Below are 56,209 nucleotides of genomic sequence, written 5' to 3' on the forward strand. Positions count from 1 at the left end.
ACGACCGTGTCGTCGGCACGCAGCAGGCCGACCGCCGAGGACGTGGTAAACGCGAGAAGGGCGTCCCCGAAGGTGCGCCCGCTCAATGCGGGGGCGGGAACGGCGTAGAACTCATCGCCCGCGAAATCCAACAACTCCTGGTAGACGAGCGAAAGGCCGGGTTGGCGCGCCGTCTGCACGAGAAGACGGGCGACGATGTCGTCGACGGCCAGGACGCGTCCGCGCGGTCCGGCGGCCAAGGTGGCGGTGAGACGGTTACGAGTGTCACGGACGGCGGCGACCACGATTACGCCAGCGGGGTCGACGCAGGTGTTGCTGTTGGCCTCGCTGTCGCTACTCGTACCGGCGCCGAGGCGCCATTTCCTGCCGGTACCTGTACTGCTGCTGCCCGTACCGACACGCGTACTGGTATCTGTACGTGCGTCGCTCCCTGCGCCTCCCGGCGTCGGCGCATTGAGAGCCAGGAGCGTCTTCACGACGTGGGCGTCACCGTCGTCCGTACCAGGCGGCAGTACGAGGACAGCTTTGGCGGTCTGCGGACTGACCCTTGCGAGAACCGCCGGATCGGTTGTGCAGCCGTTGCGGCAGACGATGGTCGTGGTGCCGGTCGTGGTGATCCGCGCGCTGATCTCACCCTCCATCTCGACCTTGTCCTTCGGAGCCAGGATCGCGACGGCGGCTCTCGGCTGATTGGAGTTGGCCGACACCAGTTCCGCGATGACGGGGAAGATCTGGTCGGACCAGCCGAGCACGACGGTGTGCCGCACCTCCAGCACCGTGGAATGCCCCAGACGCAACTCCAAAATCCGCTGGTTGAGCCCGGTGGTGATCAGACTGACCAACGTCGACACGAACAACAGCGCCACCAGCGCGAGTAGCACGGATGTCAGCACGTACATGGGGGAACCGACTGCTCCCCCCAGCTTCAACGTCTGTCCGACGCTGACCCACACTGCCACCAACTGCCCGGTGAAGGTCGCGGGTGGCCGACGGTCTGTCCGCACCAGCAGCACGCTCATCGGAATGACGGCGCCCAGACATGTGAGCGTGAGCCAGCCGATGAGAGCGGAAGTGCTGCGTGACACCAGATTGTCGAACCGGTATTGCATGCGCCGCCAGAGGGATGCCATGTACCGCACCACGCACCCCCCCCCAGCATGACGACGCGGGCAGTCGGTCGACGACCACCGTGCCGTTCACGGTAGAGAGGACCGGCCGGAGGGAGCGGCGAAATCAGTCGCCCTCACTCGGAGGGATGAATGGAGCGGCTTGCACGACGACACGATCAGTTACTTACTGACCTCGGCGCGTCAGGGTGATGCTGGTTGAACTTGCTGACGGTGTTGGGGCGTTGGCGGTAGACCGTGGTGTGTGAGATATGCGGATGGGGGTGGGCTGACGCCAGTGGCTCGGCAGCGCCGGGAGTCGGTACGTATGCAGGCGGCAGAGCTGTTTGCTCAGCAGGTCAAGGCGCCCGAGGTCGCCCGGCAGCTGCGGGTGAGTGTGAAGTCGGCCTATCGGTGGCAGCAGTTGTGGCGTGAAGGGGGAGCCGGGGCACTTGTCTCCCGGGGGCCGAGTGGAAGCCGGTGCCGGCTGTCTGCACGCTGTCTGGTCCAGCTCGCCGGGTATCTCGAACAGGGGTCGGCCGCGCACGGCTGGGTGGAGGACCAGGTCTGGACGGCGGCGCGGGTGGCGACGCTGGTCGGGCGGAAGTTCCATGTCTCCTACAGCGTCTCGGGCGCGACCAGGCTGATGCGCCGGCTCGGCTTCAGCCCGCAGGTGCCCGCACGGCGCGTGGCCGAGCGCGACGAGGACGCCTTCGAGGTCTGGAAGGAGGCGACCTGGGCGGAGGTAAAAGGGCCCGGGCGGCCTGCGGGGGCTGGATCTGCTTCGAGGACGGGGCAGGCTTCACCCGGCGGCCGCCCAAAGGACGCACCTGGGGCCGACGCGGCCACACCCCTGTCGTCACGGTCGGCGGACGCCGCTCGGGGCGGCTGTCGGTGGCCGCACTGATCGCGATGCGGCCCGGCTCCCGGACCCGACTGTGTCACCGTCTGCGGACCACCCCGCGGGCCGCGGCACGCGCCGCAGCATGGGCGAACGCGACTTCATCGCACGTCGCCGTGATCGGCCTCATGCCCCGCCGCCTCGCCCACGAAACCACCCCGACCTGACGCGGAGCGTGAGTCACCGAGCCGGGGAGGGGACGAAGCGCCCGGTCAGGCAGGCGGGCGGCCGCGCGACCTGGTGGCCCATCAGGCGCCTTCTGCGGCTTGGGCCTCGGCCGTGACTGCGGCGGCTCAGTCGAGGCGGGAGACCTGGTAGTGGCTGATATACCAGCCGTCGGTCGCGCGCTTCAGCAGTGTGCCGAGAAGGACGCTGAGAGTGGGCCGGTCAGTGAACGAGAAGTCGACGGACAGGTAGCCGAGCACGGCGTCGTCGGCGATCCGCCTCGTTTCGAGGATCCGGTAGGCGGCCGTCATCCCGAGGGGCTGGGAATCGTAGTACTCGGCGACGCCCTGCCGTCCGACGGCGTAGGGGTGCAGTCCCTGGAAGATCGCGTCCTCGGTGAAGAGGGAGGCGGCCCGCTGGGGTTCGTGTGCGTCCACGGCCGCTTTCCAGCGGTCGAGCACGTCGCGCAGGACCGCTTCGCTGTGTGCCGTGCTGTTCAACGAGGCTCCTTCTGATCGCTGAGGGCGCCCGCTTGTTGGTGGTGTCACTCGGCCGGACAGGACCTGAAGACCCGGGTCGCTCGGGTGCGGGGACAGCGGAGTCACCGTGTCGTGCCGCCACACTCGCAGCGGCATCGAGGCGAGCAGCTGCTCCAACTGCTCCGCGTCCTCCGCCCGAAACAGCCCCCACGTGCGCCACTCGCCGGGCGCCAAGGGCGGCCGCCACAACCGCAGCAGGTGTCCCTGCCCGACCAACTCGCCCGCCCGAGTCGCCTCCCGGACCCGGATCTCCGCGACCGCCTCCTCGGACGTGCCCTCCGGAACGCGAGTCACCATGTCGACGAGGAACTCCATGGCTGCCACTCCTCATCACATCGCGCCCGAAGCAGACGCCGGCCGGTTCACGCAACGATCGGCGATGACCGCCGCGAAGCCCGGGAGGCACAAGTCGGTTCACTCAAATGAGATGACTTCTAAGCCTGAATCCACCGACAATCATGGAGGGCAGTCCGCGTCGCCCCAGGTCAACAGGCTATTCGGGCGCTGCTTGGTCTTCACCCGGGAGATGAAAGTGAAGAGTGCTCCGATCCGCCCGCTGACCTGTAAGAAGGCCGCGTAGACCGACCTTCGTCGGTGGATTCAGGCTAAGACGTCATCTCATTTGGCTAGCCTTCGGTAGCAGATGAGGGTGCAGGCGATGCTGGCGAAAGCGAGGAAGTGGTCGGCCTTGCGCTCGTAGCGACGGTGAAGTCGGCGGCAGCCGGCCAGCCACGACATGGTCCGCTCGATGGTCCAGTGGTGCCGCCCCAGGCGGGTGGAGGACTCGATTCCTCTGCGGGCGATGCGGTGGGTGATGCCGCGGCCGCGTAACCATTGGCGCAGATGGTCGTAGTCGTAGCCCTTGTCGGCATGCAGCTTTGCGGGACGGCGCCGCCGAGGTCCGCGGCGGGAGCGGATGGGTGGGATACCCCGCACGAGGGGTTCGAGCGCCTGGCTGTCGTGCAGGTTCGCCCCCGAGATTCCGACGGACAGGGGCAGACCGGTCCGCTCCGTGATCAAGTGGATCTTCGAGCCGTACTTGCCCCGGTCCACAGGATTCGGACCCGTCAGGTCCCCGTTACCGTCTTCGTGGCCCTGAATCAGGGCTCCCGGCCTCCGGCCCCGGTATGACTCGGTCCCCCAGTCGATGATGATCGAAAAGGTGGTGTCGCCGGTGTCGGAGGCATTGGCAGACCGCTGATTAGAGGCACGAGCGCCCCTTGGGCAGTCTCTTCGTAACGTGGATGCCGGCACGCTGATGCCGCAGGTGAGGCCGGGAGGAATACGAGCGCGGGAGCGAAGGCATGTCGGACGAGACGGGCATCGACATCTATCTGGGCCTGGACGTCGGCAAGGGCGATCACCATGCCGCTGCCGTGAACCAGGCGGGGAAGAAGGTTTTCGACAAGCCGCTGCCGAACAGCGAACCAAAGCTGCGGGAGCTGTTCGACAAGCTTCAGGCCAAGCACGGAACGGTACTGGTGGTCGTCGACCAGCCTGCTTCCATCGGGGCCCTGCCGCTGGCGGTCGCCCGGAACGTGGGTTGTCAGGTCGGCTACCTGCCCGGACTCACGATGCGGAGGATCGCCGACCTTTACCCTGGTGAGGCGAAAACGGACGCCCGTGACGCGTTCATCATCGCCGACGCGGCCAGAGCGATGCCTCACACCCTCAGGACCATCGATCTCGCGGATGAGGCCGTTGCCGAGCTCGCGATGATCGCCGGGTTCGACGACGATCTCGCGGGCGAGTCCACCCGGATCGCCAACCGGCTCCGTGGTCTCCTCACGCAGATCCACCCGTCCCTGGAACGAGTCTTGGGACCGCGGATCCAGCATCCGGCCGTGCTCAAACTGCTGGGCCAGTTCGGCTCCCCGGCCCAGATCCGCAAAGCCGGACGCCGTCGCCTCGTGACCCTGATACGTCCCAAGGCGCCGCGAATGGCCGAGCGACTGATCGAGGACATCTTCACCGCACTCGACGAACAGACCGTCGTCGTTCCGGGCACTGAAGCAGCTGCGCTGATCGTCCCCAGCCTCGCCGACTCACTCCAGTCCGTCCTTGACCAGCGAAAACTCCTCGCGACCCGGATCAAAGAACTCCTGGAGGCCCACCCTCTTTCCCATGTCCTGATCTCGATGCCCGGCATCGGGATCAGGACCGCTGCCCGCATCCTCATCGACGTCGGTGACGGCAGTGGCTTCGCCACCGCAGGCCATCTCGCTGCGTACGCCGGCCTCGCGCCGGTGACCCGCAACTCCGGCTCCTCCATCCGCGGCGAACATCCCTCCCGGCGAGGCAACAAACAGCTCAAGAGGGCGTTCTACCTGGCTGCGTTCGCCTCGCTCTCCCAGCCCGAGTCACGCGCCTACTACGACCGCAAACGCCGCGAGGGGAAACACCACGTTGCCGCTCTGATCGCGCTCGCCCGACGCCGCGTCGACGTCCTGTTCGCCATGCTCCGCGACGGCACCTTCTACCAACCACCCACACCAGCATCGGCTTGACGAAAACCATAGAGGCACCTTTTCAGCGCCCGCATGTTCACCGAGTCGATCGCGCACCTCGACCAGTCCAACTCCCCACGGGAGCCGAGTTCGTCGAGGACCAGGCGGTGCAGCTTCGCCCAGACCCTGGCCTGGCTCCACTCGGCGAACCGCCGATGGGCCGTCGCTCCCGACGGCCCGAAAGACGCCGACGGCAACTGCTGTCAGGTACAGCCGGGCGTCGCGACGAACACGATCGCGGCCAGCACCTCCCGGTCGCCATGCCGACGTCGCCCGCCACCTTGAGGACGCACCGGAGCCTCCGGCACCACCCGCTGGAACAGCGCCCACAACTCGTCCGGCACCAGCCGCTCAACAATCCCCACCACAACCGACAGGCTACCGAAGCAGCCAAATGAGATGACGTCTTAACTGAAGGAGTGCAGGTCAGCACCCGGCCGTCTATCGCCCGGCCGGCGAACGCCCACCGCGACACCGTGTTCATCTCCGGCCACTTCACGGCCGCCGCCCGATGAGCCGCGACAACGACCGAAACCGCGTCCGCCAGGGGCGTCCCGGCGGGCTCGGGCATCACGGGATCGTCCGCGAGCGCGACGAGCGTGACCGTGAAGTATCGGCGAACGGCCTCCGACCTGCGGCGGATCCAGCCGCGGACGGTGTCCTCCGCCAGCCCCAAGCGGGCGGCGACCTGGCGATGCCCCATGCCCAGGGCCGCTATCTCCAGCCCAGCCCCGATCACCTCGGCCGCATCCGTCCGCCGCGGCCACACCATCTCCGGCAGCAGCACGTGCGTGACCTCGCAGCCGGTACAACGCGAACGACGAGGACGTACGAACAACCGTGCCCCGAGATCACCACGGACTTGCCGCGGCTGGCCGTGCCCCCACGGCGCGAGAGACGCCCCGCACGACGGGCACGCCAACTCACCAGCCCGCAGCCGGCGTTCCACCCGGACGGCGTCGGCGTCGACGATGAGCACTCGCTACCTCCATCGTGCACACCGTGTCGTCGTGCACGAAGCAAGATCAGACTGCCCACCAGGATCAGCACTCATGTCCACCGCGACTGTCGCGAACCCCTACCCACGTGCTCATGCAGAGAGTCGTCCAACAACCGAGTAGGCGTGCTGGTCGATGCCGCTTCGTCGCGTAGGTTCCCGTTCGGGTGAAGCGGCGTGAAACTCGGCAGTTGATCGTGAAATTGGAGCGACCCTGAGGGCCCAGCGGACGTACACGGAGGGGACGCCATGGCGAAGTCGCAACGGTGGAGAGCCGTAGGGGTGGTCATCTCGGCGGCCCTGCTGACCGGCGGGCTCAGCATCACGCCGGCGCAGGCCGCCAGTCAGATCTACACCCAACCGGGCCTCTACACCCTCAAATTGCCAGCCAACGTGACCTCGTTCGAAGCCTTCCTGATCGGAGGTGGGGGCGGCGGCGGTGGTGGCGGCTGGCATGCCGGCCGCACCGGTGGCGGTGGAGGAGGCGGTGGTGCCGGGGGCACCGCCCATTGCACCGTGACGGACCTCGCGCCCGGGGCGACGATCAGTGTCCGGGTCGGAGGTGGGGGCGGAGGAGGCCCCAAGGGCGTCCAGGGCCGCCAAGAGGGCGGACGGGGCGGTGCGGGTGGTTTCCCAGGAAACGGTAGTACCGGCAGCCCGGGCAATCAGAACGATGGTGGCGGCGCAGGTGGCGGAGGCGGGGGCGGAAGTTCGGCGGTCTTCACCTCCGAGGCCAGCCTGCTTGCCTTCGCGGGCGGCGGAGGAGCAGGAGGCGGCGGAGGCGGTTTCGCCACCGGTGTCGGTCCCCGGCCCGGTGGCAGCGGAGGCCCTGGAGGCGGGGGCGGCGGGGGGCCGCTCGACCACGCCGGCGGCGGCGGCGCTGCCGGCTACGGCGAAGGCCCCGGCACGATCGGCGGGCACGGCGGGGGAGGCGGCGGATACCTGTGCAGCGCGCCTAGCGGAATCCGGTCACAGGGGACCGGGCTGATCGCACCCAGGGGCGGCAACGCCCACAATTTCACCGCCGGCACCGCCGGCCAACGCGGCTACCGAGCTGGCCTGCCAGGGCCGACGGTGAAGACCGCAGGAGAAGGAGCCGCAGGCGGCCCGGGCGGCAATCAACGGGACAACGGCAGGAACGGCCACAACGGATACGTCGTCGTGAGCTGGGGCACCCCCTAGTTCGCGCACGCAGGCGCCCGCCTCACGACCCCGGGGGGCGGGCGTTCGTGCTGTGGGGTAGGGAGGCGTGCGCACCTACCGACCATGTGGCCTGTTCGCGCCCTGCCCCGCCAGGGGGCTGCTCTATAGCGTCTGCTTGTCAGTGAACAAGAGCATTCCGATGGAAGGCCGCTTTCATGGCCAATGTCATTCGCTCGATCGCTGGCTCCACCGTGCCCGGCCAGGATGGGTGGACTCCAACGGCGTGGATCCCATGCACATCGACGTGGATACCACCAACGCGCGAGTTCCGGCGTTCGGCGACGGCAACGTCTCCATCTACATCTGCTCTGCGCCTGCCGAATATCTCATCCGGCCAGGTCAGGCAGCATGTCGGTACTCGTTGATTGTTCCGCCGGGCCGGTCGTGTCGGCGTATGTCCAGGCGGGCGATTGGGCCGGGATCGGTGATCGGTTCGGGCACTGCGCGTAGGGGTGCCGCCTGGTTCATGGCCTGGTGGGGCTGGTGCGTGTTGTAGTGGTGCTCGAACTCGCGCAGGGCCTGGCGCAGGTGGCGTTCGTTCCAGATCAAGGTCCGGTCCAGGAGCTCGCGGCGGCATGTCGGCACCCAGCGTTCCATGATGGAGTTCATGCGCGGTATGCGGATGCCGCAGGGCACGACCTGGATGCCGGCGTCGCTCAGGATCTGGTCGAAGAGAGCTGGGAACTTCGCGTCCCGGTCGCGGATCAGGTAGTTGACGGTGGCTCCGGCATCTTCGAGGTCCATGGCCAGGTTCCGGGCGGCCTGGCCGACCCGAGGATCCGGAGTTCGGCTATCGCTTCCTGGCCGACGAAGCCCGGAGCGCGGGATCCGGCATGGCGGACCGGACCGCCTGGCGGATCTGCCGGGACAACCGCTGGTGGAGTGTCTTCGGCAAGAAACGCGGCCGGACCAAGAAGGCCGGCCCACCGGTCCACGACGACCTCGTCCGCCGTGACTTCACGACGGACGGCCCGAACCGGCTGTGGCTCGCCGATATCGCCGAACACGCCACGGGTGAGGGCAAGTTGTATCTCTGCGCGGTCAAGGACGTCTTCAGCAAGAGGATTGTGGGCTACTCCATCGATGCACGGATGAAGTCCCGCCTGGCCGTCGCGGCCCTGAACAACGCCATGGCCCGCCGTGACCACGTCACCGGGTGCATTCTGCACAGCGATCGCGGATCGCAGTTCCGGTCACGGAAGTTCGTCCAGGCGCTCGACCGGCACCGGATCGTCGGCTCGACAGGGAGGGTCGGGGCGGCAGGCGACAACGCGGCCATGGAGTCGTTCTTCAGCCTGCTGCAGAAGAATGTCCTCGACCGTCGGGCGTGGGCCACCCGCGAGGAACTGCGGATCGCGATCGTGACCTGGATCGAGCGGACCTACCACCGACGCCGCAGACAAGCCTCCCTCGGCCGGCTGACCCCCATCGAATTCGAGACCGTCATGACCACACCGGCCCTCCAGGCCGCGTAACCCAACCTGTCACCCAACCCTGCAGCAGACCCTCCGTGCGACAGCCCGGCGCTTGCCTGCGGGAATTCTTGCAGGATCAAGCCGCTCACCCGGCCGAAGAGCGGGCGGTGACCTGGCACAACGGCGTCGACGTACTCCCGCACAGGGTCCATGCGACCCATTCTCGTCCCCTCGCGAACCCCGCCGCTGCGGCGCACGCCGTGCCCGACCGTCAGGCCGCTGATCAGGGCGGATGGAGAACTGGGACGGGAGTATCTAGGGTCAGCGCGTGGCTTTCATCATGGTGTGCGAAGACGACGCGGCGGTCCGCGGCGTCCTCAGGCGTGCCCTGGAGCTCGACGGCCATAGCGTCTCCGTCGCCGTCACGGCCGAGAGTCTGCTGCAGCAGCTCGCACCGGCACCACCTCAGCTGGTCGTCCTGGATCTGGGGCTTCCGGACGCCGACGGACGCGATGTGTGCCTGGCCCTCCGGGCGCGCGGCGTGGACGTGCCGGTGTTGATGCTGACCGCCTTGGACGGCCTGCATCACAAGGTGGGCGGCTTCGAGGCGGGCGCCGACGACTACATGACCAAACCCTTCGACGTCCCGGAGCTGCTGGTCCGCGTCCGTGCGCTGCTGCGCCGAGCCATCGTGGCGTCCGCACCGCGCGAGGTCGTGCTCGATCCGGCCAAGCACGTGGTGACCCACGGCTCGGTGAGCGAGAACCTGACCCCGACGGAGTTCCGGCTGCTGGGCCGCCTGATCGCCTCGCAGGGCGACGCGGTCCGCCGCCACGCCCTCGTCGCTGCCGGCTGGCCGCACGGAGCGCAGGTCAGCGACAACACCCTCGACTCCTTCGTGCGCCGGCTGCGGACCAAGCTCGGTCCGCTGGGGGTGGCCGAGCGTCTGGCGACCGTCCGCGGCGTGGGCTACCGATGGCAGTGACGGGATTCCGCGGGAAGGTCGTCGCGCTCACGGTGCTGATCGCCACCGCGGTGGTCGCGATCCTGGTGGTGGTCTCGCACGTGCTGCTGAGCCGGGTGACGGACGCCGACGCGCACGATCTGGCGCGTACCCGCGCCGAGGCGGTCGCCGTGAACGTCACCACCGTGGGCGGCCGTGTCGTGCTGACCGAGAACGGCAGCGAGGCGCTGGACGAGGTCGCCTGGGTGTATGCCGACGGTCGCCTGATCGACGGGAACGTGCCGGGCAGCATGGTCGAGCGCGTCGAGGCGCTGGCTGGCTCAGGGCGATCGCAGACCGCCGCCGTCGGCAATTACCTCCTGTATGCGCAGAAGGTCCCGGTCGACGGGCACCACGTCATGGTGGTCGTCCGGGTGGACCTGACGCCGTATGAGACGTCCGAGCGGCGCAGCCTGGCCTTGTCTCTGATCCTGGGCGGCCTCACAGTCCTCCTCGCCGGCGGTGTCGCACACCTCGTGGTGCGTCGCGCGCTTCGGGTCGTGCACGAGATGGCCGCCCTCGCCGACGACTGGGGTCATCACCAACCCGGGCGCCGTTTCGACCTCGGAGTCCCACGCGACGAGTTCGGGGAACTGGGGCAGACCCTGGACCGCCTCCTGGAGCGCGTCGACAACGCGCTGGCGGACGAACGCCGGCTCACCGATGAGATCGCCCACGAGCTGCGGACACCGCTCACAGTCCTGCGGGGCGAGGCGCAGCTGGCGCAGCTGTCCGGCGAGCCGGTGGCGCCGGAGGCGGTGCTGAGCGAGGTCGACCGCCTCAATGCGGCGATCACGACGATTCTGGGCGCCGCGCGCGCACGGGTAGAAGCCGGTACCCGGTGCGATCTGCGCTCCGCCGCGCGGCAGGCGATCGCCGGCCGCGCGGTCGAGGTCGCCTTTCCCCCGAAGGTCGAGGTCGCCGTGGCGGCCGACGTCGCCGTGTCGCTGCTGTCGCCCCTGCTGGAGAACGGCCTGCGGCATGCACGGTCACGCGTGTGGATCACCGCGCGCCTCCAGGGCGAGGCCATCGTGGTCGATGTCCTGGACGACGGCCCCGGGTTCGATCCCGCGGAGGTCGACCGGGTCTTCGAAGCGGGTGTGACCAGCGGCGACGGGTACGGCCTGGGGCTGGTGGTGGTCCGGCGCATCGCCGCCTCCGCCGGAGTGGAGGTCCGCGCGATCGCGGACGGCCGCGGTCACGTCGAGATGACGCTCCCGGCCGCGCGGGCGGCCACGTAGTCAGGTTGTGTGCAGGTTCGCCGTGCAAACATCCCCGCATGACAACGACAACCGAGGCACGCACGCGCAGCGGGCGGCTCATGCTCAACAAGGTTCCCGAGGTCACCGTCTGGTTCTGGGTGATCAAGGTGCTGTGCACTACGGTGGGTGAGAGTTTCGCCGACTGGATCAACACCCAGCTGGGCGTCGGCCTGGTGAACACGGCCTGGATCTTCACCGCGGTTTTCGCGGTGGTCCTGGCCGTCCAGCTGCGGCTGAAGCGGTACGTCCCGTTCCCCTACTGGCTGACGGTGGTCGTTGTCAGCGTCACGGGCACCTTGTACACCGACATCCTGACCGACCAGCTGAACGTGCCGCTGTGGATCAGTTCCGCGGTCTTCTCGGTGCTGCTCGCGGTGGTCTTCGGCGTGTGGTGGCTGCGTGAGCGCACGCTGTCGATCCACTCGGTCACCACTCTGCCCCGGGAGTCGTTCTACTGGCTGACCGTCCTGGTCACCTTCGCGCTCGGCACTGCGACCGGCGACTGGACCCTGGAGCTCACAGGCTGGAGCCCGGGCGTCTCGGTACTGCTGCCGCTCGGCCTGATCGCGGCGATCACCGGGCTGTGGCGGTTCGGCGCGAACCCGGTGCTGTCGTTCTGGCTCGCCTACATCCTGACCCGCCCGCTGGGCGCGAACATCGGCGACTGGCTCGCCTCCCCCAAGACGGCCCAGAACCCGGGCGACCCGACCGGCCTCGCGCTCGGCACGTTCACCACCAGCCTGATCTTCCTCGGGCTGATTCTGGCCACGGTGGTCTACCTGACGGTGACCCGCTCGGATGTGACCGAGACACACGAGGCGACCCACAGCGCCCAGGCCACCAGCAACCCGCCCAGGCAGCGCATCGCACTGGCCGGCTTCGGGGTGCTGGCCGTCGCCACCGCGGCCCTGCTGAGCTGGGCCCACGCTCAGCCGCACACCGGCCCGGCGCCGGAGACCGACACCACCTCCGCCGTCCAGCTGCCTCCCGGCCAGGCGGTGAAGAACTTCCCGCCCGCGAAGGTCGGCGCGCTGCGGACCCTCGCATCCACCTCGCTCACGGACGCACGCTCCGGGGACGCCACCGGCGCCCACGCGGCCGCCCAGTCACTGCGTGACCTGTGGGATGCCGACCAGGACTCGCTCCAGCCGCTGGACGACACCGGCTGGACCTCCATCGACGCCCAGATGGACAAGGTGCTCAAGACCTTCGGCATCGACCACGACAACCCCCCGATGCCACCGGCACAACAGGAGAGCGAACTGAACGCCCTCTTGGCGGACCTCGGCTGACAGACCACGCAGCGCCCGGCCGGCCCACCCCACCGACGGGCTCAGAGTGCCGGCGCTGTGCCGAGAACCGTGCCGCCCCGGCACACGCCGACGAGCCGCGGACATGCCCGCAGGCTCCCGTGGGGTGGTCGAAGCCGACACCAACGGTTTCGACCACCCCGCTGTTGCGCCGGGCTGGTCAGCCGCGGCGGCGGCGGATGCGCCAGAAGCAGGCGCCGGTGACCACTCAGACCCGGTCATGGACCGTGGCCCGGCCAGTGCCTGGGGCTCGTCCTCGCCACGGGCAGTCCTGGCAGCCCCGGCGCCGGCGTCGAGCGCGACCAGAGGACTGACGACCTGCACCCTGTGCCCTCCTCCTGATGGGCTAGCCCCATGGATAGAACCCTGTGTCCCACCTCCTGTCAGGAGACAGAGATGCACCTGCGCGCCCCAAGACCCCGGTTCCGCCGGACTCCTCTCGCCGTTCTGTCGACCGCGCTGCTCGGCGTCGCCGGACTGGCCACGGCCACCGCCACCGCCGCTGCGCCCCAGGCGGGCCCGTCGACCTCGCGCCGGCGGCCAGTGGCAACCTGCTGGCCGACCCGGGCGGCGAGTCGGCGGCCCACAGCAGCGCTCACTGCACATCCTCACCTGGGACGAAGGAGCGACCACGGCATTCGGCTCCCGCTACCCCAACCACGTGCCCACCGTCCTGATCGGCTCGCAGAACTCGGTGAAGACCGGCTACAAGTTCAGCCAGGGCACCGACCAGTACGGTCTGCTGCGCACCTTCGACCAGTCACTCGGCCTGGCCCCGCTCACCAACAACGACCAGTACGCCGCCACCGCCAACGATGCCTGGCGAGTGGGGCCTCAAAGCACGAACCAGAGCCAGGAGCTAGGGACCCGGAAGCCGCCGGCACGGTTCTGCGCACCGTACGGGGTACCGCTGGAGGCGCTGTCGTGGGTTGAGCCCGGGGTGTCGCGGGCGGCCCGCGGCTGGCGCAGCGGAGTGTTTTGGCTGAGACCGCCGGGAGCAACTGAAGCTCTCGGCGTACGACTTGGGACCGCCGTGTCCGTGCACCTGCCAGATTCTCAGGTCTTGGGCGAGGGCGATCACTGCTGGACTATGCCCAGCTGAAGAAGTTCCTGACCGCGATGGCGGCCAGGGAGAAGAAGGGAAGCAGCGCCCTTGTCAGTCGAGGCTGGAGTCGGGGGCGGCGGCTGGGACCAGGGCTCCGTTGGGGCGTTGGGGCTGTCCGGTGCGCCGGTCCACGGGGACCGGCAGCGGGGCCAGGGGGTGGCGGCGAAGGTGCCAGGTCTGGTAGGCGATCAGGACGAGGAGCAGGGCGCTGAGCGCCGTCGTGCCGCCGGTCGTGCCCCAGCCCAGGCCGCCCTGGGCGGCCGGTTTGGTCAGCGCGTCGCCGCCGGCCGCGCCCAGCGGGCGGGTGAGGATGAAGGCCAGCCAGAACAGCACCATCTGATTGATTGAGGTCAGGTAGTGCGCGGCCGTGATCAGCACCATGACGGCCGCGATGACGAGGAAGGCACCCCGAAACCCCAGCCCCGTGTCGTCGGAGAGCCAGTCACCGCTGGAGGTGCCCAGGGTGTTGGAGACCAGGATCGCGAGCCAGTACAGAATCTCGCCGGTGCGGCTGGAGATGTTCTCCACGTCGTAGGTCTGTCCGGTGCGCCACCACACGGCGAAGACCAGCCCCAGCAGGGCGGTGAGGAGCAGGGCGCCGGAGGCGTAGCCGATGCCGTCGGGGGCGCTGCCGTGGCCGAACCCGCGGTTGAGGAAGTCGGAGACCTCGGTGCCGACCATGCTCGTGCCCAGCACCACCGACCAGTACAGCGCCGGACGGAACCGCTTCGCCCGCACCTGGGCCACCAGGACGGCCAGGAAGAAGACGAGGAAGACGAGCGCGGTGGTGACGTAGCCGAGCTGGAAGGTGATCCCGAAGAGGTCTCCGGCGGTCTCTCCGAGGGTCACGGCGACCATCTTCAGTATCCAGAACAGCACCGTCACCTGTGGGAGCTTACGCAGCACCACCATCATGCCGTCCAGCGGTGTGCGTGTGTGAGGGTTCGCGGCCATGCCTGTCCGTCCGTCGGCCACCTGTATCCGGCGCGCCATTGTGCACGCGTCGACGGGGCTGCCGTGCCGTTGTCGGCCCGTGCCCGCAGATCACCACCCGAAAGAGCGGCTCGGGAGGCCCGGAATGGACCCCGGTCAGTTTCCGAAGGCAGTGGCCCGCACCGAAGACGCAAGGTCAAGTTGCCCAGCGATGCAGCCTCCCTCCGGATGGGCCACCTGCACCGGCGCGACGGACATGGCCATGTCCCCTTTCCTTCCTAGCTGTTGCGCGGGGGAAGACCCGGCTTCCAGTTCCGTGCGGAGAGCAATGCTCAGAACCTGTGGATCGGGGCCGCAGAAGCAGGTGCCGGTGGTCACCGAGGCTCGTCGCCGGCTTCCTTGTGTGACACGGGCACGAGCAAGGTGAAGGTGGTGGGCGTTCGCCTGGTCAGGGAGAGCCGTCCTCCTAGCGAGGCGGCCAGGTCGCGGGCGAGGGCGAGGCCGATACCCGTACCCGCCCCGCTTCCGGTGTGGCCCCGGTCGAACAGCCGCGCCGTGTCGCCGCGCGTCTCGCCCTCGTCGGTGACGTCGAAGGCCAGGGCGTCGTCGAGGTCGCGGACCCTGACGCCTACCGTGCCGTGTCCGTGGGTGCGGGCGTTGTCCAGTAGGACGTCGAGGATCTCGGTCACGGGGCCGCCGGGGACGGCGACGTCTCCGGGCACGTCACCGCTGTCGTACTCCAGGCGCCTGCCTGCACCGGCGAACACGCCGCGCCAGCGCTCTGCCGACGCCGTCAGCACGTCTTCCACCGGCCGGTCGGCGGGATGCGCCAGCGGCAGGCTATGGGAGCCGGACAGGTGCAGTACCGGTCAGCCGCGGCCGTGCATGAATGGGGACGCTGGCGCCGCGCGGAGCCTTGGGGCCCGCCGGTGTCGGCGGGTCCCAAGGGGGTTCATTCGGCTATGCGGACACGTTCTGCTATGTGGACGTGTTCTGCATGGAGTTCGCCTGATCCTGTCACCGCAACGTAGGTGACCCGCAGTCCTTCGGTGAGGAAGGTCGCTCCCTCGATGGCTTCGCGGCGGACCAGGACCTCACGGCCGTCGTCCCCGTCGATGTACCCGTATCCCTTGGCCTGGTTGAACCAGCGGACCACTCCGCTGACCCTGTCGTTCACTCCTGTGCCTCCCCGCTGTGTACTGGACTTGCATGTCCCTCTGCTGCCTGTGATGCCCTTTCCTTACCGGCGCACGCCGGCTGCGCCGAGTCAGTTGACGCAGGGCACGCCACCCGCCTTGACCGCCGGTCCGCTGTCCGCCGCGGAAGCGGAGTCGCTGGGAGCGGGCGAGGGAGCCTTGGTGTCCGGGGGTGTGTAGTCGCGGCCCAGGGTGACGCGGACGTGTCCGGCCGGAACCGTGGAGCTGGCGGTGGCCGTACCAGACTTGAGGCGGGACGCGATCTGAGCCGCAGCCTGCTGGGCGCCTGCCCCGTAGGCCACGGTGGTGTGGGCCTGGGCGACAGCGTTGCCGCTATCGCCTGCGGTGTAGCCCAGTGCGGTCAGGGCTTTGAGCGCGGTGTCGGCGAGACCGCCGGTGCCGTTGCCGTTGCGGACGTCGACGGTGGCGGGTGCGGCCTTCGCGCCGGGCTTGTCATCGCCGCCCTCGGGTGCGGCGGACGAGGCGGGGCTGGGGCCGAAGGTCTGTTGGACGATGGCCTTTATCTTCTCGGCGTTGACTAGGTTGACCGATTCGCCCTTGCGGGTGGCGAATCCGGTGATGGGCAGGGTGTGGAACTCGACGTTGCCGCCGGTGAGGTTGGGTGCTTGCTGGGCGAAGTCCAGTACCTGCCAGGTGCTGTCGAGGACCAGGTCCTTCTTCACGACGCCGAACAGGCCCTGCAGTTTGCCGAGGTCGCCGAAGAGGCCCTCGTCCTTGAGCTGGTGGGTGATGCTGGAAATGAAGGCCTGCTGGCGGCGGGTGCGGTCGAGGTCGCCGTTGTCGAGGCCGTGGCGCTGGCGGACGAAGGCGAGGGCCTGCTTGGCGTCGACCTTCTGCACCCCCGCCGGGAAGTCCGCGCCGGAATAGCGGTCCTTGACCGGGTGCTTGAGGCAGACGGTGATGGGCTGGAGCACCTTGGCGATGTCGTAGAAGCCGAGCAGGTTGACCTCGGCGAAGTGGTCGATCGGTACCCCGGTGAACTGCTGGACGGTGGCCAGCGTCGCCTCGCGCCCGGCCTCGCGGCTCTTGCCCTCCAGGTCCGGGCCCTTGATGCCCTGCTTGGACAGGCGTTCGCTGGCGCCGGTGTAGGCGTTGGCGTACGCCTCCTTTATCTTGTGCTCGCCCTGGGAGGAGCCGTCACCGTTGAGGGTCTCCACGTAGTCGTCGCGCGGGATGGAGAACGCGCTGACCTTGCCGCCGTCCGCCGGGATGTGCATCAGGATCAGCGTGTTGGTGTTGTAGTAGCCGATCTCGCTGGACCCGGCGTGCAGCTGGTCCTGGACGAACTCCTTGGGCAGGTCGTTGCCGTCCATGTCCTTGCGTGAATCGAGGCCGATCAACAGGAGGTTCACCGAACTGTCCAAGTGCTTGGGCGCGTTCTTCTTCACGGCGTCCAACGCGTCCGATGTGGTGAGGCCGTTCGTCAGTGACCGGTACGTAAACCATGTCACGCCACAGGCGACGAGCACGACGGCCGAGGTCACCCACACCATGGCGCGCAGCACTCGGACCCACCCCGGCCGGCGCGTGCGGCCGTTGGCCGGTGAAGCGGGCGACGAGCCGCGGCGGCGCCAGTTCTGCGGGCGGGAAGGCGAGTTGTCAGGCATGGTCGTGCCTCCTGGTACGCAGGGACTGAAGACCGCGTACCGCCAGCACGGCCAGTACCGTGCACTCGGCGGCGGCCATGGCGGGGAAGGCGGCTACCGCCCACCGGATCAGGTCCGTGGACGTCGACTTGCCGCCGGAGCCGGAAGGCCCGGTCAACAGGTGCACAGCGGCGGCCAGAAGGGCGATCACCAGGACAGGCAACGGCACCACCCACGACAGCGCACCTCGCCTGGCCCCCAGTACGGCCGATGCGGCCGCACCGATCACACCGCCCACCAGCAGCCCCCACCCCGAACCGGAACCAAGTGCGGCATCCACACAGGCACCCGCCAGCGGCGGGACCACCAGGGCCAGCGCCATGACAGGACGCGTGGGCCCGCGACCGCGAGGTGGCCGGGACCGGTGCCCGGCCAGCGCACCCGGCGGCACAGAAGCGGAGACTGGCCGCTCTCGCTGCACCCGCGTGGTACTGCCGGCATCCCGCCGCGGCAGATCGCCGCCCGGCACGGCCGAGTGTCCCTGCTGCATGTGCTCCCTTATCAGTCCGTCCGAGAGGCTCCACCTCCCGCGATCCCAATACGGCCACCCCATATGCCGATCCTTCAGGGGAGACGTACCACCCGCCCCATTAGTTGCAGACCTACGCAATCGGACAAGTATCGCGGCCGTGATGGGAGTCACTGCTCAGCGGAGTTGCCTGCGTCGAGACCGGCCTGCCACCGGTTATGCCCTCTTGTTGAACTGTGTCTACCGTTCGGCCGCGAGCGGCGTGGGCGAGCTGCTCCTCATCCGGCACCGGCGGCGGCTGCTCTGCGGCGCCACCGACGTCGTGCTCCAGCTCACAGGCCTGGCTGGCGTACACGTGGCGGAGCAGACGGTGCGTCTCGCGGGTCAGCCGCAATCACTCTTCCTTCACGGGGGAGCGCATGCGGTTCGCGCGCACCAGATGCCGGTGCCCCAGCGGCGATGCAGACACCTCCGGGGCGCCTACGTGAGGGACGGACGTGCTGGACTCTGCACTCATGCTGAGAACCTCCCGATTCCGCCGGTCTGAACACCCAGTGGTTCCTTTACGGCTGGCAGGACGAACCACGGCACCCGACGGTTCCCCACTTGCGCAACCTTTAAAGTGTTGAGATGCGGCCCGTCGCGCTCGCGGCATGCGGGCGCTTTGTCGATCAAGGAGTGAGCGGATGTTCATGGAACTGAGCCCGATGAAGCTGGTCGCCATCGCCATCGTCGCGATCTTCGTCTTCGGGCCGGACAAGCTGCCCGAGTTCATCCAGAACGCCGCCGGTGTCCTGCGCAAGGTGCGGGCCTTCGCAGACAGCGCCAAACAGGACCTCCGTTCAGAACTCGGCCCGGAGTTCAAGGATTTCGAGTTCGAGGACCTCCACCCGAAGACCTTCGTGCGCAAACGCATGCTGGATGGTGGCAATCTCGCCGGGCTGGGGGAGATCCGCAATGCCCTCGACCCGCGCCCCGAACTGGAGGAGATCACGGTCGCCGTTCGCGACACGGCCGACAGCCGGACGCCGGGCACCGTCTCTCTGGCCAAGGATGCACACGCAACGCCGCCGACCCGGCACGCGTTCGACCCCGACGCCACGTGACCACCGCCCGGCCAGGCGCCCCAGGGGTGCTCAGGCGCTGACGCCCCGCGATGAAGTGACGCAGCACCGGAACGAGTTGGGCATGTCCATTCCAGGCCTTCTCTGGTCCAGCGAGCAGCCCCCTGCTGCCTTCTGCGTTAGGTGACGGCTAGACTAGGGTCTGTTGCGAAAGTGGATCTTGAATTGCGATGATCATGGTGTGGCGCGAGGGGATCTGACAGACCGGCAGTGGGCTCAGCTGGAGCCGTTGCTGCCGATGGGGAAGAAGGCGGGCAGGCCGCGGACGTGGACGCGTCGGCAGTTGATCGACGGGATACGGTGGCGGACCCGAGCGGGTACGCCATGGCGGGATGTGCCCGAGCGATACGGTCCGTGGGACCGGATCTACGACCTGTTCCGCCGATGGTAGCGCGACGGCACCTGGAAGCGGATCCTGGAGCAACTGCAGGTCCAGGCCGACGCGCAGGGTCTGATCACGTGGGATGTGAGCGTGGATTCGACTGTCTGCCGTGCCCATCAGCACGCCGCCGGCGCGCGTAAAAAGGGGATCTGCAGCGCGAGCCGCCCGGCGGGATCGACACCGAACCGGACGACCATGGCCTCGGACGGTCCCGAGGTGGCCTGACTGCGAAGATCCACCTCGCGACCGAGCAGAGGCAGAAGCCGTTGTCGCTGCTGATCACTGCCGGGCACCGGCACGACAGTCCGCAGTTCCAGCCTGTCCTCGAACGCATCCGCGTCCCCCGCACCGGTCCCGGACGACCGCGCACCAAACCGTCCAGGGTTCGTGCCGACAAAGCTTACGGCTCTCGCGCGAACCGATCCTACCTGCGCAGACGCAGGATCGGATGCACCATCCCGGAGAAGGCCGACCAGGTCCGCAACCGCAAGAAGCTCGGCTCCCGAGGCGGCCGGCCGCCGGTCTTCGACAAGGAGGACTACAAGGAGCGCCACGCGGTGGAATGCGGGATCAACCGGCTGAAACGGCACCGCGCGGTGGCCACGAGATACGACAAGCTGGCTGTGCGCTACGAGGCGACAGTGCTGGTCGCAGCCATCAACGAGTGGCTTTGACCAGCACTTTCACAACAGGCCCTAGTTCATACGCGGGTGAGACCGGAGGCGGTGTTCTCGACCCACAAGATCGCCCAGTCCGCTCCCGCGTTGAACTCCGCGGACTGTTCCGATGCCCGGTCCTCTGCTGCCGCGCGGATGCGAGCTGCGAGCGTGCGCAGATCTCGCTGCAGTACCTGCTGCTGAGCAGCCTGGAGGGCGTGCGCCTCTACTTTACCGACCGCAGGAGCTCGGACATCGGCCCTGAACTGCGACGATTCATAGACTCCATGTCTGTGACGGTGAGTTGAGCTCGAAGGTGTCGCTCGTCCGAGTGGTGCCGGTGCGACACGGCGGTAGTCGCCGGGCAGCGCAGTCTCGTCCGGGCACTCGCCCCGGTACGGGACCGGCAGCACCGCACGTCTCGCCACCTGCGCCTACACCGGGGCTTCCACCACGGGAGCCTCCGCCTCGGCCCCATCCTGCTCGGCCAGCCGCAGCAGGTGACCCGCTCGGCGATCACCAACTCCTCCCGCTCCGCCTGGACTTCCTGGAGCTGCTTGCCCAGCTCCTCGGCGAGCGCGTCCAGCTCGCTCCGGCGCACCGTGATCCGTTCCAGCTCAGAGATCCCCGCACCACACCCCGCGACCCGGCAGCGTATCCGCGCGGTGACGAATCGTAGGCGGAATCACGCGGCAGGAACGCAGCGGAATCCGCACCCCACCGACCGGTCAGTCAGTAGATCTTCTGGATACCGGCCGCCGACCAGCGTGAGCATGCTGAAACCCACGCGCACCAAGCCTGCGACCTGCAACTTCACGACGAACACCGCTCACTGGTCTGGAAGCGATCGACCGGGCCCACTATCCTGTGGTCTCGTCGGCAGCGTGTGGCCACTCGGGTGACGGGGGAAACGTGGGCGAGGCCGGGGCGACGGTTGGCCATGTGCTGGGCGGCCGGTACGAGTTGGTCTCGGAGATCGGCCACGGGGGCATGGGGCGGGTCTGGGAAGCCAGGGACACCCATCTGGACCGCTCGGTCGCCGTGAAGGAGGTACTGCTGCCGGCGTTGCCTCCCGTGCAGCAGGAACTGCGCCTGCAGCTGGCTCTTCGCGAGGCCAGGAACGCGGCCGCCCTCGCGGACCATCCGAACATCGTGACCGTCTACGACGTCCTGCTGGAGAACGGTTCGCCGTGGATCGTCATGCAGTTAGTGAGGGGCCGGTCGCTCCGCCACGTGTTGCACGGGTCCTTGGACTCAAAAACGGCGGCAGACGCGAACGGGCACTTGTCCTCAGTCGGGGTCCCGCAGGCCGTCCGCATCGCCCAGGCGATGCTCGACGCTCTCGGTGCGCTCCACACGAAGGGTCTCGTGCACCGCGACATCAAACCGCACAACATCATGCTGGCCGACGACGGTCGAGTGCTGCTCACCGATTTCGGTATCGCCAAGTCCGAGTCCGACGTGACGGTGACGGTGTCGGGCTCGGTGATGGGTACGATGGCGTACATCGCCCCGGAACGCGTCGAGGGCGAGCCCGGCACCTCCGCCTCGGACCTCTTCTCCCTCGGGGTGACCCTCTTCGAGGCAGTGGAGGGCTACTCGCCGTTCGAGAAGAAGAACAGCCTGACCGGAACCCTCTCGGCCATCCTCACCAAGCCGCTGCCGCCGATGGTCAAGGCCGGACCGCTGGCACCCCTCATCACGGCCCTGACACTGAAGCTGCCCGAGCAGCGACCGGACATCGCACAGGCGCGAACACTCCTGGCCAACGGGCGCGTGGACGGTTGGGAAATGCCGTCCAGCGACGAGGCAGTCACTGAAGCGCTGCCCCCGGCACCGGCTGACTCGTACTCGAAGACGCTGACGACTCCGACCCTGACCCGCACTGCCCAGATGCCTGACCGGCCGACGGCTACCGCTCCGCGCCCGCAGCGAGTGCCGGCGCAAGCGAAGTCCGGGCCGAACCGCACGGCACGAAAAGCGTTCGGCCGAGTCGCAGGCGCAGTAGTCGTCGCGGCCATTGGCGCCGCGGCCATTGGCGCCGCCCTGATCATCCGGCAGGACCAGGCGACCTCGAATGCGGCATGCACGACCTGGAGCACGGGTATGGCACAGAACAACACCTGGGTGAGTAACAACCTGAAATCGTCAGGGTCCCCTAACTTGGCGGATTTCGCCATCGAGGAAGACCGCTTGGCGGCAGTGGAATCGCAAGCCGCCACCCAGACCAGTGACAAGACGCTCAAGGCCGCATTTCAGCAGGCCGCCGCAGACCACACCGGGCTGGCGGCCGCCTACCGGGGGGAGAGCGCCGGGGCCGCCGACGTCTCCGCGTACAACCACTCCGTCTCCGAGTACGACCACTACTTCGGGGCAGCGAACCACGACGACGCCGTGCAGATCACGGCGCTCTGCGTCAAGCAGTAGGCAGCGGGTCGGCGCGGTGGGTGCCGTCCGGGCAGCGGGGCTACCAGGGATAACTCCACACCCCTAGCATTCACGGGGCGAGGTGACGGTGCGACAGGCACACGACGTCGCATGGGGCATCGACGTCGCGGTGAAGCGGATCCGTCTCGCCATCGGCCGTCGCTTCCGCGCTGTTCTCCAGGATGTGCTCGCCGCGATGGGCGCCGCCCCGGAGCGTGAGTGGCGCGCCATCGAACTGGCCACCCTGCTATGGCTGGACCGCAGCGACCTGACCGGCGAGCTGATCCGGTGGGCCAAGCGCAAGATCCTCATCGAGACCGGGCCGGCCACCTGGACGGACCGCCGCGGCCCTCCACGACCGCCGCCCGCCCCTCCGCAACACCGCGTTGTACTTCTCGGGGTAGAAGCGAGCCTTGTGGGCGGCCATCTCCTCCAGCACCATCCAGGGCACAGCGACCCGGTGACGCCTGGACTGCCGCAGTTTCCGAATGAGGTCAGCACGCGGACTCGACGGTGACAGTTCGTTCACCGCGTTCGTGTCGAAGATGATCACACCAGCCTCCTTGATCGGGCGGGCGCAGTATCTCAGCGGCAACCTGCCGGCCGTCCGAGCGAGGAGGCCGACGCCTGACACCGTGCGGGGCCACGCCGGCCCCGACAATGCCGCTTCGCACGGTCTGCGACGGCCGCTACTGCGGAACGCCGGATCAGACCGGGCGAATCAATGCCGCGAACCTGATGTACACCAGAATCATGACGAAACAGGAAGCGTTCTGCGTGCGATGTGGCAGCGCAGATACCCGAGTTACCCGCCTCGACCAGACCGGCGCAGAAGGCACCTGCTTTCGCTGCGACAAGCCGTTCCACGCCACGCCCTGTCAAGAGTGCGGAGGCTTTCTCATCGACGGTTCTTTCGGAGTCTCCGGATCACGGTTCGAGAATCTCCCCGAGTCCGTGAAGTGCTGGGACTGTGGCCACCGTAATCAGCTGCGCGACCCTGGCCACGGATAGGCCGCCTTCGGCGTACTCCGCGCAGGCCGCCGATAGGTGTCGTCGCGGGGGCGCTCGCCGCAGCGATTCAGGCCTTCCTCGTCCACCAGCCCGATGCCCTGTCCAAGGTGCATTCCCGGTGACGGTCGAAGAGGAGACATGGGATGGTGCCCATCTCCGACAGCCCAGTTGCAGGTGCCCGGCTGGTGGATCCTCCGGGGAGCTTGGTCTGCGGCCGCGGCGGAGACGCGCGAGGGTGCAGGTGATTGGCGCGCTCGGCCGTGGGCCTCGCGCGGCTGCGCTCCCATCCGTCGCCGAACAGGGCACTCCCTGCCCCGCTGCAGCGGGGCAGGGCTGCAAATGCCGCAGCCCCGTTTGTGGGTCTTCTTCGCCCGGAGCTCCTGTGCGGCGAACAGCACGGGAAGCCCCTGCCAGACGATGTGGCGTGCCGCGTTGTCGACCTTCTGACTGCGGGCACGTCTGATGTGGCACTCCAGAATCGACAGACAACTGTCCACGCTGGGCAGGCTTCTGCAGTTCCAACGATTCAGCCGGCTGGCCGTCATCGCGTAGGCATGACCGTTGGCGACCTGGTCCTTGTAGCGGGCGATGTCTTCATCGGCCTTTCGTCGCGCCCACCTGATCCGCTGGCACAGTTCGCACTCGCTGCTCGCTGTCGGGGTGCGGCAGGTGCACCTTCGGCAGTTCACGCACTCGATACAGGGATGCTGGGACGCCTCGCGGACCGTGGGCTCAGGCCGAACGGACACGTTCCAGGAGCTCATCGACACTGTCGACAACGCCGGTGGCACCGCGGCCACAGCCCGCCGGTTCGCCGGCGACCTCGCCGGCGCAGCAGCCCTCTGCCTGGAGGACAGCGCCTATCCCAAGGTCAACGTGGAGAACCACCGCCCCGGTCCTCGGGCAGCTGGACCTCAGCGCCGGGGCCAAGGCCCGAAGGCGGAGGCCGCGCTCAGGCCCATGACGTCCAAGGGGGCGCGCGGCCGAGCCCGAGCGACTGTCGGACCGTGGCTCTTCCGCTGCTGCTTGCCCAAGGGCACGAACAGCCCCTCCTCATCAGCCGATCGTGACAGTGATGCCGTTGGCCCCTAGTAGCTGCTGGTTCACCTGCTGCGACACCTGTGCCGCGTTCTGCACGCCCTGGGGCTGGTACAGGTGGTGGGCGTTAATGGCGATGGCGAAGCGGTGGTTGCCATTCGGGCCGAACCGAAACCGGGCCAGCTGCACGAGTCGCTCCGCGCAGCCGTCTCCCTGGGCTTTGTTGCTGGTCCCGAGCGAGGTCGAACAGGGGCTTGCCGACAGATTGATCTGGAGATGGTGCGCGATCTGTTGATTGTCTACGTCGATACCCTGGCCTTGCAGCGCGTTCAGATGGCCGGTGAGGGCATTCAGAATGGGTGTGCCGGCGCCGGCGGCGGCGATCGCGGGGTTGATATTCAGGAATCCGATCGCCGTGTCGAACGCGTCGATCATCTGGTCCTCGGCGTGATCCTGCGCCACCTGGGCGTACTCGTTCTGGCTCGTCCAGGATCCGATACCCACGTTGTTGAGGGTGGCGTTCAGGAAGACGGTGAAGCCGGGGTGGCCTAGGGCCGGCTCGCCGGGTGCGAAGTACGCCATCCGCTGGACGGCCTGGTCAGACGTGAAAGTGGCCTGCTGGTCCCGTTCAGCGGCGGCGCGGGAGCCCGTGGCCGGGGTCGGGCCGCTCATGACCCGTGTCGCGTTGGCCTCGGCTTCGCGTTCGAAGCGGTCACTCGGATCGCTGATGCTGAGGCCCGCGCCGTTGTCCATACCCGCTACAGGGCCCCGGCGTTGCTGGATGACGTGGGTGAGTTCATGGGCGAGGGTGTGCTTGTCGCTGCCGCCGTCACCGATGACCACGTGGTTGCCGCTGGTGTAGGCGTGGGCGCCGACTTCGGCGGCGGACGCTTTGGCGGCGGCGCCGTCGTGGATGCGGACGTCGGAGAAGTCGGCGCCGAGCCGGCTTTCCATGTCGGTGCGCGTCGCGTTGTCCAGGGGGTGTCCCCCGGAGCGCAGGACGTCGTGGACTGCGGAGCGCTGCACCGCGGGCTGTTCACCCGCTTGTTGGTGTCCGCAGCCGGCGCCGTGCTGGTGCTGATCCTGGGCCCAGGGGTGTCCCGCCTGGCGGAGCATCTGGACGACGGCCGCGTTCCCGGCGGTGCTCTGCAGAGCGAGAAGCCCGGCAGGTACGCCGCCACCCCGGCCGGGAGCCTTCGAGGGGGAGCGGCCGGGCTTCTTGCCCTCGGAAGTCTGGGCCTGGTCGTTGGCGTGCATCGCGTCCTCTCGTGAGCCGCTGCTCGCGGTGCTGGGCCTGGGGAGCCTGGCCGACAAGGGGGAATCGGCAGAGGCTCCGTGGGGGAACGCACGAGGATTTCAGGCGGCGCCAACGCTTCCCTAACCTCTCCAAGTGCTCCGCGTTAGCGGGAAGGGCGACGGCATCCGTTGCTTGCCTGGAGCCCGTCCGATGAAGCGCCCCTGCGGGCCCCGGGACTCTGTGCCACTTCATCCTGATCGCCGGTTCAACGACCGTTCCCAGCCCCAGTCACCGCGCCGCCTACACCCAGTCGATGCCGAGCTCGGCGAGCTGTCCGAGCTGTTCGGCGCTCAACCGGGCGCGGCGGGGTCTTCTGGTTCGAGGTCTACACCCCGAGCCTCACCTCATGTTCCTGGGCTAGAAGCGGATCTGGACATTCACGGAGCCGGCCACCTCGGTCTGGGGAATGTCGGTGGGTTGGAATGTCATCGTTCCCGACCCTACGGGGCCGGCGAATTGGAGCTGGCCGCCCCGGTCGCCCACGATCCCCCTGAGGTTGTAGGGACCGCTGCTGCCCCTGAACTGGGCGTTTCCCAGGACCCTGACGTCGTGGTCGAGGGCCGGGGTGTACACCCCTTCGGCGTCGATGCCAGGGCCGTGAATCTCGACCCGCTGGTCGGTCGTGAAGATGACGAGCGCCGGGGATGCCTGGTTGTTTTGCTGTGCCGGGCGGGCGGACGCGGTAGCGGCCGGGAACAGGAGCGAGAGGGCCAGCACGGCGGTACCGGCCAGCGACAGGGAGCGACGTGTGAACGTTGTACGGGACATGGGAAACCCTTCGTCCGTACCCCGGGCGGTCCCGGGGCCTCCAATCGCCTGTCTACCAGCGGCAATTCTCCCCATGGCGCCGCCCACCTGCACGTTCACCGGTGTAGGTGACCGCCACCTCAAACCTGCCGCTGGAAGCGCCGGGGGCGCAGCCCGGGATGCGCCGCTCACACTCGAGGTACTGCCCAAGCGCCGCCAGGCCCCCCGTGAACGCCTCCGCGCCCCCGCCCCGCCCCCCGTCTTCGCCCCGCCGGAATCAGCAGACGGTTCGAGTGGTTGTCACCGCTCCCTACGCCCAGTCGATGCCGAGTCCGGCGAGCTGCCCAAGCTGTTCCTCGCTCAACCGGTCGCGGCGCATCTTCTGGTTGGACACCCATACACCGAGGCGTACGTCGTGGTCCTGTCCGTCGACGGTGACCTGTTCGTTGTGCTGACGCGGCACCACGGTGCGCTGCTCCCGCTCGACGTACTGCGCAAGCGCCGCCAGGCCCCGCGTGAAGGCCTCCGCCCCTCGCCCGGCCCAGTTGGCCCCGCTGGCCGCCGACGCCGTACGGGCCTGCACAGCCGGTTTCACACCGAGTTCGCTGAGCCGCTTCTGCTGCTCTGGGTTGAGCCGGCCGAAGTCGCGCTGCTGCCGCAGCAGCCAGCGCCCGATGCCGTCACCGCACCATGTCACCCCCGGCACGATGCCCGTCAGCAGCGCCCCCTCGTCCAACAAGGCCGCCAAGCCGACGTAGTGGCGGTGCCAGTCCACGGTCCACCCGAGCGCCGACGGCGTCCCCAGTGGGTCGACCGCGGCGAGCTGGGCGGCCCGCCGTTCGGCGCGTACCGGGTCCTTGCCGAGTCCGCCGGGGCGCCGGATGTTGGTGAGCCACTGCCCGACCGGCTTGTCGAGTGCGGTGGTGTGCCGGGGCGCGGCCAGTGTGCCGGACTCTCCGCGAAGTAGGCGCGCTCGGCCGCGAGGTTCTTGGCGAAGGCGGAAGCGGCGGTGTCCCACACGATCCCGAGCGCTTCGAGATCGTCGGCGCGGTCGCTGTTCAGTGCCGAGCGGGCTTGCGACTATCCAGCCTGGTCGCGGATGGCCGCGATGACGGCGCGGGACCAGGCGGCGGGGGTAGCCGCGTTGAGCAGGCAGATCAAGTGGGCGGTGTTTGCCTTGCGCTGAGAAGGGGGCATAGTCAGCGCGGTGTGCAAGGTGCTCACTAGGTCTTGCGGGTAGTAGGGATCGGTGAGCAAGGCCGCGTTCCCGAGCTGGTGGGCGATCCCGGTGTGCCGAGAGAGGACGAGGACGCCTGCGCGTTCGGTGGCGGCTTGAGCGGTGAGGTATTCCTGAGCGGTGAGGTTCATCCCGTCGGCCAGAGAGGTCACCCAGAAGACGTCGGCTGCTAGTAGTGCTTGGTCAGGTTGGTGCGGGGTCGGGGATGTTGCGGTGACAGGTGGGGCAGGCGCCGGTCCAGGCTGCGAGGAGTAACTGCAGTTCGCGGACGACTCGGTAGAGGCTCAGGCCGACGCCGTCTCTTTTGGGGACCGGGTCAGTCGCTGGAGGGTGCAGAAGGCGTGGGCGACGGAGACGAGGGTGACGTGGTGGTGCCAGCCGGGCCAGGTGCGGCCCTCGAAGTGGGCCAGGCCCAGGGCCTGTTTCATCTCGCGGTAGTCGTTCTCGATGCGCCAGCGGAGCTTCGCGGTGCGGACGAGGGTGGCCAGTGGGGTGGTCTCGGGCAGGTTGGACAGCCAGAACTGCACTGGTTCGTCCTGGTCGGCCGGCCATTCGGCCAGCAGCCAGCGCACCGGCAACTCGCCCCCGGCCGTGGCTTTGCGGATCTCGCGTCCGGCGGGCCGGATCCGCAGGGCCACGAAGCGGGAGTACATACGTTTGTGCCCGCTGCGGCCGGTCCCGGGCCGCGAGCCCTCGCGCCACTGCACCGGCCGCGCAGCCCGTTTCCCCGCCGCAAGGACCAGACTCTTCACCGTCTTCGCCGCTTCTGGGTAGGCCGGCCCCGCTCGTCGGCCCCGGCCGGAACAGGCCGGGATGCACAGCTGTGCGTCCCCAGGCTGCGCGGTGGTCGTGGTCGAGATGCCCACCACGTAGTCGAGCCCGCGGCCCTCCAGGCCGAGGCGGAAGGCGGCGGTGTCGCCATAGCCGCCGTCCGCGATGACCAGGGGGACATCAAGACCCCAGGACCGCGTCTCGTCGACCATGTCGAGGGCCAGCTGCCACTTTTCGACATGCCCCACTCCGGCCGGGATACCGCACCTGCCACGCCGGGCCACCTTGGCCGCATTGGCCTTCGGCGACGCCGGATCCCAGCTCTCGGGCAGGAACAGACGCCAGTTCACCGCCGCCGACGCGTTGTCGGACGCCAGGTGCAGCGACACTCCCGCCTGGCAGTTGGTGACCTTGCCCGCCGTCCCCGTGTACTGCCGAGACACACACGCGGACGCGTCCCCGTCCTTGAGGAACCCGGTGTCGTCGATGACCAGCGCCGTCGGTCTGACGACCGGCTGCATCCGCCACGCGAGCCGGGCCCGCACGTGTGCCGCGTCCCACGGGCTGGACGTGATGAAGTGGGCCAGCGCCTGCCGGTTGCCGTCCTCGCCCAACCGGGCGGCCATCGGTTCCACCGACTTGCGCCCGCCCTCCAGCAGCAGCCCCCGCAGATAGACCGCACCCCACCGACGCTGATCCACCCGCCCGAACGGCTCGAACATCTCCGCCGCGAAGTCCTCCAGATCACACCGGACCGCGGCCAACTCCCCACCCAGCACACACGATCAACGACACAACCGATCAAGAAGACACGCCACCGCCGAACGAACTTGACCAAGCACTACTAGGAGGTGGTCAAGCCGACCGCTTCCGGGAACCGGGCGGCCTGTGGCAGCAGTGGCTCCAGGATGCACCTCACATGCAGAGCGACTCGGACCCCACCCCCTCCAATTTGAGCCTCATCCGTCGGCTTTGTGCGTTCGTCGACGAATGCGCCGAGGCATGATAGAGCCCCCATCTTCTGGTGGTCTCACTGGACCATGCCCGGCGCTCACGGGAGCGGTCAGATCTGTGTGCGGGACGCGATGTAGTCGAGCCAGTCGCGTCTGGCGTATCCGGTCCAGCGGATGGCGTTGCTGATGCTGGTGCCGGTGAAGTCGGCGAGGACGGACGCAGGTGCCCAGCCGGAGTGCCGGTTGGGCACGCGCCCTCCGCTGCCGCGCTCAACCTGACGGAGACCTGGCGGACGTGTCACACAAGACAACGGTGAGGGTTCAAAACGATGACTACTCAAGCGGCTGGGTGTCCGGTGGTTCTGTCTCCTACGCTATTGGTCCGAAACGGTTGGGGTTCTGGGTCGTTGATCCCTGCGTGAGTGAACTGGTGGGGGACGCACGGCAGTTGTCGCCGTCGGCGCAGGATGCCCTTCGGCTGCGGGTGGTGGCCGCGTTGGTGGCGGGCCGGACTCGCGAGGATATCGCGGCGGTGTTCCAGGTCTCGCTCAAGGCCGTGGACAACGCGTGGGCGAAGTGGCTGGCCGGCGGACGTGAGGCGCTCGTGGCCCAGCCGCGTGGGCGCCGGGTCGGGGAAGACCCCCACCCCACAAACCCAACGCCCCCGTCAGCAAGTTGACGGGGACTCATGAACGATCGAGGTTAAGCCGGGCAGTAGCGCTATTCGAGCCCGATCACTCCGTACTTGTCGCGTCGCTTATGTCTTCCTTTTGCGAAAGATGACTTTCCTTCGCCAGGGTGTCGCTGCGGTCGCAGCGCTACCGACGAATAGGGCGAGTGCGGCCGCAGCCCAGCTGTACGGGTCAGCGGCCGGATTAGCGGTCCAGTCCCACCAGTTGAGGGGATACCAGACCAGCAAGAAGGCTGAAGTGAGGGGGATGGCCCAAGCGAGTGGCTGCCCGAGCAACCAAGCCGAGAGCAGGGCCATGCCGAGCCAGATCAGGACGGATCGAACGAAGATGACCCCGGCGCCGGGCCCGACAGCCAGCGTCTCCATGACGAAAGAGAGAGTGCAGGTCGTCAGCGTCAAGGCGATGCAGTACATGCCACGAACTCGGTGCATTGTGACTGCGCCCATTTCGTCGTGTGCCGACATCGCTCCGCCGAGTGTGGCGGTGAGGAAGACGGCCGACAGGAGCGGAAGCTCCTGCCGGTAGGGCACGCCTGTGGTGAGGCCTCCACTGCCGATGGAGGGAAGCGCAATGTGTGTGCCACCGAAGAGTGCCGACAGAAGGGCAACCGCTGCCGTTGCAGCGAGGACCCCTCCGCCTCGGTGAACTCGCGCATAGCGAAGCAGGTCAGCGTGGTTCATCAGGCGTGCACCAGGAGGTGTCTCGAAGAAGTTGGCTACGCTCCTGCGCGACCCACTGCTGTTGTTGGACTGATGGCATCCGTACAGCGTTGGCAGCCTCGCGCTGGGCCTCGGAGACCCCTTCGACGTGGAGCCCCTTGTCAGCGACGGCGGGGTCCTGGCCCATGGACCGGTATTCCAGCCACAGATGGATGTTGTCGATTGCTTGCCAGGCCTGGATTTCCTTCCGGGGCGGTCGGCATCGGCCGAACGACTCGGTGAAGACCTGGTGCGCCATGGCAATTGCCGCAGCGCGTACGTGGCCTTCGGTGACGTCGAACCCTCGGTCGCCCAACTGGGTGCGTTGCAGTCCGAATTCATAGAACCAGGCCGGGATTTTGATCCCCGGTTGGGAGGTCTGGCCAAGGCGCTGTGCCATGCGGGTCAGGTCCGGCAGGTACTTTCGGTGCTCGGGCCAGACGCACACGCGCGGAGCGGTCTCGCCGGCACGGTCGCACAGCGGCGTGGTCGCCGATGCTGGGCGCTCCACGCGCAGTTCTCCAGCGGCCGGAGCTGCGGCCAGAGCGCCAAAGGCGCAGACCACCGCCCCGACGGCAACAGCGCGGATGTGGCGTGGCAGCCCCCGGCCGGGCATCTGGTCATCGGCCTTCCGCTTCGTCGGCGGCGCCGTCACCGCCAGCACAGCGAGGGCAAGAGCGCACAGCAGGCGAAGCACAACCGGCAGCGGGCGCATGTATGTGTCGGGCGGCCCCGCAAGGACATTGAATTTGAACGGCAGTGCCAACATGCTGATGAAACAGCCCAGCGCGCACACGATGGGTGTGAACCCGGCCGACGGCCACCATCGGCCGGCCAAATGCCCTACGGACGCGAAAATGATCAGGGTCGAAGCCCCCAACAGCAGGTAGGACGGCCACAGGAATCCTGGTCCTGCGTCGCCGAACGAGACTGCTGCGGCGACAAGACACCCGACCGCGTATGCGAGGAATCCCAGCGTGAGTGTCGCGGCCAACCGTGCAGCTTCGATCCGCCAACTCGGCCGGGCCGCCGCGAGAAGGAACTCGGGCATCTTCGCTCGGGACGAGCGGCCAGCCTGCCAGGCAGAGACGCCGGCGAGGACGGGCCCCAGGAAAAGAGTGACGACCTGTGCCGCCACGCTCGCCTCGGGCCATACACCGATCCAATACCGGGTCCGTCCGAAGAGCACCACCAGGTCCACGGCGATCATCACGGGAAAGGCAGTGAGAAGGGGGGAACGTCGCAGTTCAATGCGATAGGCGTTCAACATGTAGCTTCCTCGGCCGAACCGCGGTTACCCAGGACAGTCATGTAGCCGCGCTCAAGCGGGCTGTCTCCCGGAGCCGTGGGGGTAGACAGTTGTGCCAGCTGTTGCGGCGTACCGCTGTGGACCACCTGGCCATCGCTCAGCACAAGGACGGTGTCACAGGCGGCACCCACGTCCTCCACGAGGTGAGTGCTGAGCACAATGGCAGCACCGGCGCGAGCGAGGGAACGGATGAGGCTACGGAAGTCGAGGCGCTGCGCTGGGTCGAGTCCAACGGTGGGCTCGTCGAGCAGGAGCAGGGATGGAGAACCAACGATGGCTGCAGCGATCCCGGCGCGACGCAGCATGCCGCCGGACAGTGACTTCATACGGTCGCGGGCTCGGTCGCTGAGCCCGACGGCAGCCAGAGCTTCGTGGGTGGCGGAGTCTGCATCTTTGGCTGGCACCTCGCGCAGCCAGGCACAGTAACGGACGAAATCGATGATGGAGAATGCCGGGAAGTAGCCGAAGTCCTGGGGCAGGTAGCCGATGCGGCGGCGGACCCGCCGTGCTTCTCGTTCGCTGGTAACCGGTTTACCGAAGAGCTGAAGCTCTCCGCTCTGTGGTGGCGCGATCGTGGCGAGGGTACGGAACAGTGTTGTCTTGCCTGCCCCATTGGGGCCCAGCAACCCTGTGACACCCGGCTGAATGGACAGGGTGAGATCGTCGATGATGTTACGGCGTCCGTACCCTTGCGTAAGGGCCGTCAATTGAGCGACAGAGTGAGTCGTCATAGATTGAATTCCCTGAAATGCGTGGTGGGCCCGCCGTTACGGCGGGCCCACCACGACGTTAGTGAACTACTGGTATACACTCGTCTTGTTTATCGAGAACGTGCACTCGTACGTGTCGTACTTACCTTCGTAGCCGTTGTACAGCGTGGTGGAGTGGTGCGCATCAATCTCGGCGCTGCAGTCGTAGTTCGTGTACCAGGACGAACTGATGTACGTATTCGCGTCATAGCAGTAACCGTGACCGGACGTCGAGTACCAGTACCCCCGGCACCCTGCCTGCCAAGTGCTCTCATTTGAGGCGCTCGACGTCGGCGCGGTAAGACCGACTGCTGCAACCGCCAGGGCTGCAATGACGACACCCTTCGCAGTCTTACCCTTTATTCGAGTTACGAAAGAATTCATTTCCCCCCCTTGGGAAGTAGAGAGTAGAGACGAAGCATTTTCGCCCCCCCCATGTGCGAATCACGACCTTAGCATGCTTCATGCGCACGAAAAACGGGGTTTCGAAATCGGTTGGCGCCGTCAAAATTGCAGGGTTTGAGCGTTCTACGAAGTTACAGAATGTCTGAAAAGTTGGGGGGATATGCACCTGATCGATCGGTACATAGCAAAATGATTCGCATCAGGGTGCCCAGGAACCGCGCGAACTCGCCAACTATGCGTTCGCGCAACGGTCCAGGTGGCGTGGCAACAGGCCCCGGGGCTCACGGCAGTGCCGGCGACTCACTCTCCCTCCTTCAACCGTCCCGCCTGCCCTCCCGGCGCGGACGCAACAGCGTGCTGATCGACCTCGCAGCGCAGTTGCCCCCCGCTGTCGTCAGCGAGGTCCGCGGCATCTCCGTTGGAGCGGCCACCGGGCTGGGCCGCCGCCGCGGGCGCCCCCCCCGCGCGCAGTACGCCGTCGAACTCAGCCGCCGCTCGAAGAGCGGAGCCCAGTGTCGGATGCTTCCAGCGACACTTTCGAGGAACGGAGGCCCCCGCGTGAGTGAATAGGGGGCATGCTCTTCGATTTCACACACGACCACGACGACGAACGACTCAGCGGTGTGTATGGCGGTGATTCCGCCGGGGCCACCGCCGTCGTGCTGCATGGCGCAGGCACCAGCAACACGGAGCGACTGCTGCCGCTGGTGCGGGAGTTCGTGGCCCACGGCTGACGAGGAATCGCCTTCGACTTCTCCGGGCACGGCGAAAGCACCGGCAAACTATGCGAGTCAAGTCTGCGGCGACGGTTCGAGCAGGCCGTAGCGGTGATCGACGCGTACGCGCCAGCAGACGGGCCGCTGGTCCTGGTGGGATTCAGCATGAGTGGGCAGACGGTGGCGGATCTCGTCCAGCACTATGGGGATCGGGTGACGGCCCTGGGGCTGTGTGCACCCGGCGTGTACACCGCCGAAGCGTGGGACGTGCCCTTCGGGGACGGTAACGGTCGGTTCAGCGGGATCATCCGGCGGCCGGACAGCTGGCGGGAGGCGCCCGCGCTTGAGGTGCTGCGGGCGTACGAGGGCCGGGCGGTCCTCGCCGTGCCGGGCACGGACGCGGTGATCCCGGCGGCGGTGACCGAGGCTGTACAGGACACGCTGGCCGCGCGCGCCCAGTACACGCGGTTCGACCTACCGGACGCCCAGCACCAGCTGGGGCTGTAGTTCCGCGAGCACGGCGATGACCGGCTGCAGTTCGTTGAGGCGGTGCTGAGCGGCCTTGACGACCGTGGCTGGACGGCGACGCGTGAGTGGGTGGCGAAGCAGCTCGGCCACGGCCGCTCGGTCACCGACTCCCGCCTGCTGCCCGGTGGCTGGAGCTCCCAGATGCGCCGGCTCACGCTCGACGACGCTACGGCCCTGGTGCAACGGACCTTCGTGAAGCCGTTCTTCCGCCAAGCGGCGGCCGGGCTGCTGACCCGCGAGGCGTCCGTCCTGGCGCTGTTCGCCGGGCAGGAAGGCATCCCGGCGCCCGGTCTCGTCGCTGTGGACGCCACGGCCGAACACTGCGACCACCCGATGCTGTTGATGTCCGCGCTGCCGGGCCGCGTCCGCGTGGATGCGGACGACCTCGACCTGCGCCTGGACTTGCTCGCGGCCCAGCTCGTCCGCATCCACGGCGTTGTACCGGCCGAAAGACCGCGCACGTACCAGGCGTGGACAACCCCGGAGCGTGTCCGCGCACCGGACGGGTCCCTGTGGGAGCGGGCCGTGGATGTGATCCGCCGCGACCCGCCGCCTACGAAGGCTGCTTTCTGCACCGCGACTTCCACCCCGGGAACGTGCTCTTCACGGGAGCTGGGCCGGGGCTGCGGATCAGCGGTGTCGTGGACTGGGTCGAGACCTCGTGGGGACCTGCCGACCTGGACGTGGCGCACTGCTCGACCGCGCTCGCGCTGCTGCACGGGCCGACGTACGGGCTGGACTTTCGCGAGCGGTACGAAGCGCACGGCGGCCGCGACCTTGCCGACGACGCCGGCCACCTGTACTGGCGGCTGCTCGACGCCCTGCACTACTGCCCCGACGCGGCGAAGCTGGCCGGGCCGTGGCGTGACCTGGGGCGGGACGATCTGACGTCCGAGGTACTGAGAGAACGGCTGGAGGCGTACGTGGACGGACTGCTGCAACGATACGGCTGACCGGCCCTGGATCACACGTCTGACACCGACCCGAGGAGGCGCGCGCATTGGCCGCCGTGGTGCTCGTTCATGGCCTGTATCACCGTCCCGAACACTTCGCCCTGGTGGCAGAACGCCTACGGATCGCAGGAACCGAGGTCCTCGTTCCCGAGCTTCACCGAGGCTCATTGTCGGCTGACACAGCCGCAGTCCAGGCTGTCATCGACTCGCTACCTGAGCCTCCCACTGTGCTCGGTCACTCCTACGGAGGGTCAGTGATCACCGGGGTGCGCGGGGCGGGGCACTTGGTCTATCTGGCGGCCTTCGTGTCAGATGCCGGCGAGAGCGCGGCCAATCTGGGTGGCGCGTCCCTGCAGCTCCAGGACGCGATCAAGCCTGAGTCCGACGGATCGACCAGCCTGCACCCCGACCGGGCTGCTGACGTCCTTTACGGCGGCTGTCCCGAACCTCTCGCGGCCTGGGCGGTTGGTCTCCTGCGTGCCCAAGCCCCCGGCTGCGGACGAGGCATCCCAGAACACCACAGCTGGAAGCACACATCCTCCACTTACATCGTCTGCGCACAGGACCTGGCCATTGATCCGGTCCTGCAGCGGAAGATGGCCTCGCGCTGCACCGACGTGCGCGAGTGGCAGACGGGCCACTCCCCGTTCGTCGGACAGCCCGATCTCGTCGTTGGACTCTTGCAGGAACTGCTCGCCGCCAACACGTTGCGGCGACCCGATGAAGGCGTCACACGCTGTGTCGGAACCGGTGATCTGTGACGTTCCGCGACTGGTGGGCTGTAGTGCGGTCTTGGATGCTGGAAACGGAAGTCACCCGTGATCTGGGAAGGGGCCGTCGTGAGGATCGGGTCCGCAAAGTCGCCTGAACTTGTTGCTGTCATCGGAGTGGGCATCCTCGGGGCCAGCGTGGGCTGGAACCTCTCCCGGCACGGCGCCAAGGTGGTCTTCATTGATGCAGGACAGCCGGGCGAGGGCGTCACCAACTGGTCGTTCTCATGGGCCAACGCCAGCAACAAGACCGCACGCAAGTCCTACTTCGACCTGAACGTCGCGGGCATGGCAGCCTACCGTGAGCTCGCCAGGACCATCGGGCCAGGCTCCTGGTGGCATCCCAGCGGTCATCTGCGCTGGGCAGACGATCCAGCTGCGGAAGCGAAGCTCCTGAAGACTGCCGACCTGCTGGCTGGCTGGGACTACCGCGCCGAGGTGTACACGGGGGCCGAGGTGCGCCGCCGCCTCGAACCTGCTCTCACAGTGCCCGGCGACGTTCCAGTCGTCTTCTACCCCGACGAAGCCTGGGTGCACGGACGTCACCTCGTCCGCCACCTGGTCGGCCAGGCCGTCGCATCCGGCGCCGAACTCCGGTCCGGCATCGCGGTCTGTGACATCGGAGCCGGTACCGATGGGAGCATCCGGACAGTTGCTCTATCCGATGGGAGCCGACTCGACGTCAACGTCGTCGTGAACGCAGCAGGCCCCAGCGCCTCCCACGTCGCAGGGCTCGTTGCACGGCACTTGCCGATGCGCCGGGAACCCGGCGTCGTCACCCGGATCAGTTGTGCTCAGGTCCCGGTGCGCCGAGCCATGCACGCGCCTCACATCGAGATCCGTCCTGACGGAGACGCGTCGGTGGTCCTCCACAGCCGCGAGATCGACGCCCTCATCGACACCGGCGAAGATCCGGCGGAACTCGCACACCGGCTCCACGAACTGGCACGGCACGTCGTCCCCGAGCTCGGCACCTCCCGCATCGCACAGACACGGGTGGCCGACCGGCCCATCCCCGCCGATGGATTCCCCTCGGTGGGAGCGGTGCCGTCCATACCGGGCTACTACGAAGCCGTTTCCCACAGCGGCATCACGCTCGGGCCGGTAATCGGCCGGCTGCTTGCTTCGGAGATCCTCATCGGGACGAGAGATGAGATACTTGCGGACTTCCGCCCGGAGCGGTTCCTCCCGTGACAGCCCAAGTGCCATTGCGATGGGCATTCTTGTCTGCGATCAGCGCAAGGCAGCGGGGGCGAGGCGGATCGTCTGCGGCTGCATCCGGATGCGGATGGGCTTGGGCTTGTTGACCGCATTCACCACCCCCGCCGCCCCGCCCGCCGCCACTACGAACTCACCGGCGCCGGCCGGCGCAGGCCGTGGAAGCGTTCGAGAAGCGCCGGTCTGTCTACAGGAGGTGAGGACGCTTCGGACGGGCCTGCGCAACGCCCATGCTCACCGCATCAGGTTTCTCGGGCGCTCACGCCCGGCTGGAGAGAGGAACTCGAAGCTCTACGCGGAGTCGGATCGAGGTGTCGATGGGCAGTCCCATGCTGGAGTAGCGAAGATCTGCCGAGTACTTCGCGATGAGGTCGAGATCCCGCAACTGCCGCCGCAGCTCAGAGGCCAGCGCTTCGTCCGGATCAGGGACGAGCTCGCCGCCGTCCTGTTCGGCCAGGTACTCAAGGTGTTGATCGACCGCCTCGACCGCCCGGCGACTGGTCCAGCTGGCGAAGTCGTGGCAGCCGAACAGATAGGCGTGCGCGGCATGCAACGCCGCCGCTGCGGCGGACTCGTCCGCATCATCGGGCCCGTCCTGGCCGTCGTTGTGGCAGTAATCGCTGAGCATGTACTGGGCGACACCCCGCTTTACTGCCGAGAAAGCAGTCGTATCACCGAGAACGCCCTCCCACACAGAGTTCAGCAGGGGGCGAAGAGCCAAGGTGAACAGGGCCTGCTCGTCTTCGGGGAGCGCCTCGTGCCGGCTCATGAGCCGTTCCGCAACACCGGCAGTGAAAACACCGCGTTCCCCGGACGACCTCGCCCTCAGCCGCTCCTCCACCAGCGTTGAAAGCTCCTGCCATGTGTTCATACGAGCCACCCCCGAGTCGCGAAGCCAGCGCGCTCACACTGGCAAGGGCCGATCATGGCACCCACCAGGGACAGCTCATGTCGGCGTGCACCCCCAACGCGGCTCTGGCAGGTACACACAGGTACAAGCGCCGTTCGAACCCGGAACCACGCTGGGGCACCTGCGGGCTCGCACAGAAGTGTCCGAATCTGCGCGGGAAGTAGATCACACCGAGGAGCTGGCACCTCACGGGCGTCTCACCGGCCCCTAGTGGCCGGGCGGCCGGGACATTTGTCCTGGGGCAGTCGGGATTCTTCGCTCTGCCGCCGGGTGGCTCTTCGACGGGAGTATCAGTGGTGTCGGCAAGGGCCGGCGGGGTCGCTGGGAAAAGGGTGAGGGGAACACCATGAGTGCCACGGTCGCGATTCAGATGCCGGTCAACGCTGAAGCTCGGGCTCAGGCCGTCGAGGGCGCTGCCCTGAAGGGGCTGCCCACCTGGTACTTCCCTCTCGTCGGGCTGTTCGCCGGGATCTTCGACATCGCCCGCGCCTACCCGGTCCTCTACGCGCTGATCCCGGTCGTCGCCGTCGTTCAGATCGTGCTGTCGACGGTCGCGCAATTCCCCACGATCCGCGGTTTCGTGTCGGCGTAATTCCCCACCCCCGTGGTCACGAGTCCCCATGGGGACGGTGACCGGCACCAGGCGAGTCTCGAAGTCATTCCTCGCTTCGGCGCCCGGGTTCCTGGCCGGCGGCGTTGTCACGGAACCACTGATCCACGAATGTGACCGCCTCAGTGGAGTCAGCGGTCGCCAGCAGCACACGGTTGTCCCGCCAGGGAAACGCCAGAACGGAGTACAGACCGGGCCCGGCATGGATGCCGGGGAACCCCTCCGTACCCCAGTCGCGAAAACTTTGTGACAAGGAGAAATTCAGGCTGCTGTGCGAGGTCCACGGATACAGCGAGCGAAGCCGGGGCACGGAAGCGGCCGCCTGGACCAGAGGCCACATCGAACGCGACGCCCAGTCGTCGGGTGCCTCCGGTGGCCGGTATTGCACCAGAAGCCCGTCCCACGCCGCTGAAGCCTCGGCCTCAAAGGTCTGGTTGCTCATGTGTCTCAAGGTGTCCTCGGGCCTCGGCACCGTCAAGAGCTCCGGGAAGCGATCACCATCTCACCGGAAGGCCCGGTGACCGTCACTGGCAGGGGGCGTGCGTGATCGAACTCGCACAGTCCTTCCCTGTTGTCGGCGACGCTTGAAAAGTGAGCCGAGTCCGGCGGGTGAAAAGTGACCCCCACTGCGTCAGTTGATGTTGGTCATTCCCCGGTGTTGGCGGCGGGAACCCGTCCGAGGTCGCGGCCGCGCATGCGGTAGCTGTCGCCCTTCAGCGACACCAACGGAACACAAAGCTGTACTTGACGGTCACGCTGGCGTCCGGGGAGCCGGTGGAGGGGCTGTATTCGCGTCCTGAGCACCGTCGACGTCTTCGGCGGCCCATCGTGGAGAGGGTCCCAGATGTGTAGTGACTGTTGCCGCCGTGTTCAGCGAGAAGCACCGCTTCACGGCCTCGGGATTCGGTACGGGCAGCCGTCAACAGGGCGTGCGCCGTTGGTAGTTCCGGCGCGTTCAAAGAGTGCGGCGGGAAACGGTCGACACGGCCCCGCGGTCGCCTTACCTTCCGAAGTAGGAGGCGGGGCCGATGAGCGAACCGACGAGGTTGAAGGCCCTGGAAACCTCCGGACTGCTGCACCCGAACCCGGAGACGGTCACCTCGCCGCTGTTCGCGGAGGGCGGCTTCTTCCTGGCCCACGACAAGGTCCAGGTCAAGTACGAGATGCTCCGTGCGCATGTGATCGAGGGCTGGAGCGTGAGCGCCACAGCGGCGGCCCACGGCTATTCACGTTCGGCGTTCTACCTGGTCAAGTCGTCCTTCACCCGGGCGGGCATGACGGGTCTGCTGGACGGGCGGCCGGGACGGCACGGCCCGGTCAAGGTCACCGAGGACATCGTGGCCTTCATCCGGGCGGCGCCCGCGGGTGTCTCGGGTGCGGAATTGGCCGGCGAGGTGGAACGAATCTTCGGTGTGCTGCTGCACCGGCGCACGGTGGAACGGATCCGGCGGCCATGACCACGTCGCCGGGGCAGGGCTGGTTCCCGCTGCCCGGCGAGCACGCGCAGGCCGAGTACGAACTGCTCCGCTGCCACGTCATCGAACATGGCAGGACGCCGTCCTCGCTGGCTGCGGCCCGCTTCGCCCGCCGCGGACTGGCCGGACTCATCTCCTGGCCGGCCGGTGAGACGGACTTTAGGGCCGAGGTGTCCGGAGCGCGTCGACCTGCATGGTCACCGCACCACGACCCGCGAACGGACGCGCTTGCCGACGTGTTCGCGATGCTGCTGGAGGCCGCCGACCGCCTCGACTTCGGGAGCGATCAGGCATGGGGGTGGGTGCGGTGAGGGCCGCGCTCTATGCCCGGGTATCCACCGAGGGGCAGCAGGCCCGCGGCACCATCGGGTCTCAACTGGCCCTGCTGCACGAACGGGTGGCCGCCGAAGGCGACGAGCTGGTCGCCGAGTTCACCGACGACGGCTGCTCGGGAGCCCGCCTGGACCGACCGGGCCTGGACGCGCTGCGGGACGCGGCCGAGGCCGGGCTGTTCGAGCGGGTGTGGTGCCTGTCGCCGGACCGACTCGCCCGCGTCTACGCCTACCAGGTCGTCGTCCTGGACGAGCTGGCCCGCCTGCGGGTGAAAGTCTGCTTCACCGACGCCCCGCCGGTCACGGATGATCCGCAGGCAGTCCTGCTGACGCAGGTCCAGGGCGTGATCGCCGAGTACGAGCGGGCCAAGATCGCTGAACGCTACCGGCGCGGCAAACTCTTCCGCTCCCGCGCCGGCGAGGTCATCTCCTGGCGCACGCCCTACGGCTACCGGCGCCTTGCCCGAGAGAGCGAACGGGCCGCTCACCTGGAGGTCTTCGAGCCGGAGGCCGCAGTGGTCCGGCGGATCTTCGAGGACTACACGGTGCGCGACCTGTCGATGCGCGAGATCATCCGCGGGCTTGCCACCGACAGCATCCCCACCCCGAATAAGGGCAACGGCGTCTGGGGGTCCTCCACCATCGCCCGGCTCCTGCACAACGAGGCATACGTCGGCCGGGTCTACTTCAACCGCACCACCTCGGTCCCCGACCCGCGCCCGGGACACCGGCCCCGCCAGATCCCCAGGCCACGGGAGGACTGGATCGCCATCACGGTGCCCGCGCTCATCAGCGAGGAGACGTTCACTGCGGTCGGCACCGTGAGCAGGGACAACAGCAAGTGGAGTCCGCGCCGGACCGAGCCCGGACAGTGGATGCTGCGCGGACTGGTCAAATGCGGCTCCTGCCACGTCGGCACCAACTGCCACAAAATGCGTGGCCGCAACGGCGCCTTCCACCGCTACTACTACTACTGCCGCAACCACGACCCGATCCGCGCCGGCGGCAGCGACCGCCGCTGCACCGAACGCAACATCCGCGCCGATGTCCTGGACGCCTTCGTCATCGCTCAGGTCCGCGACATCCTGCTGCGTCCCGACGTCCTCCTCGCCGGCCAGCACGCCACCGCCGGGAAGGCATCCAGCGACGAACTGCTGGCGAAGGAACTGAGCGGCCTCGACCGCAAGATTGCCGCGGCCCAGGCTGAGCGGGGCCGTCTGGCCGACCTCTACCAGGCCGGTCTGATCGACCTGCCCGACCTGCAACGACGCGCCACCGCCATCGACCACCGCCGCCACGATCTGGCCCAGCGACGTGACGCACTCGCCGCCCGGCGCTACGAACTTGCCCAGGCAGGCCAACTCCGCGACAGGATCACCGACTTCACCAACCGGGCCCGCGTCGGCATCGACGCCCTCGACTTCGACCGGCAACAAGCCCTCCTCCGTCTACTCGTCGAGGAGATCGAAGTCACCGGCTGGCACGTCAAGATCCACCTACGGATCCCACTCGACGAACCACCCCAACAGCCCACACCAGCCAGCCCCCGACCGCTCCACCCCGCACCGTCCAGCCAAGACCGTCTGCGTTCCGCTGGTGGAGATGACCTCGGCATGGTGGACGAGGCGGTCGATCATCGCGGCGGCGACGGTGTCGTCGCCGAAGACCTCGCCCCAGCGTCCGAAGGGCTTGTTGCTGGTGACGATCACCGAGGCGCGTTCGTAGCGGCCTGAGATGAACTGGAAGAACAGGTTCGCAGCCTCGGGCTCGAAGGGGATGTAACCGACCTCGTCGACCACGATCAGCGGAATCCGTCCCAGCCGGATCAACTCATCGCTCAGACGCCCTGCCTGGTGGGCCTCGGCAAGGCGGGTGACCCACTGGGCGGCGGTGCCGAACGCGACCCGGTGGCCGGCCTGGCAGGCCCGGATGCCGAGCCCGGTGGCGAGGTGGGTCTTGCCAGTGCCGGGCGGCCCCAGGAAGATCACATTCTCCTTTCCGGCGACGAAGTCCAGCGTCCCCAGATGGGCGATGACCTCGCGTTTCACGGACCGCTGGTGATCGAAATCGAAGTCCTCCAGCGACTTGCGAGAGGGGAAACGAGCCGCCCGGATGCGTCCCTCGGCGCTGTGGGAGTCGCGGGCGGCGACCTCCCTCTGCAGGCATGCGGCCAGATACTCCTCGTGGCTCCAGCCTTCGTCGCGGGCCCGCTCGGCGAGCCGGGCGGCAGCATCCCGCAAGGCCGGGGCCTTCAACGCCTTGGTCAGATAGATCAGTTCGGAGCCGACGTCACGGCTGGTCCTGGCCTGGTTAGTGCTGTTCTTCGTGCTCATCATGCTGCCCCTTCGCCCGTGCTCAGTCCGCCGTCGATGACGCCGAAGATCCGGTCGTAGGTGTCCAGCGACCGCTCCTCAACCTCCGTCACATCCGCCGGCGCCGGTTTCGTGCCGGCGGCCGCCTTGCGGGCGGCCGCGGCAGCGGCCGCGTGGTCCGGGTCGGTGATGGTCTGGTGGCGAGCCCAGCTGCGGGCATGGCGGGCGACCTCGACGCCGTCGCAGGTCACCAGGACCTGGTCCAGGTCGGCGGCGACCTCGACGCGGCGGCCGATGGCCAGCGGATGCACCGAGTAGTCGCAGGTGTCGAGGCGGACGTAGTGGTCTCTCGGCAGCCGCAGCGATGCCTTCCACCAGCCCGGCGGGGCGATCGGCGGCAAGGCCAGCATCCGCGAGCGGTCCGCTTCCAGCCGGTCCGCCGGGCGGGCCTGCAAGGTGCGGTGGATGCGCCGGTTCGCCCTGGTCAGCCAGTCGGCCAGCTGGATGTTGAAGTCGGCCGGCGAGGCGAACACCCGCCCGGGCAGGAACGACGTCTCCAGATAGCCGTTGGCCCGCTCGACCAGGCCCTTAGCTTCTGGGTCCCGGGGCTTGCAGAGCAGGAACTTGACGCCCAGCAGTCCGGCGAACGCAGCGAAATCGTCGGTCAGTTGAGGACCGCCGGACCGCCAGGAGCCGACGGCTCCCTCGTTGTCCCAGACCAGCACCCTAGGGACGGCGCCCAGCTCGGTCAGCAGCCGCCAGTGCCCGGCGATCAGGTCGGCCGCAGACCTCGAGGGCAGCATCCGGGCGGTGATCCACCGCGAGTAGCCCGCGACCATGACCAGCACCGGCGGCCGCCCGACCTGGCCGAAGCCGAGCGGAATGTCTGCCGGCGGGAACCACAGGTCACACTGGCCGATCTCGCCCGGCTCATAGACCGTCCGCGAAGCCGGATCCGCAGGCCGATAGGCCGGCCGCAGGTCCCGGACCCGGTCCTTGAGCACCGTCAGGCCCCGGTCCCAGCCGATCCGCTCAGCGATCACCGTCGCCGGCATCTCCGGCCACTGCTCGAGCAGTTCACGGATCTGCGGCTCGACCGCGTCCACGATCGAACCCCTCGGCGCCCGCTGATACTTCGGCGGCGCGTCGTCCGCGATCGCTCTGCGAACGGTGTTCCTCGCGATCCCCAGCTTCCTCGCGATCGCCCGAACCGGCATCTGCTCGGCCCGGTGAAGCCGGCGGATCTCCGCCCAGTCCTCCACGCTGATCACCACTCCTCCCGGCCTGACTCAACGAGCCAGACCCCTGGAGGGGGTCAACTTTCAAGCGTCCACACTGGTCCATTTTTCAGCCGTCGCCGACAGGATTCTCGGGGTCCTCGCAACACCTGGTGGCCTTCGTGGCCGTCAGTAGATCACGCAGGCGCTCGGCTGGGGTTCTCCAGCCGAGCGTTTTGCGTGGTCGGCCGTTGAGGGGCTGGGCGACGTGTTCGAGGTCTTCGGCGCTGTGCACGGACAGGTCGGTGCCCTCGGGAAGTACTGCCGCAGCAGGCCGTTGGTTCCGCGGCCGCCTCCGCGAGCAGCTGCATGCCGCCCCCGACCACCAGGCATGGGTGGGACGTTCGTGAGGGCTCACCAGGCTGCGTACGCTGCGGGCACCGAGGTGTTTTCGAGGAAGAGCTGCGGATGACTGAGAACGCGTCTGTGCCCGGATCGCGCCGGGACCTGGCGATGCACAACGACTGGTGGCCCGCAGGCTGGGAGCAGGTCCTGCCCCGCCAAGGTCTTGCGCTGACCATGCTGATCGGGACGGCGTGCCAGCCCGGTTTCACTGGCTCCCTGGACGACCTGGTGCACGAGTTCTTCGACGGGCACTGGGACTTGATCGGCGGCAACCTCGACAGTCCCCTCACCTTCTCCTGGCCCGACGAAGAGTGGGACTACGAGGCAGCGCCAGAGGGCCCCGAGGCCTGCGAGGCGGCCCGCTGGAAGCAGTTCAGCGCCATGCTGACGACAGCCGGATACCCGGTGCCCACCACCGTGCGGGACCTGTCCGAGCTCTACCTGACGTGGGGCCTGGCCCGCCGCGAAGAGACACCGGACGGCACCCGATGGTCCATGCCCGCCGCGCTGCCGCTGCCCGGCGACCTGCTGCCCCTGGACCCCGAACTCACCAAGCGCCTCGACCAGATCCGCTGGACGATGCGCACCGGCCCGCTCCTCGACACCCTCGTCGACCACCTGGTCGACGATCTGGGTGAACCGGCAGAGACCCTCACCTCCCTGGACCGTCTCGCGGCCGCGACCGACCGGGATGTCGACGATGTCCGGCTCGCTCTCGCGGAACTCGTGAAATCCGGCGACGCCCGCCTCCAGCGCGGCGAAGAACCCACTGACGCGGAGCGCCTGGAGGCCCACCGCCGCTTCCGCCTGGTCATGGACTGGGAGCACTTCCACAAGAACCGCATCCAGGTCAGCCGCGGTGACTGAGGCCGCGCACGGCACCGTGGGGACCAGCGACACGCGCCTGATCGTGCTCCGAGGCAACAGCGCCTCGGGCAAGTCATCCGTCGCGGCCGGCCTGCGCGAAAAGTTCGGCCGCAACCTCGCCATCGTCGCCCAGGACAACCTCCGCCGGATCGTGCTGCGCGAACGCGACCGGCCCGGCGGCGCCAACATCGGCCTGATCGACCTCACCGCCCGCTACGCCCTCGACAACGGCTTCCACGTCGTCGTCGAGGGCATCCTGTACGCCGACCGCTACGGCACGATGCTCCAGGACCTGGTGCGCGCTCACTGTGGCGTCTCGTGCTGCTACTACCTCGATGTGCCGTACGCGGAGACGGTGCGACGGCACGCGACGAAAGCCGACGCCGAATACCTCCAACAGGTCACGCCCGATCACCTCAGCGACTGGTACCGGGAAAGGGATCTGCTGGCTGGTGGCATGGAGACCGTCATCGCCACTGACAGCACCCTCGACGACACCGTCCAGCGCATTCTGCGCGAGAGCGGTCTGGACGGTGTGCTTCCGATCGACCGCTAGGGCGCAACTCTGCGTATAGCGGGGTGGTCGCCTGGGGGGCGTAGGCGCCCGGCGGAGGCACGATGCTCCGCTGGGCCCGCTCCCGCGGAGCTGTCTCGGGCGAGGCGTTCGGGAATCGGGGCAATACGCAGCACCGGGCCAGATCGTCGCTCGGGAGCCCTGTTGTCAGTGCCCACTGGAAGACTGGTGCGATGGCTTTAAGGCACCCGAGTTTTCTCGATCTTGAGACGCTGCTCTCCCAGGCGGAGTACCACAACGTCGACGTCCCAGTGGCACAGGACATCGTGGAGACGACCGCAAGGAAACGGTCCGGGGGTGGCAAGGCGGGCATTGGCCCCCTCGCTCTGAACGGATCCGCAGGAACCGATGTGCAGTTCCAGTCGACCTACAGCTTGGCTCCGCGAGAGAAGGCGACTGTCTCCAAGGTGATCGACGGTCTGATTCGCGACAAGGCGGTCAGCGTGAACCCCGCCGGAGAGTCGGCTCTTACCAAAGATGCCCTGGTCGAGATCGAGGGCACCGCGCGCATCACGGCAGCAAGCGTGATGAGCAAGCTGTTCTTCGTCTTCCGGCGCCTGATGCAGGAACGCAACATCGACGATCTCAGCGAGCTCGCCAACCTCGACGTGAACGACGCCGACGTCGCACAGGCGATCCAGCAGGTGTACCTGCACAACGAGCTGCTACCCCTGCCCATGCTCCTGGAGATCACGGACAGCTCTCTGCCGCACAAGGTGTACGTCAACATCCGTCCTGGCTACTTCATTGACCAAGCATCAGCTGATCGCCTCGAAGGAGACATGCGCATCCTCGGCAGCGTCTACCGACTCATTCCGCAGGATGAGTACAGGGTCACCGACGAATGGCTGCTGCACGGCTGGGAGTTCATGATGCGCCGCATCATGATGACGCAGATCGAAGACGATCTCCGAGAGGTCACCCGGCAACTCAACAGGCTCGGCCTGAACGTTCCCGACGATGACGCCCAGGCATACATCTCCGGCCCGGCCATCGTCCTCAACGCCATCGCCTTGTACTGACGCCGTTCCTGTCCGGCGCCCCTAGTGTCTCGTGATTCCGTCGGCATTACTTGATCTTGTGTGACTCGTTGCTCCCGGCATGGAGCTTTCCGTGGAACAGGCCGCCGAGTTGCGGGAGTTGGCGAACAGTCGGGACGTGCCCGCCGATGTGGCCACCCGGGCCCGGATCGTGCTGTGGTCCGGTGAGGGGCGCCGGCGCAAGGACATTGCCGAACTGCTCGGGGTGTCATTGCCGACCGTGGACCGCTGGAGGACCCGTTACGCCGAGCGCGGGCTCGCCGGGCTGGAGGGCGACTGTCCGGGCGGGGCGCGCGAGCAGGTGCCGACGCGGGTCCGGGCGCGGGTGATCGCATTGACGCGCATGACGCCGCCGGTCGGCACCGGTCTTTCGCATTGGTCGACGCGGGAGTTGGCGAAGTATCTGAAGCGGACCGAGAACGTCACCGTGTCCTGGCACTACATCGCAAAGGTCTGGCGCGAGGAGAACCTCAAACCGCATCGCAAGGGCACCTTCAAGATTTCGAAGGATCCCGCGTTCGCGGACAAGGTCGCTGATGTCGTCGGCCTCTACCTGGCTCCGCCCGGTGGCGCGGTGGTGCTCTCGGTGGATGAGAAGACGCAGATCCAGGCGCTGGACCGGACCCAGCCGGTGCTGCCGGTGACCTTCGCAGCCACCGAGAAGCGCACCCACGACTATGTCCGGCACGGCACCACGAACCTGTTCGCCGCACTCAACGTCGCCACGGGCGAAGTGACCGGCGAGTGCAGGCCGAGCCGGAACGCCGTGAACTTCCTGGCCTTCCTCAAGAAGGTGGTGAAACCGCATGCGGACAAGGAGATTCATGTCGTCCTGGACAACCTCTCCACGCACACCACGCCGGAGGTGAAGGCATGGCTGACCAACAATCAGCACGTCCACTTCCACTTCACCCCCGTCGGCTCTTCCTGGATCAACCAGATCGAGACCTGGTTCGGAATCCTGACCCGCCAGTCGATCCGCCGCGGCACATTCTCCAGCGTGAACGTCCTGATCAAGCAGATCCGCGACTACATCGACTCCTGGAACTCCGAGGCCAAACCCTTTACTTGGACCGCAACCACCGACGAGATCCTCACGAAGGTCCGACTCGTCCAGACCAGCATCAAGAAGCTCGTCGCAAACAACTCCAAGTGACACAAACGGGATCACGAGACACTAGTGCTGTCCCGTTCGAGCGAAAGGCTGAGCTGTGCCTGACCGACCTGAAATCGTCTGCATCTGTGGCTCTGCCCGGTTCGTGGATGAGATGCGGGCGGTGAATCGTGATCTGACCTTCGCCGGGGCCATTGTTGTCGCGCCGGGCGAAGCAGACGGGTTGATCGCCGACGAGCAGAAGAAGGCGCTGGCCGCCCTTCACCTGCGCAAGATCGACCTGGCAGACCGGGTTCTGGTCGTCAACCCTGGTGGGTACATCGGCGAGTCCACGAGCAGGGAAGTGGATTATGCCCACGCCACCGGCAAGCCGATTTCGTTCACCGATCCCGTCTGACCAGGAGACGCTTCACGACACCGGCCCGGCGCCTCCAGCGCCCGGCACCGTGCTTCGGGACCTGGCTCACCAACCCGGACGGCACGCAGAACTGATTGAGCGTCGGACACACCACGGGGCCCGGGGGATCAGCCATGACATCCCCGGGGCCCGGTTGGGTTCAGGCTGGCCAACGACTGCGCGCCCCCGGCGTTTCGGCATCGCTAGTGCTGTGACCGGCAACGTTCACCGGTTTGCCATGGATGAACGGAAGCCAGGCAGGGCGGAACCGATATCTGGACTACTGCGCTGAGGGAGCGCGCTGTGCGGTGAGCACGGGCTGGTAGTACCCGCTGGAGGTCGGACTGTGCCAGGTGATGTTGGTAAAACCGGCTTCAGCCACGAACTCTGTCAGCTGCGGCGTCGTCAGCGCCCAGTAGGTGCTCCGGCGGACTCGGACATGCCAGGTGTTCTCCGCGGGGATGAGCTGGAAGTGCTCCAGGTCGTAGCGCTCGCCGTCTTCATGCCAGTGCCACAGCTGGAAGGTGATCACTTGGCCATCGCGTGTTTCCGAGACCTGGGGAGGTGTCGCCGTGGGTCTGGTCTGGCGCGTCTCGTCATAGGCCCGGACAGTGATCACCAGCAGTCCGTCGTCTCGGAGCACCCGTCTCATGCCGAGGAGCGCCGCCCGGAGATCTTGCCCGGAGAGCAGGTGCGGGAGCGAGTTGTCCGCGCAGAGGACGACGTCGAATGACGTCTCTTTGAACGGCAGTTGGCGCATGTCAGCCGCAGCGGCCGGAAGCCGGCTGCCCCGGGCCGCCGCCTCGGCGGCGGCGCGCGCGGCGGCGACCGGGCTCAGGTCGCTGCCGATGACCTGGTGCCCGGCCAGGGCCAGCCCGATGGCCTGGGTGCCGATCCCGCACGAGCAGTCCAGGACGCTGTGCGGTCCCGCGCCGAGAGATTGGCGGACGAGCCCGCCCAATACCTCGGCCTGGTAGGCCATGCTCGCGTCCCAGTCCCGGAACATCAGGTGGTATTCGTGGGCCAACTCGTCGTAGAAATCCCGCACGGAGAGCTCGGACATGTGTCCCACCGTAGTACGTTGCCGCCTGGCGATGGTGAACTGCCGCAATGGTCCGAAGTGGGCCTCGATCGGGTTGGCCCAGGACGCGTACGTCGGGGTGAAGCACAGCTTGCCCCGGTTCTCCGCGGCCGTGATCGTCTTTCCGGAGCCAGTCGCGGAGACCACCGTTGCCCGCAGCCCCTGGGCGGGAGCAGACGCGCGTACGGGGAATCCCGCCCGCGTGCGGATCCGCGAGACGGCCTCCGCCTGGTGTTCTCGCAGGCTGATCATCGCTCGTCTCCCGCCTGGCCGACGGGCTCTGGACTCGGGTTATCGGTTGGCTGCTGGAGCGGCAGAGTCTGCTGTTTGCGGCGCCGGCGGAGTTCACGCTGCGCCTGGGCACGGGCGCACTCGCGGGTGCAGTACTTGATGCCGCTGGTGCGGTTTTGCCCGTACTCGGCGCGGCCGCGCTGGCGTACGAAGTTCCGGCGGCAGGTCTCATTCGCGCACTCGCGGATGGTGGCGTCTTCGGCGAGGTGGTTGTACAGCTGGAGGAAGACGATCGAAAGGATGCTGGGGTAGCGGTCCGGCAGGCCGCCGATGCCGATGCTGAACGGCTTGAGCGCGGCGTTCAGCTCGTCCACCAGGTCGCTGATCCTCATTCCCAGGACGATCTCGCGCATGTGGTCCAGATCGCGGGGCCACGCCTCGTCCCGATGCGTGTTCGCGGACTGCCACTGCGCCAGCTGTTCCTCGCACACCTCCGGCTCGATGAGCGTGTCGAGTCCGCCCTCGCGGCGCAGGGCCAGCCAGGTAGTGATGGCCGCCTGAGCCTGCGTCACGTACAGCGTGGCCAGTTCGCCGTGAAGGCAGAACGTCCCGCTTCTCGGGTGTTCGCGCTCGGTGAGCTCCTTCAGTCGCTCGTACTCCTCCTCATCCCAGCTGCCGCTGTCGATGCTGCCGCCCAGGGATCCGTAGGTGCGCATGAGGGCGGCCACGGCGTTGAGATCCGCGGGGTCGAGCTCCATGAATTCACGCAGGTAGAAGTCCTCGGGCAGCGGAACGGTCTCTCCCTCGGATCGCAGATGGGGCTCCCAGACGATCCACTCGCCGTCGGCTCGTGCCCCGGGGACGGGCCGCAACTCCGGCGCGGGCACGGGCGTTCCCGGCCATAGCGTGGGACGAAAGCGTGGGTCAACGTATGCCGCCATGAGGGGCATCATAGCTACCGGATGGGTAGTACGAACAGTGAATGCTTCGTATCACGGGCGTGGCTTTCGGGACTTACTCGAGGGGGAACCGCAGTGAGGCAGTGGCAGGACCGCAAGGCGGTCGGCGATGCGCACGAACGGCGGGTGGCAGCCGCTCTGCGCGCACGCGGCTGGACCGTCCACCCCTGCGGACAAGGCACCTACCCACCCGCTGTGTGCGAGGCCCTGCGCCGAACCCGCTCCGCCCTGCGCCAGTTCCCCGACCTCATCGCCGCCCGCGGCAGCGACCTCGTCACCATCGACGCAAAAGACCGCATGCCCAGCACCGACACCGACCGCTACGCCATCAGCACCGACACCGTCAACGCCGGCCTCCTCTTCACCGCGGCCCACGCCCCGACACCGCTGTACTACGTCTTCGGAGACCTGAAAGTCCTCACCCCGGCCGAAGTCCTCCACTACAGCGCCCACGCCTTACGCCACCGCAGCGGCGCCTTCCACCTCATATACACAGGACAAGCGCACCCATTCGACGAAGTCTTCGGATCGACTGGCTCGGCAGCTGTCGCATGACAGCCACCGCCCTGCCCTCGCAGAACCGACGACGCGCCTGACCCCTCTCCGGGTGGTGAAGGCTGCCTCTGGACCTGAGCCGACGGCTGATGCGCCCGGCGTCGGAGCTCCGTCTGTGGTCAGCACGGCGCTGGAGTGGGCGTAGTCGGTTGCCTGGTTCTGGTCCGGCCAGTGGCGATCAGTGGTTGGGGTCGGCGCGTTGGCGTCCGCATGAAAGGGGCTTCGCGATGCCCGAGCCGGTCCCGCCCGATCTCGTAGCCGGGGTTCTTCGTGGAACACACGGCGCGCGGGCTGGCCGACGTGCGCACGAACGCCGAGGTGCTGGTGGAAGCCCGGGACACGCCGCACGTCCTGGCCGGCGACGACGTGGCGAAGGTGAAGCGGGCCTGCACCGAGCAGGCCGACCATCTCGGGTACTTCGCGAGCGACGGTGCGTTCTCGCTGATCAGCGCCGTGGTGTCTGTCGTGGCCGTGGCTTTTCTTGTCGCCGTGGCAGGAAGGGCTGGGGCTGGTCAGAACATGGTGTTGTCGTTCTTGGAGGCGGCCGGGATGACCTGAAGGACGTCCCAGTGCTCGACGATCTTGCCGTTGCTGTCGAAGCGGAAGATGTCGATGCCTGCGTACTCCTCGGCAGGCCAGGTCTGGTGGCAGTGCAGAATGACGTAGTCGCCTTCGGCGAAGGCGCGTTTGTATTCGACGTGTTTGCCGGGGTACTCGGCGGCCATGCGGTCGAAGTAGTCGATGAAAGCCTGCTTGCCGTCGGCGACGTGCGGGTTGTGCTGGATGTAGGTGTCGCCGGCGTAGCGGTCGATCGCCTCGGCGGGTCGGCACTCGTTGAACATCAGGTCGTAGAACGCCTTGGCGGTGGCCTTGTTCTGCTGGGGGTCGCTCATGGGATCACCGTAGGGTCGGGCGCCGGGTGCGGCGCGTCGAGTGCGTCGAGCAGGTGCTCGGCGTCGGCGGGGATCGGCAGGGCCCGGTCGACGAGGTCGGCGGGGGGCTGCGGGTGGGTGGGGTTGACGCGTACGAGGTGCGCGTGGGGAAGCGGCGGGTGAGGTGTTCTCCGGGCCACCGGATGACGCCGGGGGTGTTGAATCCGGCGCCGAATTCCAGGATGAGCAGGCGGGTGTCGGCGGGGGTCGTGTTCAGCCAGTCCTGGAGGCGGTCTCCGGCGGGGCGGTAGGTTATGGCCCCCAGTGACTACCTTCACATCCTCAGCAACTACACATTCAGAATAGGGCCGCTCGACAGTCCTTTTGCAAACACAGGGAGATGGAACATCTTCCTTCCTGGCGGGAGGCGCTAGCGTGCTTGAGCTTGTCGGATTTTATGCAGAGCTACCCCACGGAGCAGAGGGACAGCCGAGACTAAACGACTCCTTGGGTAGGTTCACCGGTGAGACGGAAGGAATACTTCGATACCTCAGGGGAGCGCACGTGATGATGGCTTCGACCATGCCAGTGCGAGATCACGTAGACTCCGACGGCCCACTGATCGGGACGCTTCAGCTCATGACTGATGGCGTCTGGGTTTGGCCGGGGGACTATCCGTACTACGTCGAACGCTATGGAGCAGAGATCCCCGAGGCCCTCCTGCTCCATGCTCGTTCCCTCAACTGGATCCCTCCCAAAATTGATCCAGAAAAAAGAGATATCCAGAACGAATTCCCGCTCTGGCGCGAATAATTCATCAGCAGGCACTTCCGTGCCTGTCCTGTACGTGCCCAGCGCATAGAGCACGAGGCCAAGGGCACTGGGGCGGAGCAGCTCATCTGCCCGCCCCGGGTCCCTGGTTCGAGGAGGCGTTCATGGTTTCGGACCGCGCGTGTCGCGCCGGTTGTAGCCGACGTAGCGGTGACCACTAGCTAGCCGGAGCGTCCGGGCCGGAGCGAGCGTTCCGTCACTGGCAGGGTTGCCAGCCACCCGCCCCGGACCAGGGTCACTCTATCGGCCCTATGCCCAGTCGATGCCGCGGTCGGCGAGCTGGGCGAGCTGTTCACTGTTCAGCTTGTCGCGGCGGCTCTTCTGGTTCGAGATCCATACGCCGAGTCGTACGTTGTGGTCCTGGCCGTCGATGACGACGGGTTCGGTGTGCTGACGCGGGATCACGGTGCGCTGCTCACGGTCGATGTACTGGGCGAGTGCGGCCAGGCCGCGCCGGAACCCCGCGGCGCCCCGCGCAGCTCCGGCCGCCGCGGTTCCGCTCTTCGAGCCGTTCGACGTCGATGTCGTTTTGAGGGTCGGGGCGGGGGCCGCCTCGATGCCGAGCGCGCCGAGTCGGGTCTGCTGCTCGGCGTTGAGGCGGTGCCAGTCGCGCCGTTGGCGGGTGAGCCAGCGTCCAATGTCGTCGCCGCGCCAGGTCACCCCGGGCACGATCTCTGCCACGTGCGCCCCCGCGTTCAGCAGGGCCTGGAGGCCGACGTGGTGGCGCTGCCAATCGACTGTCCACCCGAGCTGGGCGGGGTTCCATTCCGGGTCGACCGCGGCGAGTTGCTCGGCGCGGACCTTGGCGCGCTTGGGGTCCTTGCCGAGTCCGTCGGGGCGCCGGCAGTTGGTGAGCCACTGCCCGACCGGCTTGTCGAGCGCGGTGGCGTGGCGGGGCACGGCCAGCGTGCCCGCCTCAGCCAAGTACGCGCGCGCGGCTGCCAAGTTCTCCGTGAAGCCCGCGTCGGCGGTGTACACCCTGCTGGGGGAGGGAACTCGGGATCCGGCACCACGGCGTTCCGCTGACCGTCGCCAAGGGCAGCCCCCGCGGCGCCGACGGCGGCCGAGCTGACCACCGAACCCCGCGGTCGCCCGGGCCGCGCCCCGCCCGCCGTGGCCGGGGCCTGCAAGCGCCGCTACCAGCTGTAGACGCGGCTGATGATTTCCGAGATCTCGGCCTCGTCAGGGCCGGGGTGGGTGACCACCACCGGCACGCCGTTGGGGTCGCTGCCCTCGACCCGGACAAACCCCTCGACCGTCTCGGTGGCGACATGCGCACCCCGCGCCTTGAGGACCTGCTCACAGCGCAGCAGCTCCTTCGCGCTGGGAGCCGTCCAGATCGCGGCATGCAGGCCGATGCCCGACGTGGTGTGGTCGGCCCTCGGGCTCAGTGAACGCAGGTACAGCTGCGAGCCGTCCAGACCGACCAGCAGCGCGGCGGTGGACGTGGTGAGCCTGACCCGGAGACCGAGAACGTCCTGGTAGAAGCCGGTCGACTGCTCGAGATCGAAGACGTTCAGTACCACGGACGCCAGCCGCATACCCGGTGTGGCGAATTCCATCAGTGGTTTCCTTCTCTCAGGGAAAGGCGAGGACTGCGATCTCTCGGTTTCGGGACAGTGGTGTGAGAGACAGTGGGTTTTGGTGTGTTGATGCTGGTCGGGGGCTGTTTCGGGGTGTGGGGGCACTGTCATGCACGTGAGAGATCGGTGTGGGATCGCTGTCCTGGGCGTTTATCGCAGCTGGGGTGATGCTGTCTCAGTTTCGTGAGTTCTGACCCTGCGCCCAATGATCAAAAAAGGGAGGGTGGGGGCTTGGTCTGCGGGTGCGGCGGGGATCGGGTTGTGTGGTGTTGGATTGCGCGGCCAGGGGGTGTCCGCGCGGCTGTGGTGGGTCTGTGCGGCCGTGGTGGATGCGAGGCATGGCGTGCCTGCGAGGGGGCCTGAGTGGTCGTCATGGCCTTTCTGCGGGACGGTGGTTCGGGTTCCTGTCGCCGGTCGGTGAAGCTGCGGTGTCGTCATGCTTTTGACCTGGTGTTGTGCAGTGTGGTTGAGCGGGTCGGCGACTGTGGGAGTCACTGGATCTGCGCAGAGTCCGGGCCTCGCAGTGGCCTGGCCTGCGGAGGTTCCTACCTTGGGCCTGATTGCGCAGGTTGGTTGGGCAGCGTGCAGTTTCGCTGGTCGTCGTCGATACCGCTGTTCGTGCCTGCGGCGCTCCTCGCGATCCGAAGGACCTACATGCTGCATCAAATAGGATGGAACCAGCAGAGACGTTCACAGTACGAACCGGTACGCCTTGTTGAGGGTGTCAAGGTGTCAGCGGAGGCCGGCGATCTTGACGACGCCGCTGACGACTTCGCCGACGATGCCGACGACGGGGTTGGGGGTGTCGTCAGCGGATGCGGTGGTGGTTGTGAGTCCGAAGATGCAGAGGGTTCCGAGGAGGATTACAGCGGTATGGCGCATGTGGGGTTCCTCTTTTGATGTGGAGGTGGTCGAGGTTGGTTCGGCAGTTGGTCTAGGTTGCCGCACGGCTATCCAGTGGTGAGGATGAACACGCCGGTCACCCGGGCGGGGAGAGGAGAGATGCTCCATCTGAGGCGCTTTCAGAGTTGGGTAGCAATGTGCCCCGTGGGGTGGGTACATCACAGTGAACGCTTCGGCCGTGCCAAGCCATGCTCCTGGCCAGCCCCGAGACAGACCCCCGCCCCTTCTAGCCAGACAGGCCCGCGGAGCGGGCCAGGGGCTTGGAGGCGGAGCCGGAAAGCCAGCGGGGGAGCGCAGCGAGTCCGCTAGGCCGAGCAACGCGAGGCCAAGTCCTAAGCGAAGCGCAGGACTTCAGCCCCCGAAGGGGGCAGCCGAGCAAAGCGAGGCAACTGCATTGCGCAGCAATGCAGTTCACCAGGGCGCGCAGCGAGCTGGTGAACGACCCGCGGAGCGGGTCGGTTCTCTGCTCAGCGCGCAGCGCT

The 56,209-nt window shown here is 67.6% G+C and carries 50 protein-coding genes and 13 pseudogenes (1 of these 63 only partly in view); 28 read left to right on the forward strand and 35 right to left on the reverse strand.

Annotation, left to right across the window (positions count from 1 at the left end; all coding sequences use genetic code 11):
- Positions 1–1,130 carry the 5' portion of a CASTOR/POLLUX-related putative ion channel gene (locus OG522_RS37075; RefSeq protein ID WP_329467388.1) on the reverse strand. It extends 913 nt beyond the left edge of the window, so 1,130 of the gene's 2,043 nt are visible here — the first part of the coding sequence; the start codon lies at positions 1,128–1,130; the stop codon falls past the left edge of the window.
- A 241-nt stretch (positions 1,131–1,371) separates the two neighbouring features.
- Between OG522_RS37075 and OG522_RS37080 the strand changes: the two are divergent.
- Positions 1,372–2,116: pseudogene (locus OG522_RS37080) on the forward strand (helix-turn-helix domain-containing protein); the annotation flags it as partial.
- Between the two features lie 184 nt (positions 2,117–2,300).
- Here OG522_RS37080 and OG522_RS37085 read toward each other — a convergent pair.
- From OG522_RS37085 to OG522_RS37095, 3 genes and pseudogenes are all read right to left on the reverse strand, one after another.
- The gene (locus tag OG522_RS37085; protein ID WP_329467878.1) at positions 2,301–2,672 is read right to left on the reverse strand and encodes a nuclear transport factor 2 family protein; all 372 of its coding nucleotides are present in this window, start codon (positions 2,670–2,672) and stop codon (positions 2,301–2,303) included.
- 87 nt (positions 2,673–2,759) lie between these two features.
- A pseudogene (locus OG522_RS37090) lies at positions 2,760–3,026 on the reverse strand (muconolactone Delta-isomerase family protein); the annotation flags it as partial.
- Positions 3,027–3,329: 303 nt separating this feature from the next.
- Entirely contained in the window at positions 3,330–3,815 is a 486-nt protein-coding gene (locus OG522_RS37095) for an IS5 family transposase (protein WP_329467879.1), read from the reverse strand.
- Between the two features lie 200 nt (positions 3,816–4,015).
- Here OG522_RS37095 and OG522_RS37100 point away from each other — a divergent pair, with 200 nt between their 5' ends.
- A complete protein-coding gene (locus tag OG522_RS37100) occupies positions 4,016–5,218 on the forward strand; it encodes an IS110 family transposase (RefSeq protein ID WP_329467390.1) in 1,203 nt (400 codons plus the stop codon).
- On the opposite strand, the pseudogene OG522_RS37105 reads toward OG522_RS37100, so the two are convergent.
- The 3 genes and pseudogenes from OG522_RS37105 to OG522_RS37110 form a co-directional block, all read right to left on the reverse strand.
- Positions 5,194–5,595 (reverse strand): annotated as a pseudogene (locus OG522_RS37105) (transposase); the annotation flags it as partial. The gene OG522_RS37100 and the pseudogene OG522_RS37105 overlap by 25 nt on opposite strands.
- Before the next feature lie 359 nt (positions 5,596–5,954).
- Positions 5,955–6,197, reverse strand: a pseudogene (locus tag OG522_RS41420) (DUF6431 domain-containing protein); the annotation flags it as partial.
- Positions 6,198–7,757: 1,560 nt separating this feature from the next.
- The gene (locus tag OG522_RS37110; RefSeq protein ID WP_329467391.1) at positions 7,758–8,162 is read right to left on the reverse strand and encodes an integrase core domain-containing protein; all 405 of its coding nucleotides are present in this window, start codon (positions 8,160–8,162) and stop codon (positions 7,758–7,760) included.
- 29 nt (positions 8,163–8,191) lie between these two features.
- On the opposite strand from OG522_RS37110, the pseudogene OG522_RS37115 reads away from it, so the two are divergent.
- The 5 genes and pseudogenes from OG522_RS37115 to OG522_RS37135 all read left to right on the forward strand — a co-directional run.
- Positions 8,192–8,893, forward strand: a pseudogene (locus OG522_RS37115) (IS3 family transposase); the annotation flags it as partial.
- 268 nt (positions 8,894–9,161) lie between these two features.
- Positions 9,162–9,818: a response regulator transcription factor gene (locus OG522_RS37120; RefSeq protein WP_329467392.1), complete on the forward strand. Its 657-nt coding sequence runs from the start codon at positions 9,162–9,164 to the stop codon at positions 9,816–9,818.
- A complete protein-coding gene (locus OG522_RS37125; RefSeq protein WP_329467393.1) occupies positions 9,809–11,077 on the forward strand; it encodes a sensor histidine kinase in 1,269 nt (422 codons plus the stop codon). Before OG522_RS37120 ends, OG522_RS37125 begins: the two co-directional genes overlap by 10 nt.
- A gap of 38 nt (positions 11,078–11,115) precedes the next feature.
- Positions 11,116–12,390: a COG4705 family protein gene (locus tag OG522_RS37130; protein WP_329467394.1), complete on the forward strand. Its 1,275-nt coding sequence runs from the start codon at positions 11,116–11,118 to the stop codon at positions 12,388–12,390.
- Positions 12,391–13,069: 679 nt separating this feature from the next.
- Positions 13,070–13,510 carry a hypothetical protein gene (locus OG522_RS37135; protein ID WP_329467395.1) on the forward strand — a complete coding sequence of 147 codons (441 nt, stop codon included), beginning with the start codon at positions 13,070–13,072 and terminating at the stop codon, positions 13,508–13,510.
- 54 nt (positions 13,511–13,564) lie between these two features.
- Here the strand turns inward: OG522_RS37135 and OG522_RS37140 are convergent, their stop codons facing one another.
- The 5 genes from OG522_RS37140 to OG522_RS37160 form a co-directional block, all read right to left on the reverse strand.
- Complete coding sequence (locus tag OG522_RS37140; RefSeq protein WP_329467396.1) at positions 13,565–14,467, reverse strand: COG4705 family protein; 903 nt, start codon at positions 14,465–14,467, stop codon at positions 13,565–13,567.
- 353 nt (positions 14,468–14,820) lie between these two features.
- The gene (locus tag OG522_RS37145) at positions 14,821–15,255 is read right to left on the reverse strand and encodes a sensor histidine kinase (RefSeq protein ID WP_329467397.1); all 435 of its coding nucleotides are present in this window, start codon (positions 15,253–15,255) and stop codon (positions 14,821–14,823) included.
- 143 nt (positions 15,256–15,398) lie between these two features.
- On the reverse strand, positions 15,399–15,623 hold the full coding sequence (locus tag OG522_RS37150; protein ID WP_329467398.1) for a cold shock domain-containing protein: 225 nt from the start codon (positions 15,621–15,623) through the stop codon (positions 15,399–15,401).
- A 90-nt stretch (positions 15,624–15,713) separates the two neighbouring features.
- Entirely contained in the window at positions 15,714–17,270 is a 1,557-nt protein-coding gene (locus OG522_RS37155; protein WP_329467399.1) for an LCP family protein, read from the reverse strand.
- Positions 17,263–17,631, reverse strand: coding sequence for a DUF6542 domain-containing protein (locus OG522_RS37160; RefSeq protein WP_329467400.1), 369 nt, complete (start codon positions 17,629–17,631; stop codon positions 17,263–17,265). Before OG522_RS37160 ends, OG522_RS37155 begins: the two co-directional genes overlap by 8 nt.
- A gap of 833 nt (positions 17,632–18,464) precedes the next feature.
- Between OG522_RS37160 and OG522_RS37165 the strand changes: the two genes are divergently transcribed.
- The 4 genes and pseudogenes from OG522_RS37165 to OG522_RS37180 all read left to right on the forward strand — a co-directional run bounded on the left by OG522_RS37165 (position 18,465) and on the right by OG522_RS37180 (position 22,884).
- On the forward strand, positions 18,465–18,884 hold the full coding sequence (locus OG522_RS37165; protein WP_443074809.1) for a sec-independent translocase: 420 nt from the start codon (positions 18,465–18,467) through the stop codon (positions 18,882–18,884).
- 199 nt (positions 18,885–19,083) lie between these two features.
- Positions 19,084–19,958 (forward strand): annotated as a pseudogene (locus tag OG522_RS37170) (IS5 family transposase).
- Positions 19,959–20,852: 894 nt separating this feature from the next.
- Positions 20,853–22,367 (forward strand): serine/threonine-protein kinase, encoded by a 1,515-nt coding sequence (locus OG522_RS37175; protein WP_329467402.1) that lies wholly within the window; start codon positions 20,853–20,855, stop codon positions 22,365–22,367.
- Between the two features lie 88 nt (positions 22,368–22,455).
- Positions 22,456–22,884, forward strand: coding sequence for a hypothetical protein (locus OG522_RS37180; protein WP_329467403.1), 429 nt, complete (start codon positions 22,456–22,458; stop codon positions 22,882–22,884).
- 2,111 nt (positions 22,885–24,995) lie between these two features.
- On the opposite strand, the pseudogene OG522_RS37185 reads toward OG522_RS37180, so the two are convergent.
- From OG522_RS37185 to OG522_RS37205, 5 genes and pseudogenes are all read right to left on the reverse strand, one after another.
- Positions 24,996–25,673: pseudogene (locus OG522_RS37185) on the reverse strand (eCIS core domain-containing protein); the annotation flags it as partial.
- A gap of 397 nt (positions 25,674–26,070) precedes the next feature.
- The gene (locus OG522_RS37190) at positions 26,071–26,481 is read right to left on the reverse strand and encodes a hypothetical protein (RefSeq protein ID WP_329467404.1); all 411 of its coding nucleotides are present in this window, start codon (positions 26,479–26,481) and stop codon (positions 26,071–26,073) included.
- 289 nt (positions 26,482–26,770) lie between these two features.
- On the reverse strand, positions 26,771–27,478 hold the full coding sequence (locus OG522_RS37195) for a helicase associated domain-containing protein (protein WP_329467405.1): 708 nt from the start codon (positions 27,476–27,478) through the stop codon (positions 26,771–26,773).
- A 62-nt stretch (positions 27,479–27,540) separates the two neighbouring features.
- Positions 27,541–27,861: pseudogene (locus tag OG522_RS37200) on the reverse strand (trehalose-6-phosphate synthase); the annotation flags it as partial.
- Between the two features lie 120 nt (positions 27,862–27,981).
- On the reverse strand, positions 27,982–29,190 hold the full coding sequence (locus tag OG522_RS37205) for an IS701 family transposase (protein ID WP_329467442.1): 1,209 nt from the start codon (positions 29,188–29,190) through the stop codon (positions 27,982–27,984).
- A 62-nt stretch (positions 29,191–29,252) separates the two neighbouring features.
- On the opposite strand from OG522_RS37205, the gene OG522_RS41425 reads away from it, so the two are divergent.
- Positions 29,253–29,474, forward strand: a complete 222-nt coding sequence (locus OG522_RS41425) for a DUF6000 family protein (protein ID WP_443074864.1) — start codon at positions 29,253–29,255, stop codon at positions 29,472–29,474.
- A 57-nt stretch (positions 29,475–29,531) separates the two neighbouring features.
- Here OG522_RS41425 and OG522_RS37215 read toward each other — a convergent pair whose 3' ends face one another.
- Positions 29,532–29,672: a hypothetical protein gene (locus tag OG522_RS37215; protein ID WP_329467406.1), complete on the reverse strand. Its 141-nt coding sequence runs from the start codon at positions 29,670–29,672 to the stop codon at positions 29,532–29,534.
- Positions 29,673–29,953: 281 nt separating this feature from the next.
- Here OG522_RS37215 and OG522_RS37220 point away from each other — a divergent pair, with 281 nt between their 5' ends.
- Positions 29,954–30,100 (forward strand): hypothetical protein, encoded by a 147-nt coding sequence (locus OG522_RS37220; protein WP_329467881.1) that lies wholly within the window; start codon positions 29,954–29,956, stop codon positions 30,098–30,100.
- Between the two features lie 78 nt (positions 30,101–30,178).
- Here OG522_RS37220 and OG522_RS37225 read toward each other — a convergent pair whose 3' ends face one another.
- The 3 genes from OG522_RS37225 to OG522_RS37235 are packed head-to-tail and all read right to left on the reverse strand — an operon-like array spanning position 30,179 to position 32,851.
- Entirely contained in the window at positions 30,179–30,793 is a 615-nt protein-coding gene (locus OG522_RS37225) for a hypothetical protein (protein WP_329467407.1), read from the reverse strand.
- The gene (locus OG522_RS37230) at positions 30,780–32,081 is read right to left on the reverse strand and encodes a DUF7224 domain-containing protein (protein ID WP_329467408.1); all 1,302 of its coding nucleotides are present in this window, start codon (positions 32,079–32,081) and stop codon (positions 30,780–30,782) included. The genes OG522_RS37225 and OG522_RS37230 overlap by 14 nt, the downstream gene beginning before the upstream one ends.
- Positions 32,075–32,851, reverse strand: a complete 777-nt coding sequence (locus OG522_RS37235) for an ATP-binding cassette domain-containing protein (protein WP_329467409.1) — start codon at positions 32,849–32,851, stop codon at positions 32,075–32,077. Before OG522_RS37235 ends, OG522_RS37230 begins: the two co-directional genes overlap by 7 nt.
- A 998-nt stretch (positions 32,852–33,849) precedes the next feature.
- On the opposite strand from OG522_RS37235, the pseudogene OG522_RS37240 reads away from it, so the two are divergent.
- The 3 genes and pseudogenes from OG522_RS37240 (at position 33,850) to OG522_RS37250 (ending at position 37,435) form a co-directional block, all read left to right on the forward strand.
- A pseudogene (locus OG522_RS37240) lies at positions 33,850–35,471 on the forward strand (alpha/beta fold hydrolase).
- Between the two features lie 47 nt (positions 35,472–35,518).
- Positions 35,519–36,232: an alpha/beta hydrolase gene (locus OG522_RS37245; RefSeq protein WP_329467410.1), complete on the forward strand. Its 714-nt coding sequence runs from the start codon at positions 35,519–35,521 to the stop codon at positions 36,230–36,232.
- Between the two features lie 78 nt (positions 36,233–36,310).
- Positions 36,311–37,435 (forward strand): NAD(P)/FAD-dependent oxidoreductase, encoded by a 1,125-nt coding sequence (locus OG522_RS37250; protein ID WP_329467411.1) that lies wholly within the window; start codon positions 36,311–36,313, stop codon positions 37,433–37,435.
- 283 nt (positions 37,436–37,718) lie between these two features.
- Here the strand turns inward: OG522_RS37250 and OG522_RS37255 are convergent, their stop codons facing one another.
- Positions 37,719–38,330, reverse strand: a complete 612-nt coding sequence (locus OG522_RS37255; RefSeq protein ID WP_329467412.1) for a hypothetical protein — start codon at positions 38,328–38,330, stop codon at positions 37,719–37,721.
- A gap of 385 nt (positions 38,331–38,715) precedes the next feature.
- Between OG522_RS37255 and OG522_RS37260 the strand changes: the two genes are divergently transcribed.
- Positions 38,716–38,961: a hypothetical protein gene (locus tag OG522_RS37260; protein WP_329467413.1), complete on the forward strand. Its 246-nt coding sequence runs from the start codon at positions 38,716–38,718 to the stop codon at positions 38,959–38,961.
- Between the two features lie 64 nt (positions 38,962–39,025).
- On the opposite strand, the gene OG522_RS37265 is transcribed toward OG522_RS37260, so the two are convergent.
- A complete protein-coding gene (locus tag OG522_RS37265) occupies positions 39,026–39,421 on the reverse strand; it encodes a DUF6193 family natural product biosynthesis protein (protein WP_329467414.1) in 396 nt (131 codons plus the stop codon).
- Positions 39,422–40,007: 586 nt separating this feature from the next.
- Here OG522_RS37265 and OG522_RS37270 point away from each other — a divergent pair.
- The 3 genes and pseudogenes from OG522_RS37270 to OG522_RS37280 all read left to right on the forward strand — a co-directional run.
- Entirely contained in the window at positions 40,008–40,436 is a 429-nt protein-coding gene (locus OG522_RS37270) for a helix-turn-helix domain-containing protein (protein ID WP_329467415.1), read from the forward strand.
- A complete protein-coding gene (locus tag OG522_RS37275; protein ID WP_329467416.1) occupies positions 40,433–40,765 on the forward strand; it encodes a hypothetical protein in 333 nt (110 codons plus the stop codon). Before OG522_RS37270 ends, OG522_RS37275 begins: the two co-directional genes overlap by 4 nt.
- Positions 40,747–41,853, forward strand: a pseudogene (locus OG522_RS37280) (recombinase family protein); the annotation flags it as partial. The gene OG522_RS37275 and the pseudogene OG522_RS37280, both read left to right, overlap by 19 nt.
- 429 nt (positions 41,854–42,282) lie before the next feature.
- Here the strand turns inward: OG522_RS37280 and istB are convergent.
- The 3 genes and pseudogenes from istB to OG522_RS37295 all read right to left on the reverse strand — a co-directional run.
- The gene (gene istB, locus OG522_RS37285) at positions 42,283–43,119 is read right to left on the reverse strand and encodes an IS21-like element helper ATPase IstB (RefSeq protein WP_329467417.1); all 837 of its coding nucleotides are present in this window, start codon (positions 43,117–43,119) and stop codon (positions 42,283–42,285) included.
- Positions 43,119–44,369, reverse strand: coding sequence for an IS21 family transposase (gene istA, locus OG522_RS37290; RefSeq protein WP_329460849.1), 1,251 nt, complete (start codon positions 44,367–44,369; stop codon positions 43,119–43,121). Before istA ends, istB begins: the two co-directional genes overlap by 1 nt.
- A 76-nt stretch (positions 44,370–44,445) precedes the next feature.
- Positions 44,446–44,675 (reverse strand): annotated as a pseudogene (locus OG522_RS37295) (transposase); the annotation flags it as partial.
- 108 nt (positions 44,676–44,783) lie between these two features.
- Between OG522_RS37295 and OG522_RS37300 the strand changes: the two are divergent.
- The 5 genes from OG522_RS37300 to OG522_RS37320 all read left to right on the forward strand — a co-directional run bounded on the left by OG522_RS37300 (position 44,784) and on the right by OG522_RS37320 (position 48,712).
- Positions 44,784–45,587, forward strand: a complete 804-nt coding sequence (locus OG522_RS37300) for a DUF6042 family protein (protein ID WP_329460848.1) — start codon at positions 44,784–44,786, stop codon at positions 45,585–45,587.
- Positions 45,580–46,143, forward strand: a complete 564-nt coding sequence (locus OG522_RS37305; protein WP_329460847.1) for an AAA family ATPase — start codon at positions 45,580–45,582, stop codon at positions 46,141–46,143. The genes OG522_RS37300 and OG522_RS37305 overlap by 8 nt, the downstream gene beginning before the upstream one ends.
- A 191-nt stretch (positions 46,144–46,334) precedes the next feature.
- A complete protein-coding gene (locus OG522_RS37310) occupies positions 46,335–47,183 on the forward strand; it encodes a hypothetical protein (protein ID WP_329460846.1) in 849 nt (282 codons plus the stop codon).
- A gap of 79 nt (positions 47,184–47,262) precedes the next feature.
- Complete coding sequence (locus tag OG522_RS37315) at positions 47,263–48,357, forward strand: IS630 family transposase (protein ID WP_329460845.1); 1,095 nt, start codon at positions 47,263–47,265, stop codon at positions 48,355–48,357.
- Positions 48,358–48,469: 112 nt separating this feature from the next.
- Entirely contained in the window at positions 48,470–48,712 is a 243-nt protein-coding gene (locus OG522_RS37320; RefSeq protein WP_443074810.1) for a hypothetical protein, read from the forward strand.
- A 280-nt stretch (positions 48,713–48,992) separates the two neighbouring features.
- On the opposite strand, the gene OG522_RS37325 is transcribed toward OG522_RS37320, so the two are convergent.
- The 4 genes and pseudogenes from OG522_RS37325 to OG522_RS37340 all read right to left on the reverse strand — a co-directional run bounded on the left by OG522_RS37325 (position 48,993) and on the right by OG522_RS37340 (position 50,911).
- On the reverse strand, positions 48,993–49,775 hold the full coding sequence (locus OG522_RS37325; protein ID WP_329467418.1) for a class I SAM-dependent methyltransferase: 783 nt from the start codon (positions 49,773–49,775) through the stop codon (positions 48,993–48,995).
- Positions 49,776–49,802: 27 nt separating this feature from the next.
- A pseudogene (locus tag OG522_RS37330) lies at positions 49,803–49,883 on the reverse strand (transposase); the annotation flags it as partial.
- Positions 49,884–49,907: 24 nt separating this feature from the next.
- Positions 49,908–50,045 (reverse strand): annotated as a pseudogene (locus tag OG522_RS37335) (DEAD/DEAH box helicase family protein); the annotation flags it as partial.
- Positions 50,042–50,911 (reverse strand): hypothetical protein, encoded by an 870-nt coding sequence (locus OG522_RS37340; protein ID WP_329460843.1) that lies wholly within the window; start codon positions 50,909–50,911, stop codon positions 50,042–50,044. The gene OG522_RS37340 and the pseudogene OG522_RS37335, both read right to left, overlap by 4 nt.
- A 147-nt stretch (positions 50,912–51,058) precedes the next feature.
- Here OG522_RS37340 and OG522_RS37345 point away from each other — a divergent pair, with 147 nt between their 5' ends.
- On the forward strand, positions 51,059–51,538 hold the full coding sequence (locus tag OG522_RS37345) for a hypothetical protein (RefSeq protein ID WP_329460842.1): 480 nt from the start codon (positions 51,059–51,061) through the stop codon (positions 51,536–51,538).
- A gap of 270 nt (positions 51,539–51,808) precedes the next feature.
- Entirely contained in the window at positions 51,809–52,096 is a 288-nt protein-coding gene (locus tag OG522_RS37350; protein WP_329460841.1) for a hypothetical protein, read from the forward strand.
- On the opposite strand, the gene OG522_RS37355 is transcribed toward OG522_RS37350, so the two are convergent.
- Complete coding sequence (locus OG522_RS37355; protein ID WP_329460840.1) at positions 52,051–52,431, reverse strand: nuclear transport factor 2 family protein; 381 nt, start codon at positions 52,429–52,431, stop codon at positions 52,051–52,053. The genes OG522_RS37350 and OG522_RS37355 overlap by 46 nt on opposite strands.
- Positions 52,428–52,610, reverse strand: a complete 183-nt coding sequence (locus OG522_RS37360; RefSeq protein WP_329460839.1) for a hypothetical protein — start codon at positions 52,608–52,610, stop codon at positions 52,428–52,430. Before OG522_RS37360 ends, OG522_RS37355 begins: the two co-directional genes overlap by 4 nt.
- A gap of 235 nt (positions 52,611–52,845) precedes the next feature.
- On the opposite strand from OG522_RS37360, the gene OG522_RS37365 reads away from it, so the two are divergent.
- A complete protein-coding gene (locus tag OG522_RS37365) occupies positions 52,846–53,223 on the forward strand; it encodes a hypothetical protein (RefSeq protein WP_329460838.1) in 378 nt (125 codons plus the stop codon).
- Positions 53,224–53,490: 267 nt separating this feature from the next.
- Here OG522_RS37365 and OG522_RS37370 read toward each other — a convergent pair whose 3' ends face one another.
- The 3 genes from OG522_RS37370 to OG522_RS37380 form a co-directional block, all read right to left on the reverse strand.
- Entirely contained in the window at positions 53,491–54,219 is a 729-nt protein-coding gene (locus tag OG522_RS37370) for a helicase associated domain-containing protein (protein WP_329460837.1), read from the reverse strand.
- Between the two features lie 158 nt (positions 54,220–54,377).
- Positions 54,378–54,803 (reverse strand): VOC family protein, encoded by a 426-nt coding sequence (locus OG522_RS37375; RefSeq protein ID WP_329460836.1) that lies wholly within the window; start codon positions 54,801–54,803, stop codon positions 54,378–54,380.
- 753 nt (positions 54,804–55,556) lie between these two features.
- On the reverse strand, positions 55,557–55,706 hold the full coding sequence (locus tag OG522_RS37380) for a hypothetical protein (RefSeq protein WP_329460835.1): 150 nt from the start codon (positions 55,704–55,706) through the stop codon (positions 55,557–55,559).
- Between the last annotated feature and the right edge of the window lie 503 nt (positions 55,707–56,209).

It is taken from the genome of Streptomyces sp. NBC_01431, assembly GCF_036231355.1.
Taxonomy (GTDB): domain Bacteria; phylum Actinomycetota; class Actinomycetes; order Streptomycetales; family Streptomycetaceae; genus Streptomyces.

Coding starts and splice junctions, on each gene's coding strand:
- OG522_RS37100 (WP_329467390.1), top strand. CDS start 4,016: ATGTCGGACGAGACGGGCATCGACATCTATCTGGGCCTGGACGTCGGC.
- OG522_RS37110 (WP_329467391.1), bottom strand. CDS start 8,162: ATGGACCTCGAAGATGCCGGAGCCACCGTCAACTACCTGATCCGCGAC.
- OG522_RS37125 (WP_329467393.1), top strand. CDS start 9,809: ATGGCAGTGACGGGATTCCGCGGGAAGGTCGTCGCGCTCACGGTGCTG.
- OG522_RS37130 (WP_329467394.1), top strand. CDS start 11,116: ATGACAACGACAACCGAGGCACGCACGCGCAGCGGGCGGCTCATGCTC.
- OG522_RS37140 (WP_329467396.1), bottom strand. CDS start 14,467: ATGGCCGCGAACCCTCACACACGCACACCGCTGGACGGCATGATGGTG.
- OG522_RS37155 (WP_329467399.1), bottom strand. CDS start 17,270: ATGCCTGACAACTCGCCTTCCCGCCCGCAGAACTGGCGCCGCCGCGGC.
- OG522_RS37160 (WP_329467400.1), bottom strand. CDS start 17,631: ATGGCGCTGGCCCTGGTGGTCCCGCCGCTGGCGGGTGCCTGTGTGGAT.
- OG522_RS37165 (WP_443074809.1), top strand. CDS start 18,465: ATGTTCATGGAACTGAGCCCGATGAAGCTGGTCGCCATCGCCATCGTC.
- OG522_RS37190 (WP_329467404.1), bottom strand. CDS start 26,481: ATGTCCCGTACAACGTTCACACGTCGCTCCCTGTCGCTGGCCGGTACC.
- OG522_RS37205 (WP_329467442.1), bottom strand. CDS start 29,190: ATGTTCGAGCCGTTCGGGCGGGTGGATCAGCGTCGGTGGGGTGCGGTC.
- OG522_RS37225 (WP_329467407.1), bottom strand. CDS start 30,793: ATGAACCACGCTGACCTGCTTCGCTATGCGCGAGTTCACCGAGGCGGA.
- OG522_RS37230 (WP_329467408.1), bottom strand. CDS start 32,081: ATGTTGAACGCCTATCGCATTGAACTGCGACGTTCCCCCCTTCTCACT.
- OG522_RS37235 (WP_329467409.1), bottom strand. CDS start 32,851: ATGACGACTCACTCTGTCGCTCAATTGACGGCCCTTACGCAAGGGTAC.
- OG522_RS37255 (WP_329467412.1), bottom strand. CDS start 38,330: ATGAACACATGGCAGGAGCTTTCAACGCTGGTGGAGGAGCGGCTGAGG.
- OG522_RS37260 (WP_329467413.1), top strand. CDS start 38,716: ATGAGTGCCACGGTCGCGATTCAGATGCCGGTCAACGCTGAAGCTCGG.
- OG522_RS37265 (WP_329467414.1), bottom strand. CDS start 39,421: ATGAGCAACCAGACCTTTGAGGCCGAGGCTTCAGCGGCGTGGGACGGG.
- OG522_RS37270 (WP_329467415.1), top strand. CDS start 40,008: ATGAGCGAACCGACGAGGTTGAAGGCCCTGGAAACCTCCGGACTGCTG.
- OG522_RS37275 (WP_329467416.1), top strand. CDS start 40,433: ATGACCACGTCGCCGGGGCAGGGCTGGTTCCCGCTGCCCGGCGAGCAC.
- istB (WP_329467417.1), bottom strand. CDS start 43,119: ATGAGCACGAAGAACAGCACTAACCAGGCCAGGACCAGCCGTGACGTC.
- OG522_RS37300 (WP_329460848.1), top strand. CDS start 44,784: ATGACTGAGAACGCGTCTGTGCCCGGATCGCGCCGGGACCTGGCGATG.
- OG522_RS37310 (WP_329460846.1), top strand. CDS start 46,335: ATGGCTTTAAGGCACCCGAGTTTTCTCGATCTTGAGACGCTGCTCTCC.
- OG522_RS37315 (WP_329460845.1), top strand. CDS start 47,263: ATGGAGCTTTCCGTGGAACAGGCCGCCGAGTTGCGGGAGTTGGCGAAC.
- OG522_RS37320 (WP_443074810.1), top strand. CDS start 48,470: ATGCGGGCGGTGAATCGTGATCTGACCTTCGCCGGGGCCATTGTTGTC.
- OG522_RS37325 (WP_329467418.1), bottom strand. CDS start 49,775: ATGTCCGAGCTCTCCGTGCGGGATTTCTACGACGAGTTGGCCCACGAA.
- OG522_RS37355 (WP_329460840.1), bottom strand. CDS start 52,431: ATGAGCGACCCCCAGCAGAACAAGGCCACCGCCAAGGCGTTCTACGAC.
- OG522_RS37375 (WP_329460836.1), bottom strand. CDS start 54,803: ATGGAATTCGCCACACCGGGTATGCGGCTGGCGTCCGTGGTACTGAAC.
- OG522_RS37380 (WP_329460835.1), bottom strand. CDS start 55,706: ATGCGCCATACCGCTGTAATCCTCCTCGGAACCCTCTGCATCTTCGGA.